Origin of the sequence: Veillonella parvula, assembly GCF_048309325.1 — a bacterium.
Lineage (GTDB): Bacteria > Bacillota > Negativicutes > Veillonellales > Veillonellaceae > Veillonella > Veillonella parvula_T.
In genome coordinates this window covers 230,687-288,357 of sequence record NZ_DBFBTX010000002.1, presented here as the reverse complement: position 1 = coordinate 288,357, position 57,671 = coordinate 230,687, and the positions used below count along the sequence as shown (strand labels likewise).

Here is a 57,671-nt window from a genome sequence, read left to right as displayed (position 1 = left end):
TCTCCATCCTCAAAGGCAGATACCATTTCCACAGATGGGAATTCCCACATGGATCGTAAAAGTCCACGGTTCGGCCGTTTATGCAATAAATAATAGCCTTTATACTGCAAGATCCCCACAAATAAAGGCACCTCTACTACCTTTGTTTTCTTGATGCGCACAGGCAGTTTATCTGTATCCTTATGTTGGTATGCTTCGCACATATTTACAATAGGACATTCGCCACAACGGGGTGTCTTTGGAATACATACGGCAGAGCCAAAGTCCATCAAGGCTTGGTTAAAGTCGCCAGGTCGATCGTGAGGCAAAGTCTCCTCTACGATAGCCGTAATAGCCTTTTTACCTTTAGTACTCAAAATATCATCAAAGATGCGATATAACCGAGCATATATGCGCAGTACATTGCCATCTACAGCCACCTCTGGTTCATTGTACGCCATGGATAGCACAGCCCCTGCCGTATAAGAACCTACGCCCTTCAAGGACTCCATGGTCTTACGGTCATGAGGCACGATACCGCCGTAATTTTCAACGACGTCCTTTACGCCAAGACGCAAGTTACGAGCACGACTATAATAGCCAAGCCCTTGCCATGCGTGAACTACCTCATCTTCGGAGGCCTTTGCCAAATCCTCCAAAGTTGGGAATAGACGCATCCAGTTGTCATAATAGGGCTTCATAGCCTCAATGCGCGTCTGCTGGCTCATCACCTCGGAAACCCAAATCTTATAAGGGTCCCCACAATCGCGCCACGGCAACTCCCGTTTATGCACATCATACCACACCAATAGCTGTGGCACCCACTTTGGGTTCTTTTTATCAGTCATATTACCTCAATATATTATAAATTTAGGAGTCTAGTACCACTTTCACGGCTACATAATCCCTATTTTATACTCCAATCCCCACCAGATAACGATTTTAACGTTAAATTGTAACAAATCGTACATTCATCATCCATTAATATACAGATCGATGCGCGCCAAGTGTTCGCTTTCAAGAACGGTATCAACAGTGGTCAAATCCATCTTATCCACCATATTATTATCTCGTCCAAACACGATAGGTCCTTTTAATTTCTTACCTTCTAACAACATCGGCAACCATCTGCGGTCACCATCCCACATATGTTCATAAGGAATTTGATTTGGTTCTAGCCAATGAGGCTCCATTTCGTCTGTTTCCTCTACATCGCCTGTGAAAGCACGCAAGAAATACACATAACTCACGTGCGTTAAGCTTTCATCAAAAGGAAATTGAAAATCAAAAGCCGCTACACATTCTAAGTCTTCGACACGTCCTTGAAGGCCAGATTCCTCAAATAGTTCGCGAATGGCACACGCTCTGAAACTTTCACCATCATCCAGTTTACCGCCGAAACCATTATATTTATCGGCCCCAAAACCACGTTTTTTACGACCTAGCAGTATACGATTTTGTTCATCAATGGGAAATACTAGCGTCGTCGGTTTCATGGGACCTCCTTAATCATAAAAATAACACTCTATTATTATACCATTATTTTATGTACGAATGCCTTAGTTGTGGTATGATTAAGAATATAGATTTTCTTGCAAGGAAGGAGGCACTAGATGAACAAACCACTTAGATTTAATATCGAATTAGGGCGCACAAAGCCCGTCAATATTCGCAATGAACAAGTGCGTTGTCCCTTCTGCGATCGTTCCAAATTAACGGATATCCTAGATACATCAGGTCATATTATATGGCTCATGAACAAATATCCAGTCTTAGAAAAAACTTGGCCTACCGTTATTATTGAAACGGAAACTGACGAAGGCGAGTTTTCTACCTTACCTACAGACGAAGCAGCCCACATTCTCCAGTTTGGCCTCGATAAGTGGCGCGAAACTCGTCAGCGTAAAGAGTTTAAATCCGTACTGTTCTTCAAGAATTACGGCTATATGTCCGGCGGTTCTATTCGCCATCCACACAGCCAGATTATAGGCCTTGAGAATTACGATTATCACAAAGATATTACGGCCCAAAATATGGAGGGTTGGCTCTTGCACGAGGATCAAGATGTACGCATCACCTTGTCTACCCATCCGATTATTGGGTTCTTTGAGTACAATATTCGCTTCAAACCAGATGCGCCGGTTCGTGCTGTAGCCCTTCGACTACAGCAAATTCTGCGCTATGTATTGCATAGTGTAGCAAACTTTAGCCAGTCCTATAATTACTTTGTATATAATCTTGAGGACGGCTATGATTACATCAAGGTAGTGGCGCGTTATGTAACGACGCCCCTCTATGTAGGCTACAAAATTCCTCAAACTTGTGATGAGGGACGAGCTGCTAAAATCAAGCACGATATTACGCCTTATTTTCAAGCTACTAAATAGCTCTAACCATATACCGTACATAATTTGATATATAATTTTATATATGGTTTAACCATACATATTTGAAAGGATTTTTATGAAAGTATTTGCCATCGGCGACCTCCATCTATCTGGCAATCCTCCAACAAAGCCGATGGATATTTTTGGCCCTCACTGGAATGATCACTGGGCCCGCATCAAAGAGCATTGGAATACCAATGTAACCAACGAAGACATCGTCTTTCTTGTAGGTGACATGAGCTGGGCGCTCCGTCTCGATGAAGCTGCCTGCGATTTACAAGAAATTGCATCTTTACCTGGTAAAAAATATATGATTCGTGGCAACCATGATTATTGGTGGGCATCAGCAAACAAGATGCATAATCTCATGGGTGACGCTATTACCTTTATACAAGGTCACGGCACCGCAGAAGTCATCCAAACCGAAGAAGGTCCGCGCCTTATTGCATTTGGTGGAACACGTGCCTACCTCTGTCCTGGAGACTCCCACTTCTCCCCAGAAACGGACCAATCCATTTACGATAGAGAAGTGATGCGTACCGAAGCAGCACTACAGGAAATGGATAAGGCAACGGCCTATTTATCATCAACATCTGATTTAAGTATAGATATAGAAAATATTCCTGTAACAAAGTTATTGTTGCTACACTACCCTCCATTCAACGAGTCCAACGCACCTTCGGGCTTTACGGATCTCATGGAGCAATATAACGTAGATATCTGCATTTTTGGTCACTTACACGATCAAATTTCTTTTAACCGGATTCCAAAGGAATTTAGTACGACAAAACTAGAGTTGGTATCTGCAGACTATCTAGATTTTAAGCTAAAGCAAATTATTTAAGGAGAGACCATGAGTCGCATTCATAAAGAACATTTACAAGCTGGCTATATCTTTGGTGACAATGTTAACCAAGAATATATTTACTTGCCTTCTGGTGAGGTAGGCACGGAGCATCCGTTAGCAGTCCTAGAAACACCAACGAAGCGCGAAGATATTACATTGGACGAAGCAGTCCATATGATTGATACCCTAACACTAAAACGTTGTAGCCACCCTACACTAGGTAAAAAATCATTTTAATAACGCCATCAATAATGTAATTAATTGAACAAAACAATAAAATAGCGGATAGTTGACTATAATCTGCACTCCAGAAAAGGATCATAATTTCTAATTTCTGAAAGTGCAGATTGTTATTAACTCAACTATCCGCTAGATGAAGGGGCTGTAACAGAATGCGGTTTTACCGCATTCTAGTTGCAGTCCCTTTAAAATATAAGAAACACCAAGAAAATTAGATTTGTACAATCTTATGTTTTCTTGGTGTTTCTTGTTTTTAGGCGCACTTAAATAGGCCGCTAGGCCTATTTAAAAATTTCTTGGTTTAAGCAGTTTGTTTTGCAGTAAATAATGTTGTATTAACTCGACCCGCTTGTATTCTGTTATGTAATTTTGCTAGATTGAATCCCATGGACAATAGATATAACATCTTATGCACGTTTCCACTACCACGGTGTAACAATCGTCTAAATCCAAGATCTTGTTTTAACACACCAAATGCGCCTTCTACTTGAATGGAACGGTTCATTCGTAATTGAATGCCTGTACCACTGAGTAATCTATCTTGGTTCTCTGCCAGTACGGCATCATACGCAGGTGTAATCTCAATTCTTTTTACTGGATTTTCTGTCGTTCGTTTTACATACCGTTGGCATTCCTTTTTGTATCCGCATCGGTTACAAGACTCACAAATATATACCTTTCGCTCAGATACAAATCCTGTTTTGTTTTCCGCCTTACGCGTGAAGGCATATTTTAATTTACGTCCTTTTGCACATGTAAATGCATCTTCTTCAGGTATATACTCCATATTACGAGCTTTGCTAATATCCTTGGTCCAAGTTCTAGTTTTCGCTTTTTCGTAATATTGGGGCTTTATACAAGATAGGTAATGGTTGTTCTTTAACCAAGTTAAGTTCTCATGGCTATCATAACCAGCATCAGCTACCACATATGTGAATCGGTGCCTATGGATCTCTTCTAATTGCTGTATAAATGGAATTAAGGTATTCGTATCGTTGGATTTAGAAAATACACCAATGCCCATAATATATTCAGAATGAACAGCTAATTGTACATTGTAGGCAGGTTTAAGCTGTCCATTACGCATATGGTCTTCCTTCATACGCATAAACGTCGCATCATGATCTGTTTTAGAATAACTGTTGCGTTCACCCATAATATACAACTGCTGTTCGTATTCTTTGCGCTTCTCATATAAAGCTTCTGCTCGCTCATACAATCGTTGTAATGGTGTTTTATGCTTACCTTTTCCTTGTACGAGCTCCATATGTTGTACTTCAATTTCTTTAGCTAGGAAGGTATATATATATTCATCATTCATACAATGGGTATCTAACCCTAATTCATTCCAGATGTCTTTCTTTAATATAGCTAATTTAGAGGGTAATGTATCTAGTCTTTTTTGCACTGTTTTTCTCCAGACAAATGTGTACTTGTTGGCATTAGCCTCTAGTTTAGTTCCATCAATAAAGACTTCATTAAATGTTAAGGTATCATGTCTGTTAATAGCTTTCATCAACTGTGAAAACAGATTCATTAAGATATCTAGCGTACAACGAGCAAAAAATCGTTGGAATGTCATATGACTTGGGACTGAATAGCCTTGAAGAAGCCACATATAATTAATATTTTCTTCGCATTGTTGTTGTATCATACGTGTAGAATACACGCCGTTGGACATAGCATAGACAAAAATTTTGAACAGAATATGCGGTGGCACTTTAGATTTTCTCCCTTTAGGAGAATACAAATGCTGTAACTCTTTATAGTCTAATTCCTCCAATACAGCATCAAGTAACCGCACAGGCGCTGTTTCTTTTATCAAAATGCCATAATCCAATGGTAAAACTAGTTGGCGAGGCATTACTAGTTTGGTATAATTAGGTTTATTGGTATGGTTTTTGTTCATAATTTAATTATACCAACGAAAAGGGCCCTTCGGGGCCTTTTTTGCTTAGAAATACAGAAACAAGCTATTAGTTGATCATCTAAAATCAACTAATAGCTTGTTTAGGTTAAGGGGCTGTTTTGTTACAGCCCCTTGTTTTTTCTTTAGTTTATACAAGAACTATTTTGTTGTCTTCCTTTTAGTTTAAAAGGTTAATTCATGACAAGTAATTACTTCGCATTACGCTCGATATGACTACCATAAACATCTCTGTAATCATTAGTTTGCTTATTGTCTTTATTGTTTACACGAAGTCGTTCTACCTTATGACGATCATTGTCTTTACCAGAGATTCGATCCACACGAATGCGATCCAAGTCACGAAGACGAGCCAATTCAGGATTAAATTCGTTAATCGCACGCCCCATTTTACCATCAATTGGAGCACCCAATTGTAAAGCACGGTAAATGATCGCAGCATACTCATAACGAGTCATCGTACGATCGCCTTTAAATTCGCCATCAGGATAACCTTCAACAAGACCTTTATCAGCCAAGTCTTTTACATATTCATAAGCCCAATGATTAGCCGGTACATCAGGGAAGTTCACATCTTTCTTGTCATACTGAGGTGCCATTCCCATGGATGCCTTCATTTGTTGAATCTCTACATTTTGGGCTTTTACAATGGCCTTTAAGTCCTGAACCTCTTTAGCCAAAGCTACTCTAGAAGTAGATACACCATTTTTTTGACCTAATTTCAAAGAAACGCCGGCATTGACCATGTTTTCACCGTTACCCATGGATCCAGCTACGCTGAACATAGTGTCTTCATTTGGTCTGTAGAAAGCACCTAATGCCATCGCATTTTCACCGGCATAGTTACCGTAACCAGCCGCAAAATTCCATTTATCATCAGGATCAAAATCCAATGGATGAATAGCCGCTAATGCAGCCGCACCAGCACCAACTTTTCCTATTTTGCTATTTAATAGGTTCACACCATTACTAATACCGCTAGTAGCTTGATACAATTGGCTACCGTTAACGGCATCTTTAGATGTAGCGGATACTTCACCATCGGCTACATTAGTGATTTTATTGCCACCATTATTTAGACCTTTATTGTCCAAAGAAACATTACCAAATTTAACTTTATCTACAGATACTTTGTAATCAGTACCACCAGCAGCATTTGTGCTTGTAGTTACAGTTACATTATTACCTGCAGAAATACTAGTATGTTTTTTAGCTTCTTTTAATGCTTCTGTGGCTAAAGTCTTATTATATTCAATACGACGTTCATGACTTTCGATACGCTCACTATGATTTTCAATTCGAGCATCATGATTATCAACACGATTATCTAAATAATCTAAACGCTTATCTTGATTGTCAATACGTTTTTCTTGATTATTCATACGTTCAGTTTGATTTTTTAATTGAATGTCATGATTTTGAATTTGATCTTCATGACGAAGTAAATCAGCATCTTGACGAAGATTTTCTTTAGTTAAACGAGTAATTTGATTATCATGATTTACAATTAATTTATTATGTTTTTCTAATTCTTGACTATGTCCATTTAAAATATCTTCATGTTTTTGTAAGACATCTGTATGATCTTTTAATTTTCGTTCATTGTCGGCAATTTTTTCTTTATTTTTATCGATTTCATTAATATTATTTTGAATTAATGTATTGTGATTATTAAGAATTCCGCCCACTGTATTTGCTACTGCATATAATTGACTACCATTTATAGCATCCGTGCTATCAGAAGATACTTTCCCAGATGCTACATTAATCACCTGACGTTCTTTACCAGATGCACCAACACTCGTAACGCCGTTACGAGCTGACCCTACCCCGGCAAAGCCGGAATAGTTAATACCATTTATATTAGCTTGTGTTTCTGTTGTGGCAGCTCTATCGGTAGATGCATTGCCTAAGAGAACACTATTTCCTTGTGTCGACGTCACATTACTACCCAGTACATATGTATTTGCTTGTGCTACGTTATTACTAACCCCAAAAGCACCAGAATCAATGCCAGAAACAGAATTACTGCTACCAATTCCAACTCCACCACGTGCAGTAATCGTATTACCTGAACCTAGTGCAACAGCATTTGCAGCACCAGCATTAGCATTATTACCTACAGCAGTTGCACTCTCTTCAGCTTTTGCATTATATCCAACGGCTACTGAACGATTTCCCTTTGCTCTAGCATCATTACCATATGCTGAAGAGAAATTACCAGATGCCTCAGCATTAAATCCAGTAGCGGTACTTGAAATACCACTAGCCTTTGTACTATTGCCAACCGCTGTAGAAGCTTCAGCAGATGCTTTAGCGGATGAACCAAAGGCATTTGAATTACGCCCTGAAGAAACTGATCCATGGCCTATTGCAGTAGCATTTTCACCTTCTGCTCGTGCACTCCGACCAATAGCATTGGTATTATTAGCAGTTGCCTGTGCACTTCGTCCGATAGCTAGTGAAGTCTCACCAGATGCGGTAGAAGACTGTCCTACAGCAGTTGAATATGAACCGGATACCGTATTTCTGAAACCTACTGCTAAACTATGGTCACTGGTAACCGTGTTTTCATCACCAAAGTGACGTGAATACTCTGTCGGATTTCCTTGTGCTTCTACATGTAATACAGTTCCCGTGCCTAACGCAAGTAGTATTGCCAATGATAATGCAACTTGTTTGCTTTTCATCGTTTACTATTCCTCCCTACATCTAAAATTATAAATACAACGGATAATATATTATCATTTATAATATATATTCAACAAAACTCAGCATAAAATATGTCCACTATTAAATAATGTATTATCATTATCCTTAACTATTATTGTACTTTAAATATTAAATGAAGTAAACGAATTTTTTAACAAAATAGATAAAATTATCAATTTTATCGATAAATAAAAATTCTATCAAATTCATCATACTATAAATTAATAGCATAATAACAATATAAGGAGATAAGATTTATCTTATCTCCTTATATTGGCTATATTAACTATATTCATTATACTAGCTATACTAATTATTCTAGTTATATTATTTGCTTTAGCTATATTACTTAAAATAGCTATATTGGTTATTCTAGCTAATCTTATTATACTAGCCTATTAGCCCAAGAATCCTCCATGACCCATAGCTATACAATCTTCTTTGGTGATTTCATCATCTGCGATGAGGCGTGGCACAATTTCATCAAAAGCAGTCGGTTTGCTGAACAATACACCACCTGGTACACCAAGAATTGGTGTGCCATCTGCACAGTAAGCAATGCAAACCATGGACCCTGGTAACACAGGTAATCCATAAGTAACTACGCGATCTGCATAGCGTTTAATCGCTCCTGGAGTGAGATCATCTGGGTCAACGCTCATACCGCCAGTGCAGAAAATGATATCTGCGCCTGCTGCTTTCACCTTGTCGATAGCCGCCACGATATCGTCTGTATTATCCGTTACAATTTCGTGAGCTACCTTTGTAACACCAAATTCAGCACAACGTTCTTCAATGATTGGTGTGAAAGCATCTTTAATACGACCTTCAAATACTTCAGAACCAGTCGTAACAATCCCCATTGTTTTGCGCACGAACGGCTTTACATGTAACAAAGGCTTACCATCAGCAATTTTTTTTGCATCTTCTACTTGTTGTTCTTCTAACAATAATGGAATACAACGCATACCTGCTAGTTTATCACCAGCTTTCACAGGTGTGTTATTAAATCTCGTTACAATAGTCAGTTCGCCAATGCTGTTGATAGCGTGTAAACGTTCCACATCGACCTTGAAAAGACCATCTACATCTGCAATGGCTTCAATTTTACCTTGCGCCATAGGGCCATCGTGCATGTTTTCGCCGCCTGCCATATGGTACAAAGCACGAGCTACATCCTCTTCGTGCAAGAAACCTTCATCTTCCGGTTCCATCACAAAGATATGTTCCTTACCAAGGTCTAACAATTTTGGAATATCCTCTTCTGTGATAACATGACCACGGCGGAAGGGCGTGTCTTTCACCTCACCTATGACGATTCTTACGAGATCGTGTAATAATATTTGCCCTACGGCATCTTGTGTTCTAATAGATTTCATAATATCTCCCAAGTCATTAATAACAAAATACGTTACTGTATAACATCAAAATGTATTTAATACTATTATTCAATATTAATATATTTACATAGTACAGAGTAGACGCACGACTAGCATGCCACCCCAACAGAGGATTAAGCCCCCTACGACTTGTACTGCACCGTACCATAATGCTTGTACATAGGATTCAGCCATCATAAGCTGTAGCATTTCAAAGGCAAAGGTTGAGAAGGTGGTAAATGCACCTAGCCCACCTACAACGAGGAAGAATCTCGCCCATTGAGGTAGATCTGGCTTTTGCATATAAAGGCCTAAGACTAGACCGATAATGAGGCAACCAACGAGGTTTACTACTACCGTACCATACGGAAACGAGCTGACCTTTGTCATAACCCATTCACCGAGAGCCATACGGCATAAGGCCCCAGTGGCGCCACCGAGGGCAACGGCTATATATTTTTCCATATTGCCTCCTCTACTTAAGATAACATACTAGATGGTATGCTCACATTACTATAGCATACATGTAATACTACTTTCACAATTCGTGTAATTATCTGTAATAACCGATAATTATCTAGTTTTCTATATTAGTCAGATGCTAACAATCTCAGTATACTATATTTAGAGAGTAGGGAAAAGGAAGGAGTCCCTATGAACCCCTCGTCTACACCACTCACCGAACTGCGGATCAACACGTACGAAGACCCATTTTTACAACATCAATATGTGTGTTTAGGTCATAAAATCGCCATTATTCGCGTATCCCTAAATATGTCTCAGCAAGAGTTAGCTCGTCACATTGGTATCAGTCGCAGTTATTTAAGTAAATTAGAATGTGGTACAGGCATCTCCGGCATGTCTTTGGAAATTCTTTTTAAAATCGCTCAAGCCTTTCAAATCAACGTAGGTCAGCTCGTAAGACTGCGTGTTGTAGACTATAAAAACTGTAATGCTCACCTAACATCACACTATAAACGACTAGAGTTTCTAAACCACACCAAAAGGACGTCTCAAAACAAAACAAGAACAAACTAATCCGATAGGCTAAAATAGCGGTTAATTAAATACAACAAATGATACCTAATTTATATCAAGATGCTCTAAATACTCTAAATGAAAGTTGAATTAACTATTCAAAATAACAATCAAAAAAGCTCCGTCAATAGCGGAGCTTTTCATATGTCATTATGCCTATTACAGCATCAGCAGGCATTATACTTCATTAAGTTTTTTATGTTGTACTTCTGCATTTGCTTTTTTGAAGATAAATGCATTGTTAATATGCTGACGCATAGCTGTTTCTGCAGCAACTTCGTCGTGACGTTCAATAGCGTCTACGATTTGATCATGTTCGTCATCACAGTCATGTGTACGTACAGCATTGAAAGAACTGATGTACATGTCGCGATTAACGCGTTCACGGAAACCTGCTAGATAATCTACAATGCGTTCATTGCCAGAGTAATGAGCAATCATTGTATGGAATCGGCTATTCACATCAACACGTTCTGTGGCATCTTCAATTTCATGCATTTCTTTACAAAGGGTTCTTAGCTCTTGTACTTGCTCAGGTGTAGCATGACGAGCACATAATCTAGCACCAAGTCCTTCCATTACTTCACGAACTTGGTAAAGTGCTACGATTTCTTCTGGCGTGTCAGCTTTTACAGTAACGCCTTTCCAAGGAACGATAACTACGAGATTATCTTTAGCCAATTTGCGGAATGCCTCACGTACAGGTGTAGCACTCACTTGTAATTGTTCTGCAATCTTTACTTCGTTAAGCTTCTCTTGAGGCATCAATTCGCCTGTTAAGATAGCTGTTTTTAATGTTAAATATACTTGTTCACTGAGAGGTAATCTTTCGATAGAATCCACTGCGGACAATTTGTATTTATCTTTTGAACTTTGTCTTCCCATTACTAGCCCCTAAACCTTACTAACCATTCATGCTTTCAGACTTTCAAAGAACGGTTAAAATGAGTATAATATAGTATACAACATATCTTAGACAGTATGTTGTGCGAAATTAAGTGCATACATTACAATTATAGAACTCATCATTAAGACTGTCAATTTAACTATAGATAATAGCTATATCTCATTTTTGAAAGTAAGGAAGTATACTATGAGCCGTTGTTTGATTATCATCAACCCTGTCTCAGGAGGCGGTGCAGCGCGCCGTTACGCCCTCGATTTACAATGGAAATTGAGTACCTTGTTCGAAACGATTGAGGTCAAATTCACCAGAGGCGAAGGCGATGCTACACGTTTCGCTAAGAACGCTTGTGAACGTGGGTTTGATGCCGTATTTTGCATGGGTGGTGACGGCACTGTTAACGAAACCGTTAATGGTATTGCCCAAGGTGGATTCTCCTGTACCTTTGGATTTATCCCCGTTGGTACAGTAAATGATATGTCTCGTGCGCTCGGCATTCACCAAAATCCAACACAAGCTATCAGGCGTATCGATATCAATGAAACTCGAACCATTGATATCGGCCGTTGTAATGATCGGTATTTCTGCAATAACATTGCAGCTGGTGTTATTCCTAAGGTTGTGGATGAAGTTACACCAAAGGAAAAAAGCATACTCGGCCCTCTTGCGTATTTCTTGCGAGCAGGCCAAGCGTTGTTCACTACAAAGGACTACACGTACCGCATCAAAACAGAGAACGACGATTTCATCTGCAAATCCCCTCTCGTTTTAGCCCTACTTACCAATGTAGTGTCTAGCTTTGAACGTTTTATGCCAGAAGCCTCTGTAGATGATGGTTATATGCGTATTATCATCTTCAAGGAATATTTTATCCTCGATATTCTCAGCGTATTACCACTCATTATCAGTGGTGCCATTTATAATTCTCGTTATACAACGACATTAACGGTGAAAAAAGCTCATATCGAACTTCTATCTGACGTCGATGATTTATCGACTAATATGGATGGTGATGCAGGTCCGGATATGCCTGTGGATATTGAAGTATTGCCACGCGTACTCAAAGTATTTGCACCTGCAAAGCACAAAAAGAAAAAAGCCTTAAATCTGCCTAAACTACCACATATATAATAAGTAATTGGTAACACAAAAGCTCTCTATCAAAAGATAGAGAGCTTTTGTGTTTATTAATTTATAAGAATCTATGCGCATTAGTCCACAATGATTGCATCATGCAAGCGGAAGCTATAAATATAGCATGCTTTCACGGGCATCCCCGTCAATCGCTGCAAGGCCTCTTTATAGAGGTCCATTTGGATTTTATAGCGCTTAATGAGTTCTTCTCCGGATGTAACGCGATCCGTTTTATAATCTACGAGAACCCATTCACCGTCCTCTTCAAAGGCCGTATCAATAATACCTTGAAGGAACAGATTTTCCCCATCCTCCAAGGTGTCATATACGCGTTTTCCTTCAAAGAGCATGCTAAACGGCAACTCTCGCTCGATACGTTTTGCATTGATAAGGCGCTTACCAAGATCAGAGCTAAAAAATTTATACAAACTCATATCGCTTAATAAATTTCGTTCTTCCTCCGTGAAAGTCCCTTTCGCCACCAGTGCATCGAGTTCTTTCGTCAAAGAAGCTTGCGTATACGTCACAAGAGGTAGCCATTGCATAGCCTCATGCATCAAGGTCCCCCATTGAGCACCGGTTAATACATCATCTTCGGACTGTAATGCTTGTGGCTTTCGACCGAATACGGAGTTTGCTAATTCATCCTCCGAAACGATAACAGGCTGAACACTAATATTACTACTGTCATCGGCACTAAGATTCGGGTTCGTTGTATCTAGCTCGATAGCCTGAACCGCATCCGACAGGTCTCGTTTAGCACCCAAATCTACCATTGCAACCGATTCATTAAGAGTGTCTATATTTCCTGCCTCTAGTTCTCGCTCTTGGAATCGTCGTTTCAATTCACTAACGGAGATTTTTGCGGTCCGGCGAGTAGCATCATTGTACGGATAGCTATAGTTGAATCGGTCCACGATTTCCTGCGGTAATTCTACGGAATTAACAGCTTGTAACTCCCGTAGCTTGTTAATCGTAGTCTCGTCGATATCCGCTTTATAATCAAGATCACCATAAAGAGAGCCATCATGGATCTCAACCTTTAAACGACACTGTTTATCCGGTAAATCAAAATAAGTTGGCCCTTCGTACTCGATGGCTACGCGCAACGGATTGCCACCATCTAAGTGACGAGCAAAGCCCATTATCAGCCAGTCTAGATAACTATTAGCTTGTGTGATAATATCTGTCGGTAACTGTTGAGTTTCTACGGAAGCCGCATTTTTAATGAGCTCACCCATGGTGCTTAATACACCTTTAGAATTTTTAAAGCCTTTAATAAAGCCTGTCATGAATAGCTTATCTCGTGCCCGTGTCAAGGCAACATAGAGAATGCGCTGCTCCTCCGCCTTGAGGGCCGCCTCTTTTACGTCTTTAACATAGAACCAAGGCATGGTCGGGAAGGACACTCGAATATCTGGAAAATATCCTTTCAAACCAAGTCCTGCATTTTTATCGATAAGAAGCTCTGAACGCAAATCCATCATATTGAATCTTTTTTGTACACCAGATAAAAATACTACAGGGAATTCAAGGCCCTTACTCTTATGGATGGTCATGAGGCGCACCACATTATCTGCCTCGCTCACCACATTGGCAAGTGGCATATCTTGGTTGCTGTCGCGCAAGCTTTCCACAAAGCGCAAGAACCTAAAGAGCCCGCGGAAGCCAGAGGCTTCATAGCCCTTAGCTCTATCATATAAGGCAAGCACATTGGCACGACGAACGAGGCCATTCGGCATAGCCCCTACATAGTTTACGTAATCTTGAGATTCGTAAATATCCCACAACAAATCGGTCACACCATGGCGACGCGACAAGGTGCGCCACCGCTCCATATGGCCAATGAAAGCTAATAAGCGCTCATCTTGAGCCTCTTCTGCATAGGTTGGCATGAGCGACCATAGAGACCCCTCACCAGACAGTCGCAATGCACCTAGTTCGTTGGCATCAAGGCCTACCAGGCCAGAGTGCAATACGGCAGCCATCGGCAAATCTTGTTCCGGATTATCTATGATGGATAACAATGCCAATAATAGCTGAATCTCTTGTGCTTCAAAGTAGCCGTCACGCTCGTTTACGACTGCAGGAATCCCCGCTTGACGCATGGCTTCTACGGCACGCGTCCCCCAACCCGCCAAGGATCTGCGCAAAATAGCAAAGTCTCGCCACTCGATTTGACGGAATGTGCCATCTGGATTTTGCACCTGTTTCTTAGCAGCATGGATTTCCTTGATTTTTTGAATGATGAAATCTAACTCACGCTCGTTGTTTTCAGGGTCATCCCCTTCATCTTCGTCACTTTCACTAGCACCAAGGGTATCCTTACTCACATCTAAGAGCTGCAATTCCACGTCGCCTCCAACCCAATCCTCTGGTGCATCCTCTACGATGCGGCCAGGAACAAGCGATTCAGCCTCTGTATAATTAAGCTCTGCCGCGTCTTCCGTCATGATTTGATAGAACAAAAAGTTCGTAGCAGCCAAAATATTTGCATCAGATCGGAAGTTTTTCGCCAAGTCGATACGTCGTTCTACCGCATCAGTACCACCGTAAGTATTGTACTTCTCCATAAATAAAGAACTGTCGGCCATACGAAAGCTATAAATAGCCTGCTTCACGTCCCCCACGTAGAACCTATTATCGACGCGAGAAATCAAGTTGATAATCGTCTCTTGTACGCCATTCGTATCTTGGTATTCGTCGACCATGATTTCTTTGAAAGTGTCTTGCAGTTCCTTTGCCACTTCAGATGGCTGAGGGTCATCCTCTGTGCCAGGTTCAACGAGAAGCGCCAAGCATAGATGCTCAAGATCGCTGAAATCCATGATGCCTTGCTCTTGCTTCATGTCTCTATAGGCTTTATGAAAAGCAATCGTCAGCTCTACAAGGCCTTCTATGATTGGATATTGAGCCTTAAACTGCTCTTGCAAGATAGCTTCCGGAACGGTGAATATAGCGGTTTGCATGGCTTTGAGGTCATCTTTATTTTGACCACCTAAAGATTTAAACTCTGCTACCAACATAGGGTCATAAGCTTGTGCCTCTTTTGAACCCATACGGAATTGATTCTTAATAAAGGTATCCATATGCTTACAAGCATCGCCCATATCATTCCAAGATTGAGCTGCTGAAAGCATACTTAGCGCAGCCAGTTGATTATCGTATATATTTTGCCACTTATGAGGACCTACGGGATCAAGTAAAATTTGCTCCATCCGCTCTAAGCGCTCCCGAATACGGTCGATAACAGCTAAATGATTCGACCACATATATTCGCCCCACATCGTATCACTAGGGTTTATGGTCATCGCCTCTTTATAAGGCTCTAAGGCTTTGCGTAGCCATCCATCAGGATTAGCAAGGGACATGGCGTAGTTATATAAGGACATAATCTTTGCCGTTAAGCCCGCATCGGATTTATCGTCGCTGAAGAAGTCCGCTAGCTCATAGATATTATAAAGGCCCTCTTCATAAGACTTAGTTAATAAATCGGCTAATACCTCTTGTTGTAACAACGCCATTTCTGCTTCATTGCCGATACGAGCCGTTGGATTAATATCGAGCTTGTAGAAATAGGACCGGATTACCCATTGGCAAAAGGAGTGCAATGTAGAAATATGAGCAGACGGCAATAGATTGAGCTGTCGTTCAAGGCGTTCTTGCATTGCTGCATCCTCAGTGGATTCCATGGCTTTAGCCAAGGCAAGCCCAATACGAGCACTCATCTCTTGAGCTGCAGCCTTTGTGAAAGTTACAACCATGAGTTCTTGAACCGATAAGGGATTATCCATATCTTTAAGACGCGTAATAATACGCTCTACGAGAACTGCTGTTTTACCAGAGCCGGCCGCAGCCGCAACAAGTAAGGTCTGATTATCTAAGGAGGAGTCCTTAGGTGCTATGATGGCAGACTCCTGCTCTGGCGTCCATTTAACACCCATGGTTTTCACCTCCTTCGCTACTATTATTTCCGTCATTATTGTTATTTTTTTCGTTGCTGTTATTTCTGTCGTTACAGTTGTTTCCGTTGTTTCCGTCGCTTAAGATTTCTTTCATCCGTTCTAATGCATCATCTTCAGACAATCTAGACAAATAATTATATCGATTACGGCTAGAGTCAAAGCGACATACCGTTCTATAATCGCAGTATGTACAAGGTCTAAAGCCATTTAATTGATATGGCTTAATCGGAAACTGTCCTTCCCCAATATGACGGCCCGTCTCAGCCATCACGTGATTTGTATAACGGCACATTACATCAAACTCACCAGTACTCTTAACCTTACGCAAATCTCTGCTGGAAATGGTTTGATCTTTCTTCGTAGCAATTGGCACATAAGGGCCTCGTTTAGAACCATAGGATAAAAACTTATTGTCAATATGCGTCAATAACTCAATATCATCGGAGAAATACCCACTGTTTTGCCAAGCATCACTTTCATTAGCCAACGAAACGGCATCTTCATAAGATATAGGCGTATCAGCAGGGATTTTAGGGTTCTTCACGTAGGAATAAACCACGGCTGCCGGCGACATAGAGGTGCCATGCGTTTTATCGTAAGCGGATTCTAAGGCCAATAGATAGGTCATGAGTTGCAGTTTAAGGCCGTAGTACACATCTTGGGCCGTCACATGAGCGCCACCCGATTTGTAGTCGATAACCATGCCATAGATTTGACCATCCCGCGTATATTCGTCGATGCGGTCAATTTGACCGATGAGGCGCAAGTAGCGGTCTTCACCAAGAGGGACTCGAATAGAATCCCAACCACCTTGACGACCAAAGTCTTGCTCTAAATACTTCGTATCAAAATCACTGCGCTTAGACCATTCTACGAGGCGGTCTACCGTCACATGCAATGTTCTCTGTACACGTTGCTCGATGGCCTTTTGGTAGGCATCGCTCGTTTCTTCACCTAGTTGATTCTCTTGTAAGATTTCGTCTGCCACGGCGCGACATAGATTTTCTTGTTCCTCTTCGTCAAGGTCACGCCATTGCTTGTTGTTTTCTAATAGATAATTTCCTAAGCGCTCTAAATTAGCATGTAGGAACGTACCAATTTCAGGAGCTCCAAAGGAGCGCACTGGACGTGGCTCTAGTTTCAAACCATATTGAGCATAGAACTTAAACGGACATTGTTGGTATCGTTCAAGGCGCGTCACAGAACCAGACATATAGCCTTTAGACAAGAACAACCCATTTACTAAATCCTGCGTAATGACAGGCACATCGTTGTTATCTCGAATGCCACGTGACACCTCCGCTAAACGAGGACGATAGGCTTCGCTTTCACGAGCCCAGTTATAGAGGCCCCACCAAAGAGGATTGACCTCAAGTCCGCTAAAGAGAGCACCCCAGCGCTCGGATAATAAGGATAGACTTTGAAGTGGGCGCCACACGTAATCCGCCTCTGTATCAGGCGCGATGGTTAGTGGTATATCTACAGTTTCCCCTACATAACCAAGAGATTCTAATCGCTTCACAATAAGAGATGGTTCAAGGCCTGTACCATCCTCACCAGAACCAGCATAGGACAGAGTTAACGAGTCAGATGCCCGCGTCATGGCGAGGTATAATAGAAAATTCTCGTTGAAAGCCTTCGGCAAGGCACCTTCTGCTAAGGTAATGCCTGCATCGGCCAATTCTTGACGCTCCTTATCCTTGATGAGTCCTTCATCGCCCATACTTTGAGGGAACACACCTTGGTTGAGGCCCATTACAAATACCTTAGGCCACCACTGGCTGTAACCACGTTCGATAGTGGTGATTACCACATGATCTAAAGACGGCGGAATCATAGAATAATTGACATCACTCAAACCTTCTTCGAGAAGTAACATCATTTCATCCAAGGTCAATATTTCGTCCTTCATAACCATAGAAATTTCATCTATAAAGGAAAGGACCGCATTATACATCTGTTCATGACTAGCTTTGGATTCTTGATCACCTACAGTTTCTGCGTCCTTCGCCCATTCATAGAGGCGCTCTGGCACTTGCAATATTTCTAACAACCCATATAATTGGGCTCCCCATTCTGCGCCCGTATGTCCATCACTATGAGCTGCAAAATCAAACCACGGAGATAGAACATCCATGATGGTTTGTCTTGCTTTGTTAACACGTGCTCTGCGTGGTGCATCTACGTGGCTTTCTTCATCTTGCCCCTCATAAAAGCCTCGTAGGTACGGCCAGCTTTCACGTTCCCATTTATAATGGTCGATACCAAACTCAAGAACGTAGTTCTCTAACTCATCTACAGCCTCACGAGTAAGCGGCATCAAGTCCGTCTTGAGCAAGAGGAACATGCTATCTCGACTATAGTTATGACGCACGATATCAAATAGGGCCGTCAATAGCTCGCCTAATGGATGGTTTTTCATAGGACGTTGACGGTCGATAAAGTGCGGAATACCGTAGCGAGTAAAGACTTTTTCTAAAGTGTCACCATAGGTTTCAGACTCGCGGAGCATGATACATACATCTCGGTAACGAGCCTCTTCAGATGATTCTACATAGGCTAAAATGTGACGAGCCACAGCATCTGCTTCGCGTTCCCGGTTATAGCCGCGAATAAGCGGAATCGTTTCATCTGTAGAGTTTTTCTTACTAGGACTAGCAAAGTAATTAGACTCTAGAGCTTGAACGATTTGAGGGCCTCGTTTTCCCTCAAAGCCAACCCAGTTGATACTAGAGCCATAACGAGCGACTAAGGTGTCGTAAATCTCTAAAGGGCGGCTGAAGAGATGCTCCCCTCGACGAGCTAGATTTAACGTCTTTGGATCCATCGGTAAATCGATAGTAATAACGGCCTCCTTCGCCAAGTCAAACAAGGTATAAATCAACTCATAGTGAGTCGGTGTAAACCAATGGAAACCATCGATAAAGACGTGGCTATTCTCCATGAGAGGAGATTGTGGCAAAGCCTCTACGATTTCCATGATAGGATCGATGTCGCGCTCCCCATGGCGACTGAGTTCCTCTTCATAGGCAGCCATACAAATAGCTAGCTCGCGCAATTTCTTTTGTAATACTTTATTTTTAACAGATTCTGCCCCTCGTTCTAAGTCAGCAGGGCCTACACGGAAGGCGCGAAATTCAGAAAAGAGTTGTTGCAATACAGAGGAAAACTCAGGTCGCTTTGTGGCCTGTTCTAACAACCCCAGTTCCTTTTGCTTTCGTTTCATTACAAGGCGCAACAACATAGACCGGCCAAAGCTTGATAAACTTGATTGACCGACCCCTTTTGAGCCTATAGATTGATATACCTGATAACCCAAACGACCAAAGCCTACAACGCGAACCGTAGTAAAGCCTTTTTCAGGCATAAATTCAGCTAGCTCCCGTTCCACCCGATAGGTAGCAGGTTCAGGAACAAGCAAAATTATTGGTTCCCCTGGACAGTCTGTCATGACCTGACGTATGCGCTCATATACGGCACGTGTCTTGCCTGATCCAGCCCGTCCATAATAGACGCTAATACTCATGAGACCTCCCTAGTGAAACTTTCACCATCTCAATTGATATAATCCACAAATTTATATTGCTCATATCAGTTAACGCATTAGATATAGCACTACACAAATTAATTGTAGCACTATACGAATTAGATATAGCATTAAACGAAATTTTTCGATATAATAAATTACTATACTGATTATTATTATATAGTAATATGACATTCTATGGCTAATTGTACAATATTTGACTCATTTGATTATATTTATTTATAATTAAGATAATATTTTATATTTTATTTACAATTAGCATGAATTCCTATATAATACAAGTTAGTATCTGTGTTATTTGTAAAATCATGTATTTAGGAGTAAATTATTATGAACAAAAAACATTTAGCAACTGCTTTTGCAGTGTTTGCAGCGACAACGATGTCTTTCTCTGCTTTTGCTGCAACTATTGATGCTAATGCACGCGCTTACGAACGTGCTTCAGCAGAACAATATTCTTATCCTGCACCACAAGCGGCTACGCCAGCTTACCAAACTAGTTATGCTACAAGTGCACCACGCCCTGGCTACAAACCATTGCCAGCAGTGCCTTATACAGCAGGTGATATGGCTCAACAAATGCCTGTATCTAAAGAATTAGGTGATCCAATCTTTGTGGCACCACAAACAACAGCTGTAGGTCTTCAAATCATGGATCCTATCCCTACTGAAGCCCAACCTGTATACCAAGAAACTGTAAACTCCGTAACAGCTAATGGCAACGGCAGCTCCTACGTTTCTCGCTACAAAGCTAACCAATTGAACGCTTTCGACTTGTTGTTAAATGGTAAAACTTACACATATGACTTGCCTGCATACACTAACGGCTACCAAGTGAAAACTGCTAGCTCTTACAACCGTGCTGGCAACGGTGTTGCGAATGTATTCTCTACAAACGTAATCACTGAAGCAGTTGTAAACAACAACTCTTTGCGCATCACTGTAAACATGACTCAACCAACAGCTGTAGCAGCTGCTAAATTGCGTTCCATGCAACAATCTGGTCAAGTAGCAAGTGGTGAAGTAGCTGCATTGTTCGCTTACAATGAAAGCTATGATGGTGTAAAACAAGCAGCTCATTATGATATTTTTAACAACAACGGTCGTTACATCGTTGTTAAATCCGGTGCTGTAACTGTACCAAATGGTGCGCAACACCCTTATGCAACTGCATTATTCGCAGTAACCGAAGACACTGTAGCAGCTGTAACCGTATCTGGCAACACTGCTGAAGCTTCTGATTTAGTAAAAGGCACTGCATATGCAATCGCACAATCTGCTAAGGTGTCCAACAATAAAGTATCTACTAAATCTAAAAAATAATTCGTTACGAATTTAATTGTATCTGGTGAAAGCCCCCAACTTTCGCTAGCACAAAAGGCTATAAATCACTAACTCCCCCAATGAGGCAACTCATTAGGGGAGTTTTTATGTTCTTTATATTACAGTTGCATTATAGTCCCGTTACAGTCGTATTATAGTGCCGTTATAATCGCGTAAAGACCTCTAATGCCTTATATGCCATTAATCGATAACCGCGCTCGTTGGGATGTACCTCTCCAGCAAAGACAATTTGTCCAATTTGATCCGCTTCAAACAAGGTGGTATAGAAATCTATGACCTTAATATTACGCTCCGCTGCGTAGGCTTTTAGCTGTTCATTAACCTCTCGTACAACCAGATTTAATCCATCCATATCGCTATCAATTTGAGTTTCTAAACCGATGATTACCATCCCTTTTGTACTAGCCACCTCAATAGCTTTCACCAAAGTCTTGTACACATAGGTACTATCTCGACCTTGTAAAATATCGTTAGTACCACACATCAAGAAAATATGACGTGTTGGATCGGATACAGCAGTAACCGCCCAATTTTCAATATTATATATCATCCCCTGTACGGAGCAGCCATCTTCACCATAATTTGTAAAATTAACGTTCTCTATGGAAGCATCGCAGATTTCGACCCAACCGCGTCCATAGGGTACATCATAGCCACGCGTAATGCTATCGCCAAAACAGATGATTTCCATTTACATCCCTCCTGTACTATGACTCAATCATATAATAAAAGAACACCATACACAATATACATATTAATTACAAAAAGGACCCGTTTTGAACTGCCCTCCAATTAGACGCAATTTTTAGAAGGGCAGTTCATTTACGGATCCTTTTATATTATTTAAGACGAATGAAGAACAATGCGCATGCACCGATAATAGGAGCTATGGCAATAGACATCAAGGACATTTGGTAGCTACCCGTCATAACGAGGACATTGCCCAAAAGCAGTGGCGCCAAGAGAGCACCAATTTGATTAAACAAATTTACAAAGCCCGCGGTAGTTCCGCGCAAATGAGGTGCTGCCGATTGAACTACAAGAGCATTAGTCAACGCACTATGCATAAAGGCACCAATACCGAGGATTGGACCTGTTACAAAGAGCATATTTGGATTTGCCGTACTTGCAAACAAGATTAAAGCGGGCGCAAATAAGAACATAACGAGCGCCGCTAAATGGTTCTTCTTAATTGGCAAAATATCAGATAAAATACCAATTGTTGGTTTCGCAATGAGCGCAGCCGTACCGAATACGCTCATGACTTGGCCTGCATAGATAGCAGTTACACCTAATTGTTTAACCATGTATAAGTTTGCCCATTGCGTTACGCCCCAAGTCGTACCTGTTGCAAAGAAGCCCGCAATGGCCAAACAACGAATGTTGCGGTTGGAAATGATGTGCTTCAAGTTTTCTACTAAAGACGTTTGGCCTACGCCAAGCTTAGCAGCCACTGCAGAAGCCTCCGCTTCTCGTTGTGCTAGGATTTCTGCACTTGGTTTACGCACTGTGAAATAACATAGTACGAGCACCGCCAACGGCAAGATGGCTGTAGCAAGGAATGCCGTTTGCCAACCGTAATGTGTAGCTACATATGGAGCGTAAAGGTTTACCGTAGTAATACCAAAGGAAGTACAACTCATGAAGATACCTACGGCCGCACCCCGTTGATTCGGACCGAAGTGATCTCCGATAGCGCTCAAGCAAGAAGCTTGTACAGGACCAGACATAACCCCTAATAAGAAGCGCAAACCCCAAGCCATGGTATAGTCTGTAATGGTACTCATCAAAGCCGTTACAGCGGCCATACCGATCAAACTAAACAAGATAGTGCGTCTGTAACCGATTTTATCGGCTAAAATACCGCTTGGCAGTACCGTTAATGCATATCCAAAGTAAAAGGCCGAAATGTGTTGAGCCCCCATCTTGGCTGTGAAATGCAACGCCTCATTGAGGATAGGCATAACAGATGCCCAAGACAAGCGCATAACAAAGCTCAACAAGAATGTGAGCCACACGCTAAGGAGAATTAAAATCTGAGTTCGCGAGAAACTAAGTCGATTCATACGAGCTCCTTTCTACAGAATATCTAATAAATATATCGATAGCATATCATAAGTGAGTAAAGATTGGCTACATAAAACTATTCTCTCTATCATCAATTCTCATTTGCTTTCACCTATGCTATACTGAAAGCAATGAAGAGTCTTTGTTGTTAATATTCATAGTATAATTTAGTATCTCCAGCAATATAACTATAGATGCTAAAAATATTACTAATCTGTAATTACCCGCATAGGAGATTGTATTATGTTTTTCTTTAATGATATTCAGCCCATAGGCAATAGTACTGAAAACTCTTTCGACTCTATCAAATAGTTAGAGAGTTAATTGCAATACACAATACCAATAATTCGTTTCACTTATATGAATATCTCAATATTGTGAGCAGATTTAAAAATTTAAGGAGTTTATTAGGATAGTGTGATACTAATTATAGGATTCGTACTATTTATATCAACCAAAATATATTAGCATCATAATACTAATGTACCTTTCTGTAGGCCCATTACATTCTATTATATAGATAAACTAGAACGACAAATCAATGCTTTTACAATTAAGTTTTTTATCACCTGATGAGTATATCCACGCTTATAAAAATAATTCATTCTATAGTCTTACTGATTATCCGGTATTCCTAATAGTTTAGAAAAATTAAAAAATATAAGGAGAGTTAACTTCTATGGATAAAATCAAAATTAATCTTATTAATAAATCAGAGGCAGAGCAAAAAATTCTAAATAACATCTATGCATTATCAAAATTAGCTGCCTTAGATGATGATAATCTACAAGTAGTTAATATAGATGGTATTCGCTATAGTGGGGTTTACATTAAACACAATCAACTGAACTGCATACAATGCCACAATCCAATACCTAAATTAAAAGAGAAAATGCATATTCATATGGATAATGCTACAGATAAGTCTATTTACCAATGTGATTGTGGACAATATATCATTAAGACATATTCATGTTAATAATCATTATACAAATTATGTATAATACAATTACTAATACTATATGGTTTAGTTAAGGAGAGAATAACATGCCAATTAAAGAATACGAAGTTATTGCAATACCTACATCAAAAACAGTATTAATAAACTATGGGCTTAAAGATGGGGCAAAACAAGGTGAAACGCTTAGAATTATCCAAAAAGGGACTGATATTATAGTAAATGGTAAAAATTATGGTTCCTATGATGCAGTAAAGGCGGTTATTGAAATCAGTATGCCTTACGAAAAATTTTCTGAATGTAAGATTTTTAAATATTTTAAGGTAAATGTTCTTAGTCCTTTACAATCGCTAATGCAACAAACTAGAAAAGAATCACAGGAATTTAGCAAGATAACACTTACAAATACACCAACACCACCTCCAATCACTCCTATCATTCTAGGCGATGTGGTTCAATTAACCAATGAGTAAATTATTGACAAAACCATGTCCTATATGCTATATATTAAGTAGTAAATCGGTACGACTATGAGCGTATCACCATGCCCGCTACTTAATGTAGCGGGTTTCTTTTTTGTGTCTAGGAGTACATATGGTCTATGATAAGCCATTTAAAACTTACGAAGAACAAATATCTAAATTAATAAACGATTACGATCTTTTAATTACAGATTGTACTTTAGCAAAACGAGTGCTTACATCTATTTCATATTATGACCTAATTAATGGTTATAAAAATATATTCATGGAAAATAACAAGTTCAAGGTAGGCATATCTATAGAGTATCTATATGAATTTCATTTGTTAGATAAAAGCATTCAAGCCTTTATTATGAAATATAGTCTATTTGTTGAAAACATGTTTAAGAATCTATTAGCATATTCTATAGCAAGCTCTTTTGGTGTTCATCAAGATAGTTATCTGAATAGCAACCACTATCAGTCATATGCTTGTGGTACTTCTTTCAAAGATAATGTTTTAGCCGAAATTCTTCCTCTATTAATGGATCAGAAAAAACATAAGCTACCTAGCAAGCATTACATAGAGAATCATAATCATGTCCCTCCTTGGATTCTCTTTAAAAATATTTCATTTGGTGACGCTATAAATTTATTCAATGTATTAGAACGTAATGAAAAAGAACCTATATTACAAACTATATTTGATTCTAACTATGAAAAAATCGAATACAGCCAGAAAGTTGATATCATTCGAAATGGATTGGAAAATGTACGTGCTTTCAGGAATTTAGCCGCTCATAATTTACATTTTGTCCAATATAGGTCAGAACATTCAATACAGCCAAAGCAATTATATAAAGTTTTGCCTTATTTAATTTATTTAACACCTGACAAAAAACAGCCACTTAATATTGATAAGGCAGCATGTAAAGGATTATATTCAGTTGTTTTGATAATACTTTTATTTTTAAACGATGCATATTTAAAAACTCTTTTTATAACAGATTTTAAAAATGCAATATTTAATAATCTTACAGAGGAACAAAATCAACTAAGAACGAATCTATTTGCGGATTATTGTAAATTAACAGCATTACCCTCCAATATATTAGATCGATTAGATAAGTATCAACAAACTCTTTCTAATTAATAAAAACCTCATTCTGCTACCAACAGAATGAGAGAACACGATATACCTAAGAGGCATATCACATCAACATCATTCTATCCATATTTCATTTCTAGCAGAGACGAATGTACCATTAAAAGCAATCATGGAACGTGTTGGCCATAATGAACCACGTACTACATTAGCAGTCTACACACATGTTACTGACGAAATGAAATCAGAATTGAATACCGCTATTAATAAAATTGGATCTGCTATTAGTCATAAATAGAAAAATGCCCCCATTACATACTGCATGCAATGGGGGCAAATCATTTTATTCTTTTGGGGGCAAAATGGTGGCAAAATTGTGTTATAATTCGTTACAATTCGTTATAATTGTAATCTTACAATACCGTTATAAACCCTTATTCTTACTATATTTGTTATAGTCCGTTACAATTTGTTATAATCTGTGATAGTTGTATGTATTAGTGGCGGAGAGGGTGGGATTCGAACCCACGGCCCCTTGCGGAGTCACTGGTTTTCAAGACCAGCTCCTTAAACCACTCGGACACCTCTCCATAACGGTACTATTATATCAAATTGGTCTAATAATAAGCAACAACGTAATACGTAAATAAGCAATAATATAATACATAAGCAAGCAAAAAAGCTGACTTACAGCCAGCTTTTTCATTTGTATTTAACATTTGGTATTGCCCTAATCTATTAGATATTTGTCATATATTTTAGAATAGGTCTTTTTTCCACATGCCTATGATAGCAATGATGGAACACACCACGGAAATACCTACTACTTCGTAGAATCCATTCGGATCATCCTGAAACGGCAACGCCACATTCGTCCCCCACAGGCTGAATATAATTGTCGGAACCGCCAAAGTAATCGTAAGGGCCGCCAACATTTTCATAACCATGTTGAGGTTATTAGAGATGATAGATGTGAAGGCGTTCATCATGTTCATCAAGATATTGGAATACATTTCAACCATCTCGATGGCCTGTTTATTCTCGATGATAACGTCCTCTAGTAAGTCCTCATCCTCTTCATACATCTTGAGCAAATGTCTATACGTGCTGTGTCCACGCAAGCGCAATAGACGTTCCATAACGGTACCATTCGTGCGCAACGCAGAGGTAAAGTACGTCATGGATTTCTGTAATTCCAACAATTGGAAGAAGTCTTTGTTCTTCGTCGTATGACGCAACTGAACTTCGATATCGTCGGTACGGCGGTTAATTTGTTGCAAGTAACGTAAGAACAATGTAGCTGTACGGTACAAGATTTGGAACAAGAATCGTGTCTTTTTATACGTATAGAACGTAGACAGTTGATTTGAAATGAACGGATACAACACCTCAGATTCTTCAAGACATACGGTAATAAAGAAGTCAGGTGTCAAAAAGATACCAAGTGGCACCGTATCGTACATATCATTACCACGAATCGCAGGGATGTTGATAACCACGAAAATATAGTTGTCCTCTAACTCCACGTGAGAACGTTCTTCCATATCGAGGGCGGTCTTTAAAACGTCCGTTGGAATTTCCGTCAAAATGTTGATGAGGGACAACTCATCGGGGTCTGGGTTCACCAAATTTACCCAAGAACCTTTTGTGGCATCTGATACAGTGCAGTCTGAAACTAACTCTTCTTCTATGTGTTTGTACACCGTGATCATGCTATCCCTCCTTCCAACGAACATATAGTAATCATCTAATAAATTATATACTATTTTATAGCTATTATTCAATTCAATTGTGAAAGTTTTGTTTATGTAGTACATACATAAATCGCTTTATGTCTATTAAGAATGCACAATTGTATATGTTAAAAGCATCTTAAAACTATCCTTATATCAAATCTAGCGAATAGATAGATTAATAAGGCTGCTAAACTAAAAAATCCACCAAATGATTAGACCACTAAAACTTACAGTGAGTAAGTATGCAAACAAATAATTTAAAACATATCATTAGGTTAAAGCTTATAAAAATAACCTCTATACTGGCTTGTCGCTAATATAGAGGTTATTTATTTTGACTCTAACCTTTTAGATCAGATATCTTATATTATATGCTTTATATGCTTTGTATCCTATAGCTTATATATTCCTATATAAATCTATACGATTACTGTCGCCAAATTAACGGCGCAAGATACGAATAGAGTTCAAAATACAAAGAATGGATACGCCAGTATCACCGAATACCGCCCACCACATGGATGCATAGCCCATAAGGCCTAGCGCCATGATAAGAATTTTAACAGCAATAGCGAATACTACATTTTGCCAAGCAACGCGCAATGTTGCTTTGGACAAGTCTAGGATATGTGCAATGGCAGTCAAGGATGGACGCATAAATACAACGTCTGCCGCTTCGATAGCCGCATCAGCACCGCTACCCATCGCGCCACCTACATCAGCACCAGCAAGCACTGGTGCATCGTTGATGCCGTCGCCTACGAACATAGTTGGACCATATTCAGAGCGAATATCTTGTACAACGGACAATTTATCTTGTGGCAACAATTGAGCACGAACGGCACTTACGCCAGTTTCTTTGGCAATATAATTAGCACTTGCTTCAGCATCACCTGTAAGCATGACTGTTTTAATACCTTGACCGTTAAGATCTGCAATCGCTTCTGCGGAATCTGGACGAGCTTCATCGGCGATAATGATGCGACCGAGGTATACATTACCTTCTGCTACTAGTACTTCTGTGCCGTATTCAACAGCTTCCGTTGGGTAACCTTGAACAGCATAGCGTTCCATGAGACGACGGTTACCAACGAGGACTTGTTGACCATCAACAGTACCAACCATACCTTCACCGGCTAATTCTTGAACAAAGTCAGACGCTTCTACTACGATACCTTGTGCCTTTGCTTCGGAAACGATACTTGTTGCGATTGGATGTGTAGATACTGCTTCGATAGCTGAAGCCATGGATAACAATTGAGCATTGCTCACATGGGAGCCTACAGTTTCTACGTTTTGTACTTTAAATTCACCAGATGTGATGGTACCAGTTTTATCGAGAGCCACTGCTTTCACATTAGCTAAGGCCTCGATAACACGACCACCTTTAAGCAAGATACCGTGTTTAGAAGCATTGCCGATACCGGAGAAGAATGCGAGTGGCACGCTAAGTACCAATGCACATGGACAAGAAATAACGAGGAATGTTAAGGCTGTGTAGATCCATTTATGCCATTCCCCTGTGATAAGGGATGGGATGATAGCAACCACCAAGGATAGAGCTACGACAATCGGTGTGTACACGCGAGCAAAACGCGTGATAAAACGGTCGATTTTAGGTTTAGAAGATGCTGCGTTTTCAACGGCATCAAGGATTTTTGTAACCATAGATTCTTCAAGAACCTTATCAACGCGCATCGTAATACGACCAGATTCGTTAATACAGCCAGACATGAGTTGTGTGCCAGGTACGGCGCGAACAGGTACAGGTTCACCTGTTACAGGAGCTGTATTAACGCGAGTTTCACCTTCAAGAACTGTACCGTCTAAAGGAATTAAATCGCCAGGGCGAACTTCGATAGTACTACCTACCTCAACCTTTTCAGGAGCCATAACTACGATTTCACCACCGCCGCATGTGTCTACAACGCGCACCTCTTGAGGACGCATATCGACAGCGTTCATGATTTCTGTACGACTACGATCAGTTGCTTTTTCTTCGAAGAACTCACCAATACGGTAAAACAAGATAACGCCTACGGCTTCAGGCAATGCGTCGATTGCAATGGCGCCCAATGTAGCGATAGACATCAAGAAGTTCTCATCAAATACTTGACCTTTTAAGATATTACGACCTGCGATACGCAATACTGGGAACGCAAGTAAGATATAGGCAATATAGTAAATTGGAGTTTCGATAGACTCTGGCATGCCAATGGACGGCACAACTGTAGTCAACGCTTCGTAAGCCATGAACAATAGGCCTGCTACGATGACTGCAATTGTTACAGCATCACTACCGTGGTCGTGATCATGACCATGGTCATCCATAGTCGCTTTAGATTTACGTTCATAATCAGCTACTGTAACGCCCTCTTCGATGGCATCACAAATGTCTTGAATGTCACGTTTAAGAGCTTCGCGGTCTTCCCAAGAGCCGGTTAATTTTAATTGATGTGTAGCAAGTGTAAAATTGGCAGTCTCTACAACATCCATTTTACGGATACGATCTTCAATTTTTGCTGCGCAGTTCGCACAGTTCAAATCCTTCAACAACAATGTTTCTTCCATGATATCTCCTTTGATAATAGTGAAAGTTTCTATCCTGTATTATAAGTTAATTTATTGTCTATTTCTAATACTTATTAGACATATCTTGTTTCATATCTTGTTATATATGTTCCTAAACATTATTCATCAGATATTTTTATTTATATGAATATCTGTTCATATGTTTATATTACATCAAAAGAGATTAAATGTCAATACAAAATCATATTCAATATATATCAAATTTTATTTACTTTAGTTCTAACTATATTCACCTTATATCAAATTTCGTTCTACCAGGAATTTATGTGCTACATCAGCTGGCAGTTGATGTTCCGTTTCAACGGCGTAATTCATCTTCGCCATCTCTTGATCTGTAATCGTATGATTCAAACTTTCTAATACAGGCCGCAGTTCAGGATGAGCAATCAACACTTCGCTACGCACCACATTACCAGACATATAGGATGGATATAAATGTTTATCATCTTGTAACACCGTAATCGGTGCAATACTTAATTGACCATCAGTCGTGAATATCGGCATTGCATCCACCTCTCCACGACTAATAGCCGTATATTTTAGACCTATATCCATATCTTTAGTCGCTTTAAAGCTCATGCCATACACCCGTTGTAATCCAGGATAGCCATCCTCACGACCAAAGAAATCATATTCCCCTCCTAATGTTAGGGATGGTGCTATACGAGCAAGATCAGAATACGTTTTTACGCCATAACTCTGAGCGATTTCATTACGCACCCCTATGCCATAGGTATTATTAAAGCCGTACATGCCGACCCACTCAAAATTATATTTCTCTTTATAAGCCTGTGAAAGCTCATTAAATAAGCTTTCATCATAAGCATCTGTACGTTTTAACACAGCAGACCAAGCCGTCCCCGTATATTCAGGATATATATCAAATTGGCCGGAAAGCATAGCTGGTTGAATATTTGATGTACCACCACCTACACCTTCTGTAACCTCTACGGTTAGATCAGTCTTCTTCTCGATTAATTCTTTTAAAACATTCCCCAAAATAAGCTGTTCCGTCATAGGTTTCGTTGCAATATGAATAACATCGGTCTTCACATGACGGCAATACATGGCCCAGCCACCTATACCCATCGCAATTATCGTCATAATCGAAACAAATATAATCGTATAACGCTTCATATGGGGGCTAATATGCGTTACTCTTTCACCTAAAGAAAAGAGCGCATCAACGGTAATGGCTAATAGGGCAATCAGTAGACTACCGGCAATCGTCAAAGCACTTTGATTCGTTGTAATGCCCCTATAAATCGCCACACCTAAGCCACCAGCACCAATGAAGGATGCAATACCTGTCAAGGCAATGGTCATAACGAGCATGGTCCGTATACCAGCCATAATCGTCGGCATAGCCAAGGGAATCTCTATATTCCACAAACGTTGAATCCGCGTGAGTCCTAATGCAATCCCCGCTTCACACATGGCTTTATCAATCTGGTTAAGACCAGTAAATATATTGCGTACCATCGGTAATAAAGCATAGATAACCAATGCAATAATAGCGGTCGTATTACCAACACCTGATACGTACAACAAGAGACCTAGCATCGATATAGATGGAATTGTATATAGGAAATTAACCACTACCATAACTGGCGCAGCTAGCCGTTTATATTCGTATATAAACACACCCAATAATCCACCGATGATGGTAGCAATAACAGAAGCTAATACTGAAATTTCTATATGTTCCCATAACAACTGGAGGAAAAAATCATAGCGATTGATAAGTAATGATATGACATCATGCATTACATACACCGCCTTTCTAAGTTAAGAAATAAAAAACTATATAGGTATACTACAGCTAACCAAATTCAAAAAATCTTTATCAAGCTATATTTACCCATAATACCATTGTATACCTAATTATTCCTTAACTCTAGTCTATTTACCATACACAGCAAAAGCCGTTATATTTATATTTACATATCATACATGTTCAGCTCTTTAATATGTCTAAAAGGAATAACAGTCCCTTGTACAGAGAGAATTTGTAATTGCTCACTAATCATATCAACAGCGCCTATAAGTTCCGTATATTTTCGTTTGTTATAGTAAACAATTCGCACCCACTCCCCACAACGTACAGATTGTAAAACTGTATTTAATTCATCTATTTGATCCTCTGACAACTCTGCCCGATCTTCTTTTGGCCTTGCTATAGCGGTTAATAAAGCTTCAAAGCCCCTCAATGCCGCAAAGGGCATAAATTGTTTTGCTCGCTGTAAACGAGACATGCGATGTTTCATTAATGTATACCTCCCCTTACGCGACTAATGTATCCATTATAATATCTATTCCCCATTATGACCGCCTACCAAGGTATTTCTAAAGCGCATGGTTCCTTCCTCTTGTAAGCTCGATGCACGCAAAATAGAATTCTTACCAAACTGTTCCTTAATGGATAGCATAGCCTCTTGTACCTGTCGTTCCTTTTCCTCTGCATTTGTAGTAAGAGTACTAAATAGGTCCACCTCTTGAGGTATGGCAGATCGATTGACTAAATCCTCAAAGCTGATTCCTATGCGACGGATGAGCTCATTTTTACGGCAATGCTGCTCGTATAATTTAATAACTGAGGCCGTCAACGTTTGTAGAGAATCTGTGTACTGCTTAAGCTTTTTAGAACCCCCTGTAGAGCGCACCATTTCATCAGCATAGCCGATATGGACATGAATATGATTTGTGACCCCTTTGATTTGTAAAAGCTCTAATACCAAGGACTCTACCATTTCGCGCATAGGCACGTATGCCTCTTCATAGGTATAATTACGCAACAAAATCTGACTGTGCGAGATAGAGTGCTTAATAGGTCGATATGCATGGATATCCGCAATCGTACAAGGCTCACGACCCCAAGCATGGTCAATGATGAGCTCTGCATTAATACCAAACTCCTTGTACAACTTCGCCTCTGGAATCATAGTAATACCATGTAAGTCATAAGCACCATACTTATGCAAACGATTAGCTATGCCTTTACCAATCTGCCATATATCGGTCAAGGGCTGATGATACCAGATTTTCTCTTTAAAGAGACTTTCATCAAGATAGCCTATAAAATCAGGCGCATGTTTCGCCAAAATATCGAGGGCAATCTTGGCGAGAAACAAATTCGTTCCAATCCCAACGGTGGCATAAATCTTCGTTGCCTCTAGCACCGCATCAAGCAACATCTGCGCCAACTGACGAGGCGTCTTTTTATATAGTGGTAAATAGGGCGTGATATCGATGAAATACTCGTCGATAGAGTACACATGTACATCTTCGGGCGCCACATACTTGAGCAAGGTTCCATAAATCTCAGCAGACACCTGCATATACCGCTTCATATGTGGCTTCACCGTCAAATACTCAATATGCGGTGGAATCTGAAATAATCGACTGCGATTTTTAACACCTAACTTTTTTAAGGCAGGAGAAATAGCCAATGTAATAGCACCCTTGCCACGAGAACCATCGGCCACCACCAGAGGCGTTGTAAACGGATCCAGTCCCAAATCGGCGCATTCTACAGACGCGTAAAAACACTTCAAATCAATACACATATACAGCCGATCCGTATCAGCTGACCCCATACAAACACCTCCCTGAACCGCTAAAAAACTGGCTTTTACAAAAATTAAGAACGCAAGAATTTGTATGATTAGTATAACAAAAAAACAAAGTATTTTCAAACATATGTTTGTTTTTATAAAGGTAATTTTATAGAAAAATAAAAAACACCTAACACTAGATATATAATCTAATGTTAGATGCCTATATGTTTAACACACTATTAAATTTAGCTATTTATTTCGATCAAAACAAACTTTATGGCTCTACCCATCATAATCTCCTCTCCCAACAATACAACGAAAACTATCTAGTGCCCCTATATTGATGGGACACCTTCATAACTACAGTGATAAAAAGAAAGGACTATACTTATGCAGCGACATCAGGTCACGAGGAGCAAAGAAGTATAGTCCTTTCTTTTTAATTAAAATGTAGCTATGTCACGGGGCCCCATCAATATAGGGCTCCCCACGATAGTTTTCATTATTGTTCCGGCCCTAGGTCTCGGAATTCTACGTCTCTAAATTGTGTTAATTCTCCAACGAATTGGAGTTCCACGGTACCGACGGAACCGTTACGGTTTTTACGAATGAGGACTTCTGCATTGTCCCCTTTTTCAGAGTTTTCATCGTAATATTTATCACGGTACAAGAAGATAACGATATCCGCATCTTGCTCGAGGGAACCAGATTCACGAAGGTCCGAAAGTACAGGCCGTTTATCTGGTCTGCTTTCAACACTACGAGACAACTGAGACAAAGCGATAACCGGTACGTTAAATTCACGAGCAATCAGTTTAAGATTACGAGAGATTTCGGACACCTCTTGTTGACGATTTTCACTGCCCTTACCAGCATTTCGACCTTGCATCAACTGAATATAATCGACGATAACGAGATCGAGACCATGTTCCACCTTGAGACGGCGCAATTTAGAGCGCATATCTTGTACGGTAAGACCCGGCGTATCATCGATAAAGAGCTTGGATTTACTCATGCGGTCCGCTGCGGCAATAACCTTTTCCCAGTCAGCAGGATCCATGTTCGCACGGCGCAATTTTTCAGAGCTCACACCTGCCACGGAGGACAAAATACGACCAACGAGCTGTTCCTTGCCCATTTCCAGGGAAAAGAACGCCACTGTCTTGTCGTACAACATCGTTACGTTTTGAGCGATGTTCAAGGTGAAAGCTGTTTTCCCCATCGCAGGACGAGCTGCTACGAGGATGAGGTCAGATTTTTGTAAGCCGTTGAAAATGTGATCCACATCTTTAAAGCCTGTTGGCACACCTGTAATAGCACCATCATGCTGTTGCAGTGCATTGAGTTTATCTAGATTAGATAAAACCACTTCACCAATGGCTGCAAAGGATGATTCAGACTGAGTTTGACCGCTTACATCTAGCACCATTTGCTCTGCCTTATTGAGAATGGCCGTCGGCTCATCTTCGCCAGCATACGTCATGCCTACGATTTTATTCCCTGCATCGATGAGGCGGCGCAACTGAGCTTTCTCACTGATGATTTTCGCATGTTCCTCAACATTGTAGGAAACCGATTCATTCGCAAGAGATGTAATATAAGCAAGACCACCTACTGCATCAAGGCGCTTACGACGGTCTAGTTCTTCACCAACGGTGATAAAATCAGCCGTCTTATTGGCATGCACGATTTCTAAAATAGCATCGTAAATAATACGATGTGCATCGCGGTAAAAATCTTCAGATTTAAGAATACTCGTCACCGTATCTACAACGGCTCCCATATTGGATCCATTAGTTAATAAAGCCCCCAAAACGGCCTTTTCCGCATCTAGATTATGCGGTGGAATGCGTACATCCATGATAATCCCCTTCACACAACCACTATGGATAAAAGAATTCACCATACTCAAAGAGCATGGTGAATACTATTATTCGGCTACTACATTAACCTTGATAGTACTTGTAATTTCAGGATGAACACGAACTAATACGTCATGTACGCCCAATGTTTTCAATGGTTCTTTGATTTCGATTTTCTTTTTATCGATATCTACTTTATATTGAGCTTTAGCAGCATCGGAAATATCTTTAGCAGTAACGGATCCGAATACACGGCCTTCTTCGCCCATGCGAACTTTTACAGTTACTTCAACCTTAGTCAATTGAGCTGCCAAGATCTTAGCTTCGTCATTTGCAACAGCTTTATTATGAGCAATGGATTCTTGTTTTTGTTTCGCATTATTTACGTTAGTTGCTGTACCTTCAAGGCCGAGGCCTTTTTTGATCAATACATTGCGACCATATGCATCGCTAACTTCAACGATTTCGCCTTTTTTACCAACTTTTTTAACGTCTTCTAACAATACTACTTTCATTGTTGTTCCTCCTCTTGTTCTGCGGAATGAAGCGCATCAAGAGCATGCTCCAAGATGGCCTGCTTTGCTTCCTCTACGGTCATACCTTGTAATTGAGCACCCGCCACAGTTCTGTGACCGCCACCACCCAAGGCTTCCATTACAACTTGTACGTTTACCTTGCCTTTGGATCGAGCGCTGACGCCGATACCACCGTCATTCAAGGAATATAGTACAAAAGCCGCTTCAATATCTTCATTACTAATGAGCATGTCCGCACTTTGTGCAGCCAACGCCATCATATCCTTCAAACCTTCAGGCGCTACGGAAATAGCAATCCCTTCAGTACGACTTGCTTCAAATACCATTTTAGCACGCAATTGGATAGAATCGAAGGTTTCAATAAATAATTGTTTAACTCTGTCGATATCCGCTCCTGCACGGCGCAAGAATGCTGCTGCCTCGAAGGTACGCGCACCAGTTTGTTGGATAAAGTTCTTTGTATCTAATACGATACCTGCATAGATACCTGTGGCTTCCGCTTTTGAAAGCTTCACAGGAACCCCTGCATATTGTACAAGCTCTGTTACGAGTTCAGATGTGGACGATGCAGTTGGTTCCAAATAGGTAAGCAATGGATTTTCCACAAAGTCTGCTGCACGACGGTGATGGTCGATAACGATGCGTCGTTCAGAAATTTCAAGTGCCTCTTGAGCCGCTACCATTTCTTGACGGTGCGTATCACACACGACAGTGAGCGTATTCGCATCTACCCATACTCTTGCAGCTTCTGCAGTAATAATATTCTCTTGCCAGAACTCTGACTCGTTAAGAACATTCATCATTTTATCAATGGCGCTAGTTTCTTTTGAAAGCGCAATGCGCACGTCTTTACCAAGTGCTCGAGCAATGGCAGCTACACCGATAATGCCACCTAAGGCATCATAGTCTTCGCGCTGATGTCCCATGATAAGGATCTTATCAGAATCAATCATAAGCTCATGGATCGCTTGAGATACAACACGAGCACGAACGCGCGTATTCTTCTCAACGCCTGCCGTATTACCGCCAAAGAAGCGCGTACTTTCACCATCCATAATACACACTTGGTCACCACCGCGACCTAATGCAATATCTAAGGCTGCACGAGCACGGCCAGATACATCTTTCACAGAGCCTACATTTTCACTAATACCAATGGAAATCGTAGCTGGTACTTGACGAGGAGATGGTAATTTGCGGATTCGTTCGAGCACTTTAAAACCATCTTCCTCCATCTCATGAAGCGCACCACGAGAAATGGCAAAGGTATACATATCATCTTGGAAGTTACGAATAAAACCTTCATAACGGTCAATTTCATCCATGATGATATTATTTATATCTGTCCAAATACTAGTATACTCACGATCACTGAGGCCTTTCGTCAATTCTTCAAGATTATCGATTTGAATCATGCCCCATACAGGCTGTCCCTCTTCCGCTTTAATACGGGCTTTTTCTAGGTCTGTAATGTCCTTGAAGTACAATGCCATCACTGCATGTTCCGCAAGTTCATCTTCACTATCAATATCTGATCGCGTATCCCGAGGATCGATAAATTTATAAATAATTTGGAAGTATCGATTTTCATATTTTTCCGTCATATATCCGGACTTACCCCAAATTTTATCGATACGGAAACCAGGTAACAACGCAGACATTTTTTGGAGCTTATTCCAGTCCACCTTAACCCAGTCAGCGAAAACACTATTATTCCACACCAAGGTGCCTTGCTTATTAACAAGAACAATCCCCATTGGCAAATTTTGTAAAGCAAAGTTAGAAGCTTGTGTGACGTTTTTCATCATCGCACTAAACTGTTCTCTTGCTAAACGACGCCGGTTATGAAGGGTATTATAATTAACCAAATACGCCGCTACTACAATGATTAATGCTAAAATCGCAATAGCCCAATTTAAATAGGCCAACAATAATAGCAATAATACGAGAACGGCAACAATGGTAATTTCTAAACCTTTCCATCTCCGTTGAAAGGATTTCATAACGGCCTCCTTTCTTATTAAGAGCTACGTTTTTCGAAACGTGCTCGCATATCTAAAAACATATCAATAATACCATAAAAAACAAGACCATAAGGACTCATTATATATAAGAAAAAAAGAATTAAAAATTGAAAGAACCCATTTACTCCGTAAGTTTTCATAACTGCCATTAAACAGGTAATACCATTAATTAAGCAAATAAAAGAACCTACAAAAGCAATATTCATCCCGATGTCTTTAAGCAAACTATTATCATATCCAATATAGGATAATCCATAAATAATAATAATCCCTATAGCTAAAATACCAGCACCCCAAATTGGCATACGCCATGTAGCCATTGGCGGTAATTCTCTATGAACTGTATTAGTCCGACGGCCAATATAAGATACTAATTTAGCCATGATGTACGTTATGACAGAGCACGCACAGAACCACAATGACAACATCATACGTTCTGCCTGAGCAAATGAATAATTGAGTTGCTGAATCATCGTATCAATCTGTTCTTGCGGTGCCGATTGTTGTCGTATAGACTCAATCATAGCTTCTTTTAACTCATTATTTACATTTTGTCCTAAGGTAATAAAATCTACAGATGCAAAACTATTAGCAACCACCAATTGTAAGAGGCCCATACCAAGCAATACAGCGGCAGGCACTAATATTAACTTTCTAAAAGACCAGTTTGCTCTAAAAGCTTCACCCAAAAATATACTCGGCAATGAATATATTAAGATTGTAGACATAGCAATTAATGGACCAAGAAAGAGTGTTACTAACATGAAGGCTACTATTGAGGAAGTACAGCTATATCTACTACCCCAACGGATACCAATGATAGAAACACCTGCTGGAGCTACCATAGTTGCTAGAAAAGCTGTAAACGGCATGACTGCCCCAATTATAGTCAACATAGCAACGATGGTCGATACAAATGCAGTTTCCACCATCGCTCTTGTATTTGTTTTATTCATAAATCACCATTCTTACATAAGAAGATATATTAATTGGTATCTTTTAATTATAACAGTTTAAAAGGGTAACTTCAAATACCCCATATAGTAGACGAATGCGATAGCAATGCTATTAATGGTAGTTTTTATTTCTCTTTCAAAATGCCAAAAGTACCACACCTTGAGGTGCGGTACTTTTCTGTATTATATAAGATTATACATCTTGAATAATCGGCAAGATCATAGGACGACGACGGGTTTTATCATAGAAGAATTTACCCAATGCATCGCGTACGTTTTGTTTAATTGTTGTCCAGTCTTTGATGCGTTGCATTTCGCAATCTTCAAGAACTTGTTCTACGCGGCGTTCTGCAGCAAGCATGAGTTCTTCTGCGTCACGAACGTATACAAAGCCACGAGATACGAGGTCTGGACCAGCTACGATAGTACCGGAAGCTTTGTCCATCGCCATAACGACAATAACCATACCTTCTTGTGCCAATTGTTGACGGTCACGGATAACGATATTACCTACGTCACCAACGCCAAGGCCATCAACGAAGATAGCGCCAGCTTGTACGCGGCCACCTTTGCGACCACCATCTTTATCGAATTCAAAGATTTGACCATTATCCCCGATAAGGACTTTCTTAGGATCTACGCCCATGGCCACACCAAGTTCACCATGACGACGCAACATACGGTACTCACCATGAACTGGGATAAAGTATTCCGGACGAACAAGGTTAAGCATTGTTTTAAGCTCTTCTTGGCTCGCATGACCAGATACGTGGATACCACGGTCTTTACCGTATACCACATTACAACCTAAACGAAGCAAGTTATCGATAGTTCTACCTACAGCACCTTCGTTGCCTGGAATTGGTGTAGCAGAAATGATAACAGTATCATTCGGAGCCAATTCTACAGTACGATGGTTGCTTGTTGCCATACGGGACAAGCCTGCCATCGGTTCACCTTGAGAACCAGTTGTTAAGATCATGATTTGGTCATCTGTGTAGTTGTGCATTACGTCTACGTCGATGATTGTATTTGGTGGAATATTCAAGTATCCGCGCTCTTGGGCAATTTCTGTAACATTGACCATGCTACGGCCCATAACTACAACCTTACGGTTGAACATAACCGCCGCATCAATAGCTTGTTGGATACGGGATACGTTGGATGCAAATGTTGCCAAAACAACGCGGCCTTTTGCTTCTCCAACAGCTTGTTTAATCGCAGGGCCTACGGAACTTTCAGAGCCGGTAGTACCTGGTTTTTCTACATTTGTAGAGTCCGATAATAGCGCTAATACGCCTTTGTTGCCAAGCTCAGCAAATTTGTGCATATCCATCAAACGGCCATCAACTGGAGTTTGGTCGATTTTAAAGTCCCCTGTATGAAGTATAGTACCGATTGGTGTATCAAAATATACAGCGCAGGAGTCAGGAATGGAGTGATTTGTTTGGATAAAACCAACAGTCACTTGACCAATTTGAACTTCATCGCCTGCGGCAATCGTACGAAGACATTTTGGAGATACCTTATGTTCTTTAAACTTGCCTTCAATTAAGCCGCAAACGAGGTTTGTTGCATATACTGGGCAACTGATTTCTTTCATTAGGTACGCCAAGGAGCCGATATGGTCCTCATGACCATGAGTAATTACGACAGCTTTCACGCGGTCTTTATTCTCGATAATATAGCTCATGTCAGGAATAACGATATCTACGCCAAGCATATCTTCACTAGGGAATGCAAGTCCTGAATCAAGAACGATGATTTCGTCCTCGTATTGGAAGATGGTCATATTTTTACCAATTTCACCAAGGCCACCTAGTGGGATGATTTGGAATTTGCCCTTGTTGGCGCCATTTGGCGTACGACCGACTAATTCTACTTGTTCCTCTTGATTATTCCAACCCGTAGAACGGTTATTTGGGCGGTTATTATTGCGGTTCTGACCATTTTGGCCATTGCGACCATTATTAGTACGCGCATTACGTGTATTTTCACCACGCGGTGCACGAGTTTGGCGAGTTTTGCGTTCTTGACCTTCACCTTGTTCCGCATTGCGGCGTGTATTTGTACGGCGAGTCGTATTAGTACGACCACTATTCGCACTTGTACGAGTATTTGTAGACCGGCGTTGGCGTGTTGCACCTTCACCAGCTGTTTGTTGGCGCGTACGACCTTCGCCAGCAGGGCGGCGTGTATTTGTACGGCGACGCGTTTGTTTTTGCTCGCCTTCAGTCGCAGCTGTAAGAGTAGCGTCTTTTGCTACTGTCGGTTCTGCTTTCACTTGCGCAGTAACCTGATTATCTGTTGTATTCACAGTTCCTCCTAAAATTTTGTTCATTAATTTATTTAACATAGTTTTTCTCACCTATCACTTGAATTGATCTATGCCACGAGGAAATGTCACACAAAGAAAAAGGCGCTATTATACTAGCGTCTCGTCAAATGGGCGCAAAAATGCGCTATCAAATTTTGCCGTTCCTAGTTTGTGTGCCATTTGCCGCAGCAAATGAGTATAGTGCACTATCAGATACGTCAGCCGCAAAAGACTCATGTATTCGTCCCTATCCGATACGCAGTGCAATATAGTCCGATCTGTTTTGATGAAAGTCTCACTTTCATACGTTGTGCTCATTATAACATAAAAATAATATTAGCAAAAGAGTTCTACGCTTGATTCATTAAAAGTAACATAAAATTTTACTACTACTTAAAAGGGCGGCTCAAATTGAACCGCCCCAAAGCATTTCATTATTTATCATCTGGCATACTTTTATAAAACCCTTCAATATGCCATTCGCCATTTTCTTCGACGAGAGATATGTAGCGTGTCATGTGCGCAGCCTCAACCGCGCCATCTCCGGGTTTAGTGACTTGCAGATCCGCTTCGTAAATGATGCGTTTCATGCTATTTATACGACTGATACGACTCGTGCCTAAGGACCCGACAACCACCTTCGGCGCCGACATCATAGATTCCATCCATTTCTGCTTTTCTACGGGATTCGTCTTAGCCTGATCGGTAACATAGGTGAAAGCCTTATCATAGTTCTTTTCATTGACGGCGTCAAAATAACCGTGAACAACATCCCGTGCAGCTTCATCACTGCCTTGACCGACGATGATATTCGTAAACCATCCGCCCGGATCCAGTTCATTTTCCGGGCCCATATAACGAGTCGAAACACTGCATACACAGATAGCACTCACCAGCAATGCAACGAGAATTCGAGTAGTGAAAGCGCTGCTCGTAGGCGATACTTTCATAATAGATGCCAACCGTTTATCGATAATGATGTTCCTCAACGCCTCACCATATTGATTGGCCTTCGGTTCGCCTTTCTTACACAGTAGAACAAATAGAATAATCGGTCCGATGAAAGGAATTAAGATTAAGAACAGATGGTCACTGCTTTTACCGGTATCATGAAGGCGACGGATGCATAGAGAGCCCAACGGAATCAACGAGACAAGACCGATGATTGTCACTAACATCCATGCCAACAGGATTAAATAAATACCTGTATGAAGCACCACCGTAAGCCCATAAGAAAGGGCCAGAATTCCAGTGATAACTAAAATCCACATCAAAAAGAACCGCAAAAATTCCCCTCTGGACGCACGGCCATCTGAATTCATAAATTTGCGGCCCACCACATGGAGAAATGTATCCTTGTAACTCAACTGATAATGCGCCAGCGGATAGATAATATCCCCTTCCGGTGCGATTCTCTCAACCTCCACCGCAGTCGTATACTGCCCGCAATGCGGACAGAACATGGCCGCCTCGTCACAATACTGACGGCAGGATTCACAATATCGTTTCATATGTAATACCTTCTATCTCAAAACTCTCTCTACAGCTTTAGCAAAACCTTCACGGTATAAATTAGCCCCACCGTTAGCCGGATGTCTAAGTCCGACGGCCGAAAGACCGAATCGCCCCATCGTGTCCGCCGATTTTTGACCGACGGCAAGCACGAGCGGCTTCGATCCACCGAATTCGGTGTGCAATGCCAACAATCGTTTCGTATATTCCCAACCCAGCTGCTGCTCGGACTCGGTCGGCGTTCGATTAGTGAGCGGTTCGCCCGTCTTATGAGGGTGAAAGGGAAATATATTCCACAGCAACACATCGTACGGATCAATTCCCTGTTCGATGATGGCACTCCATACTACCGTATCCGTAGGCTCGTTGAAGCCCTGTTCCTGTTGAGTCCGTTTCAGCATAGAACTCACAGGGGAACTGGTTCTTTGTAATGTAACAGGCGTTATCTGATGCGCCCGAATCGTTTTATGTTTATCCAGCAACATACGTTCACAAGTAATGGCAATACCCGAAAAGCGTCCTCCTTGATATCCGACAGCCTCCGCCACTACAAAAATTTTGGAACGTTCCAACCGCGGCAACAAATACGCCATCAAATTGTTCCGACGCACTTGAGCCGCATCAAAATCAGACCTCACAATTTCAATATCAGGATTCACCTCACCCCACGGATTGTGAACAAGCTCGCCCCTATATTGACCGAGCCAGTCCACAAACTGCTGTACTTTTGCTACCCGATCCACATCAAACGAGGCCATATATTCATCAAAAGACAGCATCTTCTCTTCCTCTGATGTAAATAAGGACATAGGCTCTCCCCCAATTTATACTACCGAACCATATAATAAATAATGCTGTATATCATGATTATCAATCCTTTATATACTATATCATGATTATCAATCCTTTATATACTGTATTTATACACTAAAGCCCATAATAATACAATCCATATATTACGATATCCAATCATGATATATGATAATATATCTGATAATCACGCACTACATAAAATGTATGCCGTTACTATATTATAATAGCATCCATTTCTGAAAGTTTGATGCGAAATTAATATTCAAAATATCCACATGCAACAAAATATAAAAAACTGTAATTTCAAAGCGACTTTAGATTCTCTACCATCAAAACGACAGGTCTCATGTAACAGCCTTGATGGTAATGAACGATCCTACTATTTTTGAAACTACAGTTTTTGTTAGACTTCTATTGCTACTAATATATACAATATCACATTTATATATAAAACTCGATTTTGTCTTCTTTGGCGAGTTGGAATTGTTCAAATATGTGATTTCGAATATTGACGAAGGATGCGGAGGTCCTGTCCGTCCTATCGATGAGATTGACGGGGATAATCGTTTGCACCCGTCCCGGATTAGCGGCGAGCACTACGACACGATCCGCAAGGACTACAGCCTCTTCGATATCATGCGTAACAAATACGACCGTTTTACCCTCTTCACGGCAGATGCGGGAGATTTCGTCCTGCAAATTGATGCGTGTCAACGCATCGAGGGCCCCTAGTGGTTCATCCATAAATATAATATCCGGATCGACCGCCAGCGCCCGCGCAATGGAAACACGCTGCTGCATCCCGCCGGACAACTCCGCCGGATAACGATTGCGCGCATGATCAAGCCCCACCATTTTCACGTATTTATCGATGATAGCAGGTCGCTCTTCCTTCGGTACATTCTTGCTTTCAAGGCCCAGTTCAATATTGCTTTCCACCGTTCGCCACGGTAACAGTCCGTAATTCTGAAAAACCGTTACATACCGCAGTTGGGGTGCTTTCACCTCTGTGCCATCAATGGTAATAGAACCCGAGGTAACGAGCTCAAAGCCTGCCATAGCATTTAAAAGCGTACTTTTACCGGACCCGGATGGACCTAAGAGACAAATAAATTCACCTCGTTCGATGTCCAGATTAATATTCTCAAGGATGGTGAGCGGTTCTCCATCTTTCATAAATTCCTTATATGCATCGTGCACCGAAATGTAACCCATACGTCCACCTCCTATTTCTCAATGCCCCAACGTCTATAAATCCATTTTTCGATGAGGGACACGCCCCAATCGAGTAAAAGTCCCACAAAGCCAATCGTCAGAATCGCCACCATCAAAAGGTCGTTGCGCAAATTGTTCCGCATATCGATGATAAGGAATCCAAGACCCGTCTGGGAGCCTACCATTTCCCCCGTCACCAGGAATATCCACGCCGTGCCGAGTGCGATGTGAAGTCCCGATGCAATACCCGGAAACACCGCGGGCAATACGATTTTAAATAACAATTCCGGCTGCTTGATACCAAAATTTCGAGCCACCTTGATATATACGGGATCGATATTCTGAATCGCCGACACCGTGGACAATAAAACCGGGAAAAACGCCGCGATAAAGATGATAACGATGGCAGGCGCTTGACCGATACCGAAGAACAGAACGATAAACGGCAACCATGCCACCGGTGAAATAGGACGAAGCACCTGAACGATAGGATTAATATAGTTCCAAATGCCCCTATACCAACCTAAAATAAGGCCTAAGAACACACCGACTACGACAGAAATGATATAGCCGATGAAAAAGCGCACCAAACTGTCCGCAATATCCTTGAACAATACGCCGTCCCTGATAAGTTCTCCAAACCCGAGCAGCACCTTGTACGGCGTCGGTAGTAGGGCTTCGTTAAATCCACCGAGGCGGACAACCAGCTCCCAAATCAGCCAGACCGCGATGAACGCCCCCGGCACATATGTGTATTTTTTCATGGTCTACCCCCTATGGCAACAGCGATGTATCTACAAACTCCGAATAACTCGGCACCTTTTTTATCAGATCGACATGAGTCATGTGATGCACGAGCGCATTATAACGATCCTCGGTGAGGGCCAAATCTCCAAACCCAATCACCTGCAAGGAACGCTCGATAACAGGATCCTTAAACTTCATATATTTCAAGGCAATTTCCTTTTGCGCCTCCGGATGCTCATCTAAATATTTACCTGCATCGAGATAGGCTTTTGTGAAAGCCTTCGCCAAGTCGTGATGTTCATCGACGAATTGACCGTTGAACACGAGGGCGCAGCAGATATTGTCATGCCATAAGTGATCAGGGTCTTCAAAGACCTTTCCCGTCCCCATTTCTATGGCAAGAGAACCGAAAGGCTCAGCCACGCTATACCCAGCGATTTGACCGACCGATAATGCGGACGGCATTTCAGGAGGACTCATCTCCACTATCTGTACATCCTTCTCACTAAGCCCCGCCCGTTCAAGCATGAGGTCTACGAGAATCTTTTGTGTAGATTGCTTATGAGGGATGGCAAAGGATTTGCCTTTCAGATCCTGTACAGAGTTAATATCGTTATTTACAACGATAATGTTGCCTTCCGTATGACCTAATGCCGCTGCGCGCACATCAATACCCTGTTCACGAGCCTTTACTCCCAGTTCAACGAGAACGGCTGCAGCATCTACTTTACCGGTGTTGAGCGCATCCATGAGTTCCGGCCAGGAACCGTATTTAACAAGCTCTACATGAACGGGACCATCTGCCGTCTCCAATTCCTTCGTAGCAAATACGGGCAGCGCATGAGTAATCGGTAAATACGCAACACGCACAGTTTTTAATTCTCGGTCGGTCTTCGGTTTACTGTATTCATGATAACCATACGCCAACCCACTTACTATCAACAGCACGATAGCCATGATTAGATACCAAGTTTTCTTCATAATGTCCCCTCTTTCTACCTCACAACAAGGGGCGTTTATGACTCATGTCACTTTTCGCATTTTTCTAAACCTTAGATGAAATCAGGCTTTAGAACACCTCGTCTTTTAAACTTAATATAACCTACTATATCAATATGTATTAATTATGTCAATAAATCATATTAATATTGTAGGTGTTATTATTTATGTACGAAAAATATCAATATGCACAGAATCATATTCTCTTTAAACAAGCATTTAATTAAGAATGACAAACATAACAAAAAACAGGTAGCATCCGTTGGATGCTACCTGTTTTAATATTTATTAACTTTTCACAATTATTTGAATAAAGTCTTTTTATTTAATATGTAAACTTCAGATGTACCGGCTTCACTAAACTCAGATACATGTGGATAAATAGAGGATTGACGGAAGTGCTTAATTTCACCTTTTGGAACAATTAACATAATCGGCTTACCAGATTCGATAGTCTTATTAAATTCCTCTTCACTTACTTGTTCCATAAGATATTTCTTCTGCCATTCAGCGCTACGTTTTTTCAATTTATCTCGATCATCCCAGCGACTTTCATCACCATTAATCTTGATAACCTTATGCCCCGTATAATACACAACAGCCGTACTATAGCCGTTATAGTAATAAACATCTCCTTCATAGGAGTCCACTACTGGAACAACATCAATATTACTACGCTGCTTAACAAATGGCTCTAAGCCTTCCATAACAACTATAGAAGATATAACCATCGTACCAAGTACAATAATTGTAACTAAACGATATCCTCTTCTCGTATACCACGCATAGAACATAAACAATATTGCCATAGCAACCACGACATAGAGCAAGCAATAAAAACCCCATGGTGCGAAGAAAGAACCTGCCACATAAGCAATCCACAGAAGTAACGTCGGCCCCATAATAATCCATTTTAAGGCTCTAGATTTGCCTTTGCGAATAAGCTTCATAACGCCCAAAGCACCGATAGCACTAAATGGGACTAAGCTAACAAAGGTATATAGAGGGTATTTTGTTGCCATCAAGGTGTAAAATAGCACAATTCCAACACCCCAGGTCATATTATAGATAAACCCGGTATGACGTTGTTTGAAACCATCGATTATGCCGTAAATAACAGCACCTGTCCACGGCATGGAGGCGCCAAGGAAGATAGCGAGGTAATACCACCATACGTTATCTTCCGGATGTTCCGATTGAGTAGCGCGAGTCACATTGTGAAGCCCTAAGAAGCCATTGATAAAATCTTGACCATGAACACTGTACATGTACACATACCACGGCAAACAAACTACACAAAAAGCTAAAATGCCACGCCAATCAAAGATAGCTTTCACCATAGACCAAGAACGATTAATACCTGCAAAGACAAGTAAAATCATACCAGGCAACACAATGGCTACAGGACCTTTAGTGAGTACACCTAACGCAGCGAATACATAAGCTACAATCATGGCATATGGTTTCTGTTCCACCAGACCCTTGTAGGAGTAAATCATGACCATCAATGTCGTATAAAGGAGCACCATATCTGTAATAACACCATGAGCTACGGTCCAGAACATGAGAGATGTGCCTAGAACGGATGCCCCAATGAGACCAAGCGCCCACTTACCGCTCATGGTACGCGTAGATTGATACATGGTCGCCACCGACAAAGCACCGAAAATAGCACTCGGTAGGCGCACCACCCAATCAGCAATTCCAAAGACTTTAAAGCCAAGAGCAATGAGCCAATAAATCATGATTGGTTTATCGTACCAATAAGTACCATAAATCTGCGGAGATAGCCAATCACCAGAAAGAACCATTTCCTTTGCCGTTAACGCATAATTAGATTCAACGGGATCTGTAACAGGCAACATATTATTGCCAAACATATAAAACACTAGCCACACAATAAATACGACTGGTGTTAATCGAGAGAGTTTCATAAGGGGTCTCCTTATCGACGATTACGATAGTATCTAAAGCCCAGTACTGCAGCTATAATGACAAATACAACGATCATACCAATCAAGAACTCATGATTGTACTCGATAAGGTCTTGCCAATTTTCACCAAGTACCTTGCCCAAGTAAACGAGCAAAATCGTCCAAGGAATCGTACCGAGTACCGTCCAGATGATGAAATGCCACATGGGATAGCGTGCCATTCCTGCTGGGAAGGAGATAAAGGTACGAACACCGGGTAAAAGTCGACCAAAAAATACAGCTACACCGCCATATTTATTAAACATCTTTTCTGCCAGTTCAAATTTATGTTCATTAAAAAATATATATTTACCATATTTCAATAATAAAGGGCGCCCACCATGCTCACCCATCCAGTAGGATACTATAGAACCAACAATCCCTGCTAAGATACCTACCACCATTGTCGTATGCATATCAAATATGCCTTGAGCTATCAAATACCCCGCAAAACCAAGTACGATTTCACTCGGAATAGGCACGTTAGCATTTTCTAGAACCATTGCAATAAACATGGCCGTATAGCCATATGTTTCCATAAACGAAATAATATATTCCACTGTTTTACCTCATTAAATAATCCCCATCCGGGTTCTATAATGTACTAATTCCAGTACATCGTTTTCGTGAAAATTTCACCCAACCATTTGGTACACCATATATTTTACCATAATAAAGAGACCCTCACCACAGGTGGGTCCTCTTTAAGGTATAAACAGTATGCGATTTTCGTAATGGACTTTTTTTGCTATTGCGTACATCTCGCTAAAAACAGCTGCCAATCAGCTAGGTATATGGCACTTAAGTTCCTCTATTTAAGCAAGGCCATACGGTACACAAATAGGACATGTTTCTTCACTGCGAGGACTTTGTAAAATATCCGCTTTAATGCCGAACCAATTCGCTAGATTTTCTGCGGTCATCATCATATGCGGAGCTCCATCACCGACGATAGCCCCCTCTTTGATGGCAATAATGCGGTCACTATAGCGCAAAGCTAGATTCAAATCATGTAGCACCATAACGACCATAATATTTCGTTCCCGCTGTGTCCGTTTAACCAGTTCCATCAATTCAATTTGATGACGACTGTCGAGATAGGTAGTCGGTTCATCGAGGAGTAAAATATTTGGTTCTTGAGCCAAACTTAATGAAAGCCATACGCGTTGCCGTTCACCGCCGGATAGTTCCCCTATGTGACGATACCGATATTTCCATACATCTGTGCATTTCATCGCCTGCTCCACAGCAGCTAAATCCGCATCAGATAGTTCCTTAAAAATCGATACATACGGATTTCGTCCGGATCGAACCAACTGCTCAACTAACATTCCTTCAGGGGCTGTCGTAATTTGCGGCAACAAAGCTATATGGCGCGCTAATTCCTTTATATTCCACGAATGTAAAGATTTTTCATCCAGCGATATGATGCCTTGTTTTAGCTTAATAAGTCGGGCCAAAGCTTTCAAAAACGTTGATTTTCCCGAACCATTCGGACCGATAATAGATATTATTTCCGGTTTATCAAAGACGATGGATTGATTTTCCAGTATCAATCGTTTTCCATAGCCTACCGTTATATTATCGACTGTTAACACACTCATCTTCGCCCCACCCCTTTCAATAGATACAAGAAGAATGGAGCACCCAAAAAGCTCATCAGTACGCCTACAGGGATTTCACCGGGCGTAATCATCATGCGCGCCAATGTATCGGCATAAACAATTAATATGCCACCAAAAACCATGGATGTAGGAATCAAATAACGATAATCCACACCTACGATGAGACGCGCCACATGAGGCACGATAAGGCCTACAAAGCCCAACATTCCCGACACGCTCACCGCTGATGCGGCTAATAAAGAAGCTAATACGAGTAAGGACAATCGACATCTTTCAACATGTACACCTAAAGTGCGCGCCGTATCATCGCCTAAACTAAGCAATGTAAGCCATCTGATAGATATCATAGATCCAATAATTCCTATAGCCGTATAAGGCCAGATCATCATTACATCATCCCAGCTGCGCCCTACAAAACCACCTGCCATCCAGCTCACCGTTCCTTGAACACGATCCGGATAAAATACGGATAGAATCGTATTAAATCCGCCGAAAAAAGCAGCTACAGCCACACCGGCCAAGATAAGGCGCAACGGATTGAGCCCACCTTGCCAAGAAATCCCATAAACCAGAAACGATGCTGCTAACGCACCAACAAAAGCGCCAATAGGAACAAGCATAACGTAAGTAGGCATGAGAATCATAATAATCATAGCCGCCAAAGCACCGCCAGAGGTAATGCCAATAATTCCAGGATCCGCCAAAGGATTTCGCAAGATACCTTGTAAAATCACACCGGCTAAGGCAAGATTCATGCCCGCTAAAAAGCCCACTACAACACGTGGTAAGCGTATAGTCATGATAATTTGACCAATTTTCGATGTGTCGCTACCCGTTATGATTTGGTATAGTTCGCCCCAAGTTAATGGAACAGCGCCCAATTTCATACTTAGCAACACACCTGCTATTAACAGAATCAGCGCGGCCACAAAAACGCGTAAGCCCCGACGTTCCTGCACATTAATGAGATTGTCCATATAACACCTTTTCCGCATATAATAACACTTGATCCATTCGAGCGGTCGGCACCGACGCAAACAACGGACCTGGCAAGACCTCTATATTCCCATTAGCAACAGCAGGTACATTCTGCCATGCCGGCGTTTTAAAACCCTTTTTAAAAGCTGCTATATCTTTCTCCCCGCTACTACCATGATTAATCAAGATAACCTTGTCACAATCAAGAACGGCCATCGTCTCCAGATTAAGCGGAATATATCCATCCAAAGCATTCTCCGATACATCCTGCGGCAAATATACATCAGCCACATTTTTTGCCCCTAATCTTTGAAAAATATCTCCCACATATGTTTTACTGGAGGCTAGTTGGTAACTCGTAGGTGTCCCAAAAACGATGAGGACACGCGGTGCAGACTCATCTTTATGGCGCTGTATGATTGCCTCTAAGATATCATTATATTTCCGTACCAGCGCATTTGCCTCCCTATCATGACCGGTCATGATTCCCACATGTCGAATATGGTCCATGATGTCATCATAATTGGAGGATAAATGGTAAAAGCTAGGAATATGATTCGCATTAAAAGCTTTGCGCAACGCCGTTTGAAACGGCATGGCAATGCCGATGACGAGATTTGGGTCGGACATAATAATTCGTTCAATGCTTGGAGATACAGCACTATTCATATTCGGATACTGTGCAATTTTAGCCTGCACATCTGCCGGTAACTCCCTTGAATTTACTACGCCTACGGGGCTAACACCTAAAGTGATGAGCAATTCACTATCCGCCGAAGAAATGGATACTACACGACTTGCTACACTTGGCAACAACACGATTTGCTTCGTATCATCTTCAATCTGAATAGCACCTGCCTCGCTAAATATCTCTCGCTTGCCTTCAAAACTTATAACCGTAGTGAAAGCTCCCACAACGGCAACAATCCCCAATAAACATAATAACGGCTTATTGATAATAATCACCTCGCAGATTACTTATGCAAGCTAAACCTCATACATTATAGTTTCAAATTAATGCCACTAATATTACATACGCCAATACATATGCATCTATTTCATTCATACATTAAGGCCTCAGCATTTCATGCGTACATTAATATTTCACTATTACATACGCAAGTTAAGGCCCATGCGATAAGTGGCGCCATGAATATCCCGTAAATCTTGTTTTTCACCAAATATATTTTCAACCCCTACATACATGGATGCATTGTCATTCAACTGACGAGTAACCATGACGTTCCAAGTTTGAATATTTTTCTTTTTCGGGATACTGAGACGTGGGTTAACAACGATAGCATCGATGCCATCGAGGTAGTTAATGTAATAGTTACCCCAGAACGCACCAGTCCAACGGCCTTGATGATAATTAACACCACCACTAAATACATGACGACCACGGTTTAACAGACGATTATGGGTAACGTCATTCTTTGCATCCAAATAAGTATAGTTACCGAATACATCCCATTTATCATTGAGTTTATGATTTACAGATAATTCCACACCTTGCAATACAGCACGAGGTAAATTGGAATATGAAATATAAATACGGCGATTTGCCATATCAATACGATTGGTACCGCTTTCAATATAATTTTTAATCACATTGTGGAAGTAGGACGCCTTAACATTTGTCCGTTTCCAATCTTTTTCTACGGAGAAATCAAAGTTATAAGAGCTTTCAGGTTTCAAATTAGGATTACCTTGCAAATATATATCGAAAGTCCCTAATCGCCCTCTCGGTACATTAGATGCCATAAGCCAATGATGATACATTTCCGTCATACCAGGTGTGGAATAGCCTGCACCGTAGTTCATTTTAAAGCGAAGACTATCATTTGCTTTATAGGTAACACCAATCTTAGGCGACCAATGGCTATCAAATGTATTTGACGTATCATAACGAACCGCAGGAATAATTATCCATTTACGACTAGGTTTCCATTGATGTTGCACAAAGTAACTACCGTAATTAATGGTTGCCTTACCCGCGGTATCTGTAATGCCTTCTCGAGTTCTTGACCATGCAATGGAGCCGTTATTAATACGCGTACTAATCGCTTCTTGGCGACGGAATTGAACGCCATAAGTCAAGAGATTCTTCTTATCGATTGATGTGTTAACCTGTGCGTCTGTAATCCATTCTTTATTATAATATTCATCCCAAATGGATAGTTTTTTTATGCCACCCGTGCGCTTATATTGATCATAAGTGTCTTTGTAATGATTGTAGTAAGACTGCACCATAAGCGATGACCGACCGCGACGGCCATTCCAACGAAGACCTGTACTTGTAGTAGTCGTATTTTTATCAACCGATTGAGTTAATGAGCTACCCTTTTTCGTATTCATATCCAAGTCTTCAGTTTCTCGATCTATAAAGAAGGAAAATTTATCCCTTTTTCCCGCTTGATAAGATACGTCAAAATGAAGCGGTATCCTGTCACCATGATAGTTATTATCCGATTCAGAATCATTATTTCCCGCTATATTTCTGCGAATACCGGCACCGATCGACCCGTTCCACTTTCCTTGTTGTCCGCTACGAGCCAATACATTGAAGTTATATCCCGTCGCACTCGATGCATCACGCCGAGAGATTTCAGTATTAACCTCTACACTTGGCTTTCTGGATTGCTTTGTAATAATATTAATAACCCCACCGTTCGCCTCGGAACCATAAAGGGCACTCGACGGACCACGAATTATTTCAATGCGTTCCACATTATCCATGCCTTGACGAAGCCAGCCCATGGCATTAGCTCTCGTTTTCGTCAACTCTCCCGTAACACGTCGTCCATCAATAAGAATTAATGTATGACGAGATTCGGCGCCACGCATCGTAATATTTTGTCCACCATGAGCATCGGTGCTGAAAGCAACGCCTGGCACACTTTGTAAGGCTTGCTCTAAATTACGATATTGGCGATCTTTAATTTCCTCTTGTGAAATAATCGTTGTCGCGATTGGCACATCGCGAACTAATGCCTCCGTACGAGTAGCGGTAACCGTAATATCTTTCATGCGTCTTGACTGCTCATCACTTACAGTATTTTGAGATTCATTCACATTATCTACACTTGTAGAACTATTATTTTCTGCACCTACCACACCTGCAACAGACGTTAGATATACAACACACAATAGTGCTGCCCATGACTTTTTCATCACACACCTCCAGAAAATATATTAGGGCTCTAATAGTATAAAACGATATCTAATCTCAATTATATATTCATCAGGAATAACTATCAATATTATTTTATGTTATCAAAGTAATATATATACATATAAAAAAACTAGTATCCATAAAGACACTAGTTTTTCATTATACTTATAAATTATAGTGAATTGTAATATCTGCATATTGTTGTGTACCTGTAGAATTTTCAGCGCCACCAATACTGCGAGCATATTCCATAGCATGCTCTGATAACATAGGATCATCAGAATTAAGAACTTCCACACTGGCAACACTACCACCTGGGGCAAAATAAATTCTTAGTGTCACATCACCTTGAATCCCCATAGTGTATGCATCTGTAGGGTAATTACTATTAATTGCACTTTGTAAATTACTCCAATACCCATCATAACTAAATGTGCCGCCACCACCGACATCTACTTCGGTGCCTCCTGTACCCTCACGATCACTGAGCCCTTCTCCACTTCCTGTCGATGCATATCCAATCCCAGGTCCTTCAGGCCCGACAAGTCCACTCCCCGTATTGCTACCGACAGAAGATTGTTTAATAGTACCTGTTTCACCAGCACGCGCTTGTTGACTAGACGGACTTACATCACTCTTTGTGGGGACGCCGGAGTTCCCATTTTGTCCTCCGTGACCGGCTCCACCGTTATCAGGTTGAACTTTATTATTTTCTAATTCTTTTTGGTATTGAAGCTCATGAACCTTCTCTTCTTTAATCTGCTCTTTAATTTCTTCTACTTGTTTCTCCGCTTCCTGTTCCGTTAGAAAATTAATTTGCAAAGATCCGGTCATTTGAGATTCGATGTAATCAGAAAAGAAAATAAAAGCAACACCAACCGTAATAATACTGATAATAGTAGCAATAACAAAGGCTTTTTTATAGGTCATATGTGGATATTTCCACACATCTATATATTTTTTCGGCATAGCATCACCTATTTATTAACAGTGGCAATACTAATACTTGCAGCGCCAGCTACTTTCATATCATCCATTAACTCCACGACCTTGCCATAGCTCAAATCCTTATCGGCACGAATAAGGAAATTTTGATTTTTATTCTCTCCAATCTTGGCTTTCACAGAGCTAATAAGCTGTTCTTTCGTCACATACCCATCATCTATCATCAGCTGCCCAGATTTTTCAAAATCAATTAAAACCGGGCGCAACTCAGCGGACTGCTGCGTTTTCGTTTTTGGCAGCATAATAGATAAGGATTGTTGTGGAATTGTATATATGGTGCTAATCATAAAAAATACGAGCAAGAAAAAGATGATATCAATCATAGGAATAACCATTAAAGTAGGCTTTTCTCCCTCCATACGACTCATTCGTTTCATGCAGCATGCCCCCGATCATAAGAATCTAAAACACGAGAAAATGAATCTTCTAAACGAGATATCGTCATGCGTACATGATGGGTAAATGCAGCATGGAAACATAACGCTACAATAGCCACGCAAAGCCCGGAAGCAGTTGCGACAAGGGCTTCCCCCACACCACCGGTAATAGCAGTAGGTACCGCACCGTCAGCACTGAATACCTGAAAGGCACCAATCATACCCGTTACAGTACCAAGCAAGCCTAATAATGGTGCTATCGTAACAATGGTAGAGAGCCAATCAAGGCCACGAGAAGCGTGCGTATAAACATGAGCCACCATATCCTCCATTTTAGACTGCAATACATTACGATCCTGACACTGTCCAAGCACGCGAGGTAGATTATACGAAATATTAGCTGTATATTTAGATTCTAAGGTAGCTAATAAGGATTGCCAGTTCATTTCGCTCCCTTCTAATGCATCATTCAGAGCAAACATTTCCCGCTTCAATTGTCGATAATAAGCTATACGTTCAATCGCTATAGCTACGGCAATGATAAGGGCCACTAGTAACGGCCACATAACAAATCCACCATGTAAGAATAATTCCCAAGCCTCTTTCATCGTAAACCTCCTTTATTAACAGCTTAATTCTATAAACTTATTTTCTCCCCTACTAAACTAGTTTTAAATAAATCAAGTTGCATCAAAACGATAATCAAAATCACTTAATAAGTCTACCATATCATACTATATTTTCCAATATCATATAAATACCAGTCATTATAAAGGATATTATAAATTATAAACCTGAAATAATTTTGAACTTACGTCTCAATTGCAACACAAAAAGAGACCTTGCTTTGATCAAGGTCTCTTTTTATTAAATTATATTTCCACTAACAAAATCACATCGTACATAATCAGTACTATTGCAATTCAGTAGTTTGTGTCTTTACTTCGCGAGCCGTAGTAAATGCTGCTAATTCTGCATCACCAGCACCAAGAATGACTTTATTAGCAACTAACGCATTAGCCGCTGTTTTAGCATCTTGTAAAGTAATTCCAGCACGAGGAGCACTAATTGTGACTGATGTGCTTTTACCACCGACCGTAGAAAATGTAAGATATACAACGCGTTTTTCCGCCATGTGGGCGCCTCCTTTCACGTTTCATAAACAAGTTCATCGAATCTAGATAGGCTATAAACATGTTAGATTACAAATATACGTATCTTCGATTCATATCAATAAGGATGGGAATGTGTGGACTTGCTATTTCTACACCTTTTTACGACTATATAAGAATGTACGAAACCAGCAATTAAAAATGTGTTTGGATCACCTAAAACAAAATGGTAGAAAACCTACACTTAATGTCCTAAGGATACTTCATTGACGCGGACCACGTCGGACAAGCTGTGGTCATACAAGGCTGCCAGCGCATTACCAACGGTTTTCACATGATCGTCAGACGCTTCTTCCGCAACACGAGTATAGGTTACGTCTTTGTACTTCGGCGCATCTTCGGTACCGATGTTAAAACGCAACACCAATTTAGTGCGTTTAATGTTAGCCATCGTATCACCTCCTTTCACCCTCTTATATTCCTGAGGCCCTCATTCGACAACCCTCTTGCCGTTATTTAAGGTACTTATGGTGAAAGTAGCTGAACTCTGACTGTAATACTATAAA

48 protein-coding genes and 1 tRNA gene (1 of these 49 cut by a window edge) are annotated in these 57,671 nt (G+C 40.7%); 11 read left to right on the top strand and 38 right to left on the bottom strand.

What is annotated here, in order from left to right; all coding sequences use genetic code 11:
* Together mutY and ACMKPP_RS01710 are read right to left on the bottom strand one after the other, a co-directional pair.
* Window positions 1-827, bottom strand: partial view of an A/G-specific adenine glycosylase gene (mutY, locus tag ACMKPP_RS01715; RefSeq protein ID WP_418369216.1) — the 5' portion only. Its footprint begins 271 nt before the window's first position; only the first 827 of its 1,098 coding nucleotides appear in the window; the start codon lies at window positions 825-827; its stop codon lies beyond the left edge, outside the window.
* Between the two features lie 126 nt (window positions 828-953).
* Complete coding sequence (locus ACMKPP_RS01710) at window positions 954-1,475, bottom strand: 8-oxo-dGTP diphosphatase (RefSeq protein ID WP_118091251.1); 522 nt, start codon at window positions 1,473-1,475, stop codon at window positions 954-956.
* A gap of 117 nt (window positions 1,476-1,592) precedes the next feature.
* On the opposite strand from ACMKPP_RS01710, the gene ACMKPP_RS01705 reads away from it, so the two are divergent.
* From ACMKPP_RS01705 to ACMKPP_RS01695, 3 genes are all read left to right on the top strand, one after another.
* Complete coding sequence (locus tag ACMKPP_RS01705; RefSeq protein WP_004694861.1) at window positions 1,593-2,366, top strand: DUF4931 domain-containing protein; 774 nt, start codon at window positions 1,593-1,595, stop codon at window positions 2,364-2,366.
* A gap of 76 nt (window positions 2,367-2,442) precedes the next feature.
* A complete protein-coding gene (locus ACMKPP_RS01700; protein ID WP_227037289.1) occupies window positions 2,443-3,210 on the top strand; it encodes a metallophosphoesterase in 768 nt (255 codons plus the stop codon).
* A 9-nt stretch (window positions 3,211-3,219) separates the two neighbouring features.
* A complete protein-coding gene (locus tag ACMKPP_RS01695; protein WP_004698256.1) occupies window positions 3,220-3,450 on the top strand; it encodes a hypothetical protein in 231 nt (76 codons plus the stop codon).
* A 304-nt stretch (window positions 3,451-3,754) separates the two neighbouring features.
* Here ACMKPP_RS01695 and ACMKPP_RS01690 read toward each other — a convergent pair whose 3' ends face one another.
* The 4 genes from ACMKPP_RS01690 to crcB all read right to left on the bottom strand — a co-directional run bounded on the left by ACMKPP_RS01690 (window position 3,755) and on the right by crcB (window position 9,936).
* Window positions 3,755-5,362 carry an IS1182 family transposase gene (locus ACMKPP_RS01690; RefSeq protein WP_418369215.1) on the bottom strand — a complete coding sequence of 536 codons (1,608 nt, stop codon included), beginning with the start codon at window positions 5,360-5,362 and terminating at the stop codon, window positions 3,755-3,757.
* 209 nt (window positions 5,363-5,571) lie between these two features.
* Entirely contained in the window at window positions 5,572-8,070 is a 2,499-nt protein-coding gene (locus ACMKPP_RS01685; protein WP_155085872.1) for an S-layer homology domain-containing protein, read from the bottom strand.
* Between the two features lie 420 nt (window positions 8,071-8,490).
* On the bottom strand, window positions 8,491-9,471 hold the full coding sequence (locus tag ACMKPP_RS01680; protein ID WP_004698147.1) for a molybdopterin-binding protein: 981 nt from the start codon (window positions 9,469-9,471) through the stop codon (window positions 8,491-8,493).
* Between the two features lie 84 nt (window positions 9,472-9,555).
* Entirely contained in the window at window positions 9,556-9,936 is a 381-nt protein-coding gene (gene crcB, locus ACMKPP_RS01675; protein ID WP_227037287.1) for a fluoride efflux transporter CrcB, read from the bottom strand.
* A 189-nt stretch (window positions 9,937-10,125) separates the two neighbouring features.
* On the opposite strand from crcB, the gene ACMKPP_RS01670 reads away from it, so the two are divergent.
* A complete protein-coding gene (locus ACMKPP_RS01670) occupies window positions 10,126-10,509 on the top strand; it encodes a helix-turn-helix domain-containing protein (RefSeq protein ID WP_038150489.1) in 384 nt (127 codons plus the stop codon).
* Window positions 10,510-10,686: 177 nt separating this feature from the next.
* Here ACMKPP_RS01670 and ACMKPP_RS01665 read toward each other — a convergent pair whose 3' ends face one another.
* A complete protein-coding gene (locus ACMKPP_RS01665) occupies window positions 10,687-11,394 on the bottom strand; it encodes a GntR family transcriptional regulator (protein ID WP_004694848.1) in 708 nt (235 codons plus the stop codon).
* A gap of 208 nt (window positions 11,395-11,602) precedes the next feature.
* Between ACMKPP_RS01665 and ACMKPP_RS01660 the strand changes: the two genes are divergently transcribed.
* Entirely contained in the window at window positions 11,603-12,544 is a 942-nt protein-coding gene (locus tag ACMKPP_RS01660) for a diacylglycerol/lipid kinase family protein (protein WP_008602199.1), read from the top strand.
* 80 nt (window positions 12,545-12,624) lie between these two features.
* Here ACMKPP_RS01660 and addA read toward each other — a convergent pair whose 3' ends face one another.
* Both addA and ACMKPP_RS01650 read right to left on the bottom strand, forming a co-directional pair.
* On the bottom strand, window positions 12,625-16,491 hold the full coding sequence (addA, locus tag ACMKPP_RS01655; protein ID WP_418369214.1) for a helicase-exonuclease AddAB subunit AddA: 3,867 nt from the start codon (window positions 16,489-16,491) through the stop codon (window positions 12,625-12,627).
* Window positions 16,481-20,038: a PD-(D/E)XK nuclease family protein gene (locus tag ACMKPP_RS01650; protein WP_287540903.1), complete on the bottom strand. Its 3,558-nt coding sequence runs from the start codon at window positions 20,036-20,038 to the stop codon at window positions 16,481-16,483. Before ACMKPP_RS01650 ends, addA begins: the two co-directional genes overlap by 11 nt.
* A gap of 351 nt (window positions 20,039-20,389) precedes the next feature.
* Here ACMKPP_RS01650 and ACMKPP_RS01645 point away from each other — a divergent pair, with 351 nt between their 5' ends.
* Entirely contained in the window at window positions 20,390-21,382 is a 993-nt protein-coding gene (locus ACMKPP_RS01645) for a hypothetical protein (protein ID WP_004694840.1), read from the top strand.
* 163 nt (window positions 21,383-21,545) lie between these two features.
* Here ACMKPP_RS01645 and ACMKPP_RS01640 read toward each other — a convergent pair whose 3' ends face one another.
* Both ACMKPP_RS01640 and ACMKPP_RS01635 read right to left on the bottom strand, forming a co-directional pair.
* Complete coding sequence (locus ACMKPP_RS01640; RefSeq protein WP_278457333.1) at window positions 21,546-22,094, bottom strand: SGNH/GDSL hydrolase family protein; 549 nt, start codon at window positions 22,092-22,094, stop codon at window positions 21,546-21,548.
* A 148-nt stretch (window positions 22,095-22,242) separates the two neighbouring features.
* Window positions 22,243-23,469 (bottom strand): MFS transporter, encoded by a 1,227-nt coding sequence (locus ACMKPP_RS01635; RefSeq protein ID WP_418369213.1) that lies wholly within the window; start codon window positions 23,467-23,469, stop codon window positions 22,243-22,245.
* A 680-nt stretch (window positions 23,470-24,149) separates the two neighbouring features.
* On the opposite strand from ACMKPP_RS01635, the gene ACMKPP_RS01630 reads away from it, so the two are divergent.
* The 4 genes from ACMKPP_RS01630 (at window position 24,150) to ACMKPP_RS01615 (ending at window position 26,292) form a co-directional block, all read left to right on the top strand.
* On the top strand, window positions 24,150-24,449 hold the full coding sequence (locus tag ACMKPP_RS01630) for a hypothetical protein (RefSeq protein WP_418369212.1): 300 nt from the start codon (window positions 24,150-24,152) through the stop codon (window positions 24,447-24,449).
* A gap of 68 nt (window positions 24,450-24,517) precedes the next feature.
* On the top strand, window positions 24,518-24,901 hold the full coding sequence (locus tag ACMKPP_RS01625) for a hypothetical protein (protein ID WP_227037280.1): 384 nt from the start codon (window positions 24,518-24,520) through the stop codon (window positions 24,899-24,901).
* 121 nt (window positions 24,902-25,022) lie between these two features.
* Window positions 25,023-26,042 carry an Abi family protein gene (locus ACMKPP_RS01620; RefSeq protein WP_298606643.1) on the top strand — a complete coding sequence of 340 codons (1,020 nt, stop codon included), beginning with the start codon at window positions 25,023-25,025 and terminating at the stop codon, window positions 26,040-26,042.
* Window positions 26,043-26,166: 124 nt separating this feature from the next.
* The gene (locus ACMKPP_RS01615) at window positions 26,167-26,292 is read left to right on the top strand and encodes a hypothetical protein (RefSeq protein WP_298606645.1); all 126 of its coding nucleotides are present in this window, start codon (window positions 26,167-26,169) and stop codon (window positions 26,290-26,292) included.
* Window positions 26,293-26,495: 203 nt separating this feature from the next.
* On the opposite strand, the gene ACMKPP_RS01610 is transcribed toward ACMKPP_RS01615, so the two are convergent.
* The 11 genes from ACMKPP_RS01610 to ACMKPP_RS01560 all read right to left on the bottom strand — a co-directional run bounded on the left by ACMKPP_RS01610 (window position 26,496) and on the right by ACMKPP_RS01560 (window position 41,613).
* Window positions 26,496-26,584 (bottom strand) — tRNA-Ser (locus ACMKPP_RS01610).
* Between the two features lie 168 nt (window positions 26,585-26,752).
* Window positions 26,753-27,706 carry a magnesium transporter CorA family protein gene (locus ACMKPP_RS01605; protein ID WP_004694714.1) on the bottom strand — a complete coding sequence of 318 codons (954 nt, stop codon included), beginning with the start codon at window positions 27,704-27,706 and terminating at the stop codon, window positions 26,753-26,755.
* Window positions 27,707-28,171: 465 nt separating this feature from the next.
* Window positions 28,172-30,301, bottom strand: coding sequence for a heavy metal translocating P-type ATPase (locus ACMKPP_RS01600; protein ID WP_418369211.1), 2,130 nt, complete (start codon window positions 30,299-30,301; stop codon window positions 28,172-28,174).
* A gap of 255 nt (window positions 30,302-30,556) precedes the next feature.
* Window positions 30,557-32,089 carry an ABC transporter permease/substrate-binding protein gene (locus ACMKPP_RS01595; RefSeq protein ID WP_418369210.1) on the bottom strand — a complete coding sequence of 511 codons (1,533 nt, stop codon included), beginning with the start codon at window positions 32,087-32,089 and terminating at the stop codon, window positions 30,557-30,559.
* 173 nt (window positions 32,090-32,262) lie between these two features.
* Window positions 32,263-32,589, bottom strand: a complete 327-nt coding sequence (locus ACMKPP_RS01590) for a YolD-like family protein (RefSeq protein WP_118091242.1) — start codon at window positions 32,587-32,589, stop codon at window positions 32,263-32,265.
* 45 nt (window positions 32,590-32,634) lie between these two features.
* On the bottom strand, window positions 32,635-33,918 hold the full coding sequence (locus tag ACMKPP_RS01585; RefSeq protein ID WP_215676093.1) for a Y-family DNA polymerase: 1,284 nt from the start codon (window positions 33,916-33,918) through the stop codon (window positions 32,635-32,637).
* A 463-nt stretch (window positions 33,919-34,381) separates the two neighbouring features.
* Window positions 34,382-35,740, bottom strand: coding sequence for a replicative DNA helicase (gene dnaB, locus ACMKPP_RS01580; RefSeq protein ID WP_105087211.1), 1,359 nt, complete (start codon window positions 35,738-35,740; stop codon window positions 34,382-34,384).
* 69 nt (window positions 35,741-35,809) lie between these two features.
* Entirely contained in the window at window positions 35,810-36,256 is a 447-nt protein-coding gene (gene rplI / locus ACMKPP_RS01575) for a 50S ribosomal protein L9 (RefSeq protein ID WP_004694699.1), read from the bottom strand.
* Window positions 36,253-38,280: a DHH family phosphoesterase gene (locus ACMKPP_RS01570; protein WP_418369209.1), complete on the bottom strand. Its 2,028-nt coding sequence runs from the start codon at window positions 38,278-38,280 to the stop codon at window positions 36,253-36,255. The genes rplI and ACMKPP_RS01570 overlap by 4 nt, the downstream gene beginning before the upstream one ends.
* 17 nt (window positions 38,281-38,297) lie before the next feature.
* Complete coding sequence (locus ACMKPP_RS01565; RefSeq protein WP_314983674.1) at window positions 38,298-39,257, bottom strand: DUF2232 domain-containing protein; 960 nt, start codon at window positions 39,255-39,257, stop codon at window positions 38,298-38,300.
* A 193-nt stretch (window positions 39,258-39,450) separates the two neighbouring features.
* Window positions 39,451-41,613, bottom strand: coding sequence for a ribonuclease J (locus ACMKPP_RS01560; RefSeq protein WP_308521272.1), 2,163 nt, complete (start codon window positions 41,611-41,613; stop codon window positions 39,451-39,453).
* A gap of 44 nt (window positions 41,614-41,657) precedes the next feature.
* Here ACMKPP_RS01560 and ACMKPP_RS01555 point away from each other — a divergent pair, with 44 nt between their 5' ends.
* The gene (locus tag ACMKPP_RS01555; RefSeq protein WP_308521273.1) at window positions 41,658-41,846 is read left to right on the top strand and encodes a hypothetical protein; all 189 of its coding nucleotides are present in this window, start codon (window positions 41,658-41,660) and stop codon (window positions 41,844-41,846) included.
* Window positions 41,847-42,008: 162 nt separating this feature from the next.
* Here ACMKPP_RS01555 and ACMKPP_RS01550 read toward each other — a convergent pair whose 3' ends face one another.
* From ACMKPP_RS01550 to ACMKPP_RS01475, 16 genes are all read right to left on the bottom strand, one after another.
* Window positions 42,009-43,085, bottom strand: coding sequence for a DUF805 domain-containing protein (locus ACMKPP_RS01550; RefSeq protein ID WP_418369208.1), 1,077 nt, complete (start codon window positions 43,083-43,085; stop codon window positions 42,009-42,011).
* Between the two features lie 12 nt (window positions 43,086-43,097).
* Window positions 43,098-43,895, bottom strand: coding sequence for a uracil-DNA glycosylase (locus tag ACMKPP_RS01545; RefSeq protein ID WP_418369207.1), 798 nt, complete (start codon window positions 43,893-43,895; stop codon window positions 43,098-43,100).
* A gap of 445 nt (window positions 43,896-44,340) precedes the next feature.
* The gene (locus tag ACMKPP_RS01540; protein WP_418369206.1) at window positions 44,341-45,114 is read right to left on the bottom strand and encodes an ABC transporter ATP-binding protein; all 774 of its coding nucleotides are present in this window, start codon (window positions 45,112-45,114) and stop codon (window positions 44,341-44,343) included.
* An 11-nt stretch (window positions 45,115-45,125) separates the two neighbouring features.
* A complete protein-coding gene (locus ACMKPP_RS01535) occupies window positions 45,126-45,878 on the bottom strand; it encodes an ABC transporter permease (protein WP_418369205.1) in 753 nt (250 codons plus the stop codon).
* A gap of 10 nt (window positions 45,879-45,888) precedes the next feature.
* Window positions 45,889-46,842 (bottom strand): ABC transporter substrate-binding protein, encoded by a 954-nt coding sequence (locus ACMKPP_RS01530; protein WP_418369204.1) that lies wholly within the window; start codon window positions 46,840-46,842, stop codon window positions 45,889-45,891.
* Window positions 46,843-47,162: 320 nt separating this feature from the next.
* Window positions 47,163-48,794: an ArnT family glycosyltransferase gene (locus tag ACMKPP_RS01525; RefSeq protein ID WP_418369203.1), complete on the bottom strand. Its 1,632-nt coding sequence runs from the start codon at window positions 48,792-48,794 to the stop codon at window positions 47,163-47,165.
* Between the two features lie 11 nt (window positions 48,795-48,805).
* The gene (locus tag ACMKPP_RS01520) at window positions 48,806-49,393 is read right to left on the bottom strand and encodes a DedA family protein (protein WP_004694680.1); all 588 of its coding nucleotides are present in this window, start codon (window positions 49,391-49,393) and stop codon (window positions 48,806-48,808) included.
* Between the two features lie 255 nt (window positions 49,394-49,648).
* Window positions 49,649-50,437 carry an ABC transporter ATP-binding protein gene (locus tag ACMKPP_RS01515; RefSeq protein ID WP_418369202.1) on the bottom strand — a complete coding sequence of 263 codons (789 nt, stop codon included), beginning with the start codon at window positions 50,435-50,437 and terminating at the stop codon, window positions 49,649-49,651.
* The gene (locus tag ACMKPP_RS01510) at window positions 50,434-51,435 is read right to left on the bottom strand and encodes a FecCD family ABC transporter permease (protein ID WP_418369201.1); all 1,002 of its coding nucleotides are present in this window, start codon (window positions 51,433-51,435) and stop codon (window positions 50,434-50,436) included. Before ACMKPP_RS01510 ends, ACMKPP_RS01515 begins: the two co-directional genes overlap by 4 nt.
* Window positions 51,419-52,402 carry an ABC transporter substrate-binding protein gene (locus ACMKPP_RS01505; RefSeq protein ID WP_418369200.1) on the bottom strand — a complete coding sequence of 328 codons (984 nt, stop codon included), beginning with the start codon at window positions 52,400-52,402 and terminating at the stop codon, window positions 51,419-51,421. Before ACMKPP_RS01505 ends, ACMKPP_RS01510 begins: the two co-directional genes overlap by 17 nt.
* A 144-nt stretch (window positions 52,403-52,546) precedes the next feature.
* Complete coding sequence (locus tag ACMKPP_RS01500; RefSeq protein ID WP_418369199.1) at window positions 52,547-54,610, bottom strand: TonB-dependent receptor plug domain-containing protein; 2,064 nt, start codon at window positions 54,608-54,610, stop codon at window positions 52,547-52,549.
* Between the two features lie 166 nt (window positions 54,611-54,776).
* Window positions 54,777-55,580: a cell envelope integrity protein TolA gene (tolA, locus tag ACMKPP_RS01495; protein WP_418369198.1), complete on the bottom strand. Its 804-nt coding sequence runs from the start codon at window positions 55,578-55,580 to the stop codon at window positions 54,777-54,779.
* Window positions 55,581-55,588: 8 nt separating this feature from the next.
* Window positions 55,589-55,993 (bottom strand): ExbD/TolR family protein, encoded by a 405-nt coding sequence (locus tag ACMKPP_RS01490; RefSeq protein WP_004698134.1) that lies wholly within the window; start codon window positions 55,991-55,993, stop codon window positions 55,589-55,591.
* Window positions 55,990-56,601, bottom strand: coding sequence for a MotA/TolQ/ExbB proton channel family protein (locus ACMKPP_RS01485; RefSeq protein ID WP_418369197.1), 612 nt, complete (start codon window positions 56,599-56,601; stop codon window positions 55,990-55,992). The genes ACMKPP_RS01490 and ACMKPP_RS01485 overlap by 4 nt, the downstream gene beginning before the upstream one ends.
* Before the next feature lie 305 nt (window positions 56,602-56,906).
* Window positions 56,907-57,128: a DUF2922 domain-containing protein gene (locus ACMKPP_RS01480; RefSeq protein ID WP_004694662.1), complete on the bottom strand. Its 222-nt coding sequence runs from the start codon at window positions 57,126-57,128 to the stop codon at window positions 56,907-56,909.
* A 221-nt stretch (window positions 57,129-57,349) separates the two neighbouring features.
* Window positions 57,350-57,556 carry a DUF1659 domain-containing protein gene (locus ACMKPP_RS01475; protein ID WP_004698290.1) on the bottom strand — a complete coding sequence of 69 codons (207 nt, stop codon included), beginning with the start codon at window positions 57,554-57,556 and terminating at the stop codon, window positions 57,350-57,352.
* Window positions 57,557-57,671: the final 115 nt, after the last annotated feature.

Bases quoted from the DNA above. Each gene is read 5' to 3' on its own strand.
- ACMKPP_RS01630 (WP_418369212.1), top strand. From the start codon at position 24,150: ATGGATAAAATCAAAATTAATCTTATTAATAAATCAGAGGCAGAGCAA.
- ACMKPP_RS01685 (WP_155085872.1), bottom strand. From the start codon at position 8,070: ATGAAAAGCAAACAAGTTGCATTATCATTGGCAATACTACTTGCGTTA.
- ACMKPP_RS01600 (WP_418369211.1), bottom strand. From the start codon at position 30,301: ATGGAAGAAACATTGTTGTTGAAGGATTTGAACTGTGCGAACTGCGCA.
- ACMKPP_RS01700 (WP_227037289.1), top strand. From the start codon at position 2,443: ATGAAAGTATTTGCCATCGGCGACCTCCATCTATCTGGCAATCCTCCA.
- crcB (WP_227037287.1), bottom strand. From the start codon at position 9,936: ATGGAAAAATATATAGCCGTTGCCCTCGGTGGCGCCACTGGGGCCTTA.
- ACMKPP_RS01500 (WP_418369199.1), bottom strand. From the start codon at position 54,610: ATGAAAAAGTCATGGGCAGCACTATTGTGTGTTGTATATCTAACGTCT.
- ACMKPP_RS01485 (WP_418369197.1), bottom strand. From the start codon at position 56,601: ATGAAAGAGGCTTGGGAATTATTCTTACATGGTGGATTTGTTATGTGG.
- ACMKPP_RS01565 (WP_314983674.1), bottom strand. From the start codon at position 39,257: ATGAATAAAACAAATACAAGAGCGATGGTGGAAACTGCATTTGTATCG.
- ACMKPP_RS01680 (WP_004698147.1), bottom strand. From the start codon at position 9,471: ATGAAATCTATTAGAACACAAGATGCCGTAGGGCAAATATTATTACAC.
- ACMKPP_RS01640 (WP_278457333.1), bottom strand. From the start codon at position 22,094: ATGGAAATCATCTGTTTTGGCGATAGCATTACGCGTGGCTATGATGTA.
- ACMKPP_RS01635 (WP_418369213.1), bottom strand. From the start codon at position 23,469: ATGAATCGACTTAGTTTCTCGCGAACTCAGATTTTAATTCTCCTTAGC.
- ACMKPP_RS01595 (WP_418369210.1), bottom strand. From the start codon at position 32,089: ATGCATGATGTCATATCATTACTTATCAATCGCTATGATTTTTTCCTC.
- dnaB (WP_105087211.1), bottom strand. From the start codon at position 35,740: ATGGATGTACGCATTCCACCGCATAATCTAGATGCGGAAAAGGCCGTT.
- ACMKPP_RS01545 (WP_418369207.1), bottom strand. From the start codon at position 43,895: ATGTCCTTATTTACATCAGAGGAAGAGAAGATGCTGTCTTTTGATGAA.
- ACMKPP_RS01490 (WP_004698134.1), bottom strand. From the start codon at position 55,993: ATGAAACGAATGAGTCGTATGGAGGGAGAAAAGCCTACTTTAATGGTT.
- ACMKPP_RS01510 (WP_418369201.1), bottom strand. From the start codon at position 51,435: ATGGACAATCTCATTAATGTGCAGGAACGTCGGGGCTTACGCGTTTTT.
- ACMKPP_RS01525 (WP_418369203.1), bottom strand. From the start codon at position 48,794: ATGAAACTCTCTCGATTAACACCAGTCGTATTTATTGTGTGGCTAGTG.
- ACMKPP_RS01645 (WP_004694840.1), top strand. From the start codon at position 20,390: ATGAACAAAAAACATTTAGCAACTGCTTTTGCAGTGTTTGCAGCGACA.
- ACMKPP_RS01480 (WP_004694662.1), bottom strand. From the start codon at position 57,128: ATGGCGGAAAAACGCGTTGTATATCTTACATTTTCTACGGTCGGTGGT.
- addA (WP_418369214.1), bottom strand. From the start codon at position 16,491: ATGGGTGTTAAATGGACGCCAGAGCAGGAGTCTGCCATCATAGCACCT.
- ACMKPP_RS01530 (WP_418369204.1), bottom strand. From the start codon at position 46,842: ATGAAGAAAACTTGGTATCTAATCATGGCTATCGTGCTGTTGATAGTA.
- ACMKPP_RS01660 (WP_008602199.1), top strand. From the start codon at position 11,603: ATGAGCCGTTGTTTGATTATCATCAACCCTGTCTCAGGAGGCGGTGCA.
- ACMKPP_RS01625 (WP_227037280.1), top strand. From the start codon at position 24,518: ATGCCAATTAAAGAATACGAAGTTATTGCAATACCTACATCAAAAACA.
- ACMKPP_RS01540 (WP_418369206.1), bottom strand. From the start codon at position 45,114: ATGGGTTACATTTCGGTGCACGATGCATATAAGGAATTTATGAAAGAT.
- ACMKPP_RS01570 (WP_418369209.1), bottom strand. From the start codon at position 38,280: ATGAAATCCTTTCAACGGAGATGGAAAGGTTTAGAAATTACCATTGTT.
- ACMKPP_RS01590 (WP_118091242.1), bottom strand. From the start codon at position 32,589: ATGAAACATCGCATGTCTCGTTTACAGCGAGCAAAACAATTTATGCCC.
- tolA (WP_418369198.1), bottom strand. From the start codon at position 55,580: ATGCCGAAAAAATATATAGATGTGTGGAAATATCCACATATGACCTAT.
- ACMKPP_RS01475 (WP_004698290.1), bottom strand. From the start codon at position 57,556: ATGGCTAACATTAAACGCACTAAATTGGTGTTGCGTTTTAACATCGGT.
- ACMKPP_RS01555 (WP_308521273.1), top strand. From the start codon at position 41,658: ATGTCACACAAAGAAAAAGGCGCTATTATACTAGCGTCTCGTCAAATG.
- ACMKPP_RS01710 (WP_118091251.1), bottom strand. From the start codon at position 1,475: ATGAAACCGACGACGCTAGTATTTCCCATTGATGAACAAAATCGTATA.
- ACMKPP_RS01705 (WP_004694861.1), top strand. From the start codon at position 1,593: ATGAACAAACCACTTAGATTTAATATCGAATTAGGGCGCACAAAGCCC.
- ACMKPP_RS01560 (WP_308521272.1), bottom strand. From the start codon at position 41,613: ATGTTAAATAAATTAATGAACAAAATTTTAGGAGGAACTGTGAATACA.
- ACMKPP_RS01620 (WP_298606643.1), top strand. From the start codon at position 25,023: ATGGTCTATGATAAGCCATTTAAAACTTACGAAGAACAAATATCTAAA.
- ACMKPP_RS01690 (WP_418369215.1), bottom strand. From the start codon at position 5,362: ATGAACAAAAACCATACCAATAAACCTAATTATACCAAACTAGTAATG.
- ACMKPP_RS01615 (WP_298606645.1), top strand. From the start codon at position 26,167: ATGGAACGTGTTGGCCATAATGAACCACGTACTACATTAGCAGTCTAC.
- rplI (WP_004694699.1), bottom strand. From the start codon at position 36,256: ATGAAAGTAGTATTGTTAGAAGACGTTAAAAAAGTTGGTAAAAAAGGC.
- ACMKPP_RS01550 (WP_418369208.1), bottom strand. From the start codon at position 43,085: ATGAAACGATATTGTGAATCCTGCCGTCAGTATTGTGACGAGGCGGCC.
- ACMKPP_RS01515 (WP_418369202.1), bottom strand. From the start codon at position 50,437: ATGAGTGTGTTAACAGTCGATAATATAACGGTAGGCTATGGAAAACGA.
- ACMKPP_RS01605 (WP_004694714.1), bottom strand. From the start codon at position 27,706: ATGATCACGGTGTACAAACACATAGAAGAAGAGTTAGTTTCAGACTGC.
- ACMKPP_RS01695 (WP_004698256.1), top strand. From the start codon at position 3,220: ATGAGTCGCATTCATAAAGAACATTTACAAGCTGGCTATATCTTTGGT.
- ACMKPP_RS01585 (WP_215676093.1), bottom strand. From the start codon at position 33,918: ATGGGGTCAGCTGATACGGATCGGCTGTATATGTGTATTGATTTGAAG.
- ACMKPP_RS01650 (WP_287540903.1), bottom strand. From the start codon at position 20,038: ATGAGTATTAGCGTCTATTATGGACGGGCTGGATCAGGCAAGACACGT.
- ACMKPP_RS01665 (WP_004694848.1), bottom strand. From the start codon at position 11,394: ATGGGAAGACAAAGTTCAAAAGATAAATACAAATTGTCCGCAGTGGAT.
- ACMKPP_RS01535 (WP_418369205.1), bottom strand. From the start codon at position 45,878: ATGAAAAAATACACATATGTGCCGGGGGCGTTCATCGCGGTCTGGCTG.
- ACMKPP_RS01670 (WP_038150489.1), top strand. From the start codon at position 10,126: ATGAACCCCTCGTCTACACCACTCACCGAACTGCGGATCAACACGTAC.